The sequence below is a fragment of the Winogradskya consettensis genome, assembly GCF_018332715.1.
Lineage (GTDB): Bacteria > Actinomycetota > Actinomycetes > Mycobacteriales > Micromonosporaceae > Actinoplanes > Actinoplanes consettensis.
Genome location: NZ_BOQP01000006.1, coordinates 223,630 through 281,300, shown reverse-complemented (window position 1 = coordinate 281,300; position 57,671 = coordinate 223,630). Strand labels below are relative to the sequence as shown.

The 57,671-nt window shown below is 69.7% G+C and carries 50 protein-coding genes and 1 tRNA gene (1 of these 51 running past the window's edge); 33 read left to right on the top strand and 18 right to left on the bottom strand.

Annotated elements, in window-relative coordinates; genetic code table 11:
• Positions 1-804: 804 nt before the first annotated feature.
• Together Aco04nite_RS07010 and Aco04nite_RS07005 are read right to left on the bottom strand one after the other, a co-directional pair.
• Positions 805-1,080, bottom strand: a complete 276-nt coding sequence (locus Aco04nite_RS07010) for a DUF3817 domain-containing protein (protein ID WP_212996342.1) — start codon at positions 1,078-1,080, stop codon at positions 805-807.
• 2 nt (positions 1,081-1,082) lie between these two features.
• Positions 1,083-1,517: a hypothetical protein gene (locus tag Aco04nite_RS07005; protein WP_212996341.1), complete on the bottom strand. Its 435-nt coding sequence runs from the start codon at positions 1,515-1,517 to the stop codon at positions 1,083-1,085.
• A gap of 98 nt (positions 1,518-1,615) precedes the next feature.
• Here Aco04nite_RS07005 and Aco04nite_RS07000 point away from each other — a divergent pair, with 98 nt between their 5' ends.
• The gene (locus Aco04nite_RS07000) at positions 1,616-2,563 is read left to right on the top strand and encodes a GlxA family transcriptional regulator (RefSeq protein ID WP_212996340.1); all 948 of its coding nucleotides are present in this window, start codon (positions 1,616-1,618) and stop codon (positions 2,561-2,563) included.
• On the opposite strand, the gene Aco04nite_RS06995 is transcribed toward Aco04nite_RS07000, so the two are convergent.
• Entirely contained in the window at positions 2,564-3,034 is a 471-nt protein-coding gene (locus Aco04nite_RS06995) for a hypothetical protein (RefSeq protein ID WP_212996339.1), read from the bottom strand.
• A 64-nt stretch (positions 3,035-3,098) separates the two neighbouring features.
• On the opposite strand from Aco04nite_RS06995, the gene Aco04nite_RS06990 reads away from it, so the two are divergent.
• The 3 genes from Aco04nite_RS06990 to Aco04nite_RS06980 are packed head-to-tail and all read left to right on the top strand — an operon-like array spanning position 3,099 to position 4,986.
• A complete protein-coding gene (locus Aco04nite_RS06990; protein ID WP_212996338.1) occupies positions 3,099-4,226 on the top strand; it encodes a serine hydrolase domain-containing protein in 1,128 nt (375 codons plus the stop codon).
• Positions 4,226-4,621 carry a VOC family protein gene (locus tag Aco04nite_RS06985; RefSeq protein WP_244875790.1) on the top strand — a complete coding sequence of 132 codons (396 nt, stop codon included), beginning with the start codon at positions 4,226-4,228 and terminating at the stop codon, positions 4,619-4,621. Before Aco04nite_RS06990 ends, Aco04nite_RS06985 begins: the two co-directional genes overlap by 1 nt.
• On the top strand, positions 4,618-4,986 hold the full coding sequence (locus tag Aco04nite_RS06980) for a YybH family protein (protein WP_212996336.1): 369 nt from the start codon (positions 4,618-4,620) through the stop codon (positions 4,984-4,986). The genes Aco04nite_RS06985 and Aco04nite_RS06980 overlap by 4 nt, the downstream gene beginning before the upstream one ends.
• Positions 4,987-5,018: 32 nt before the next feature.
• Here the strand turns inward: Aco04nite_RS06980 and Aco04nite_RS06975 are convergent, their stop codons facing one another.
• Together Aco04nite_RS06975 and Aco04nite_RS06970 are read right to left on the bottom strand one after the other, a co-directional pair.
• Positions 5,019-6,416: a class I adenylate-forming enzyme family protein gene (locus Aco04nite_RS06975; protein ID WP_212996335.1), complete on the bottom strand. Its 1,398-nt coding sequence runs from the start codon at positions 6,414-6,416 to the stop codon at positions 5,019-5,021.
• The gene (locus Aco04nite_RS06970; protein ID WP_212996334.1) at positions 6,406-7,938 is read right to left on the bottom strand and encodes an NAD(P)-binding domain-containing protein; all 1,533 of its coding nucleotides are present in this window, start codon (positions 7,936-7,938) and stop codon (positions 6,406-6,408) included. The genes Aco04nite_RS06975 and Aco04nite_RS06970 overlap by 11 nt, the downstream gene beginning before the upstream one ends.
• Before the next feature lie 63 nt (positions 7,939-8,001).
• Between Aco04nite_RS06970 and Aco04nite_RS06965 the strand changes: the two genes are divergently transcribed.
• The 12 genes from Aco04nite_RS06965 to Aco04nite_RS06910 all read left to right on the top strand — a co-directional run bounded on the left by Aco04nite_RS06965 (position 8,002) and on the right by Aco04nite_RS06910 (position 26,491).
• Positions 8,002-9,507: an aromatic amino acid ammonia-lyase gene (locus tag Aco04nite_RS06965; RefSeq protein ID WP_244875789.1), complete on the top strand. Its 1,506-nt coding sequence runs from the start codon at positions 8,002-8,004 to the stop codon at positions 9,505-9,507.
• A gap of 35 nt (positions 9,508-9,542) precedes the next feature.
• Positions 9,543-11,108, top strand: a complete 1,566-nt coding sequence (locus Aco04nite_RS06960) for an FAD-dependent oxidoreductase (RefSeq protein ID WP_212996333.1) — start codon at positions 9,543-9,545, stop codon at positions 11,106-11,108.
• Position 11,109: 1 nt separating this feature from the next.
• Positions 11,110-12,096, top strand: coding sequence for an alpha-hydroxy acid oxidase (locus Aco04nite_RS06955; RefSeq protein WP_212996332.1), 987 nt, complete (start codon positions 11,110-11,112; stop codon positions 12,094-12,096).
• Positions 12,093-13,364, top strand: a complete 1,272-nt coding sequence (locus Aco04nite_RS06950; protein ID WP_212996331.1) for a cytochrome P450 — start codon at positions 12,093-12,095, stop codon at positions 13,362-13,364. The genes Aco04nite_RS06955 and Aco04nite_RS06950 overlap by 4 nt, the downstream gene beginning before the upstream one ends.
• On the top strand, positions 13,361-14,623 hold the full coding sequence (locus Aco04nite_RS06945; protein ID WP_212996330.1) for a cation:proton antiporter: 1,263 nt from the start codon (positions 13,361-13,363) through the stop codon (positions 14,621-14,623). Before Aco04nite_RS06950 ends, Aco04nite_RS06945 begins: the two co-directional genes overlap by 4 nt.
• A gap of 12 nt (positions 14,624-14,635) precedes the next feature.
• A complete protein-coding gene (locus Aco04nite_RS06940; protein WP_244875788.1) occupies positions 14,636-15,292 on the top strand; it encodes a response regulator transcription factor in 657 nt (218 codons plus the stop codon).
• On the top strand, positions 15,289-16,563 hold the full coding sequence (locus tag Aco04nite_RS06935; RefSeq protein WP_212996329.1) for a sensor histidine kinase: 1,275 nt from the start codon (positions 15,289-15,291) through the stop codon (positions 16,561-16,563). The genes Aco04nite_RS06940 and Aco04nite_RS06935 overlap by 4 nt, the downstream gene beginning before the upstream one ends.
• Positions 16,564-16,600: 37 nt before the next feature.
• Positions 16,601-16,906, top strand: a complete 306-nt coding sequence (locus Aco04nite_RS06930) for a hypothetical protein (RefSeq protein WP_212996328.1) — start codon at positions 16,601-16,603, stop codon at positions 16,904-16,906.
• A gap of 51 nt (positions 16,907-16,957) precedes the next feature.
• A complete protein-coding gene (locus Aco04nite_RS06925; RefSeq protein ID WP_212996327.1) occupies positions 16,958-18,529 on the top strand; it encodes a glycosyltransferase family 39 protein in 1,572 nt (523 codons plus the stop codon).
• A 169-nt stretch (positions 18,530-18,698) separates the two neighbouring features.
• Positions 18,699-21,185, top strand: coding sequence for a LamG-like jellyroll fold domain-containing protein (locus Aco04nite_RS06920; protein ID WP_212996326.1), 2,487 nt, complete (start codon positions 18,699-18,701; stop codon positions 21,183-21,185).
• A gap of 97 nt (positions 21,186-21,282) precedes the next feature.
• Positions 21,283-25,632 (top strand): polymorphic toxin-type HINT domain-containing protein, encoded by a 4,350-nt coding sequence (locus Aco04nite_RS06915; protein ID WP_212996325.1) that lies wholly within the window; start codon positions 21,283-21,285, stop codon positions 25,630-25,632.
• Positions 25,633-25,642: 10 nt separating this feature from the next.
• Positions 25,643-26,491, top strand: a complete 849-nt coding sequence (locus Aco04nite_RS06910) for a hypothetical protein (RefSeq protein ID WP_212996324.1) — start codon at positions 25,643-25,645, stop codon at positions 26,489-26,491.
• 81 nt (positions 26,492-26,572) lie between these two features.
• On the opposite strand, the gene Aco04nite_RS49525 is transcribed toward Aco04nite_RS06910, so the two are convergent.
• Positions 26,573-26,707, bottom strand: a complete 135-nt coding sequence (locus Aco04nite_RS49525; RefSeq protein WP_280519311.1) for a hypothetical protein — start codon at positions 26,705-26,707, stop codon at positions 26,573-26,575.
• A gap of 159 nt (positions 26,708-26,866) precedes the next feature.
• Here Aco04nite_RS49525 and Aco04nite_RS06905 point away from each other — a divergent pair, with 159 nt between their 5' ends.
• The 7 genes from Aco04nite_RS06905 (at position 26,867) to Aco04nite_RS06875 (ending at position 34,201) form a co-directional block, all read left to right on the top strand.
• Positions 26,867-27,883 carry an iron-siderophore ABC transporter substrate-binding protein gene (locus tag Aco04nite_RS06905; protein WP_212996323.1) on the top strand — a complete coding sequence of 339 codons (1,017 nt, stop codon included), beginning with the start codon at positions 26,867-26,869 and terminating at the stop codon, positions 27,881-27,883.
• 6 nt (positions 27,884-27,889) lie between these two features.
• Positions 27,890-28,909: a FecCD family ABC transporter permease gene (locus tag Aco04nite_RS06900; protein WP_212996322.1), complete on the top strand. Its 1,020-nt coding sequence runs from the start codon at positions 27,890-27,892 to the stop codon at positions 28,907-28,909.
• Complete coding sequence (locus Aco04nite_RS06895) at positions 28,906-29,934, top strand: FecCD family ABC transporter permease (RefSeq protein ID WP_212996321.1); 1,029 nt, start codon at positions 28,906-28,908, stop codon at positions 29,932-29,934. Before Aco04nite_RS06900 ends, Aco04nite_RS06895 begins: the two co-directional genes overlap by 4 nt.
• Before the next feature lie 2 nt (positions 29,935-29,936).
• The gene (locus tag Aco04nite_RS06890) at positions 29,937-30,746 is read left to right on the top strand and encodes an ABC transporter ATP-binding protein (RefSeq protein ID WP_438874898.1); all 810 of its coding nucleotides are present in this window, start codon (positions 29,937-29,939) and stop codon (positions 30,744-30,746) included.
• Positions 30,746-31,327 carry an MSMEG_1061 family FMN-dependent PPOX-type flavoprotein gene (locus tag Aco04nite_RS06885; protein WP_212996319.1) on the top strand — a complete coding sequence of 194 codons (582 nt, stop codon included), beginning with the start codon at positions 30,746-30,748 and terminating at the stop codon, positions 31,325-31,327. Before Aco04nite_RS06890 ends, Aco04nite_RS06885 begins: the two co-directional genes overlap by 1 nt.
• A gap of 155 nt (positions 31,328-31,482) precedes the next feature.
• Positions 31,483-31,647, top strand: coding sequence for a hypothetical protein (locus tag Aco04nite_RS06880; RefSeq protein ID WP_212996318.1), 165 nt, complete (start codon positions 31,483-31,485; stop codon positions 31,645-31,647).
• Between the two features lie 166 nt (positions 31,648-31,813).
• Entirely contained in the window at positions 31,814-34,201 is a 2,388-nt protein-coding gene (locus Aco04nite_RS06875; RefSeq protein ID WP_244875787.1) for a M4 family metallopeptidase, read from the top strand.
• Positions 34,202-34,281: 80 nt separating this feature from the next.
• On the opposite strand, the gene Aco04nite_RS06870 is transcribed toward Aco04nite_RS06875, so the two are convergent.
• From Aco04nite_RS06870 to Aco04nite_RS06845, 6 genes are all read right to left on the bottom strand, one after another.
• Positions 34,282-34,935, bottom strand: a complete 654-nt coding sequence (locus Aco04nite_RS06870) for a nucleotidyl transferase AbiEii/AbiGii toxin family protein (RefSeq protein ID WP_212996317.1) — start codon at positions 34,933-34,935, stop codon at positions 34,282-34,284.
• 2 nt (positions 34,936-34,937) lie between these two features.
• Positions 34,938-35,303 (bottom strand): hypothetical protein, encoded by a 366-nt coding sequence (locus tag Aco04nite_RS06865; RefSeq protein ID WP_244875786.1) that lies wholly within the window; start codon positions 35,301-35,303, stop codon positions 34,938-34,940.
• A gap of 81 nt (positions 35,304-35,384) precedes the next feature.
• A tRNA-Arg gene (locus Aco04nite_RS06860) sits at positions 35,385-35,456 on the bottom strand.
• A gap of 71 nt (positions 35,457-35,527) precedes the next feature.
• Positions 35,528-36,292 (bottom strand): hypothetical protein, encoded by a 765-nt coding sequence (locus Aco04nite_RS06855; RefSeq protein ID WP_212996316.1) that lies wholly within the window; start codon positions 36,290-36,292, stop codon positions 35,528-35,530.
• 46 nt (positions 36,293-36,338) lie between these two features.
• Positions 36,339-37,013: a DUF305 domain-containing protein gene (locus Aco04nite_RS06850; RefSeq protein WP_212996315.1), complete on the bottom strand. Its 675-nt coding sequence runs from the start codon at positions 37,011-37,013 to the stop codon at positions 36,339-36,341.
• Entirely contained in the window at positions 37,013-37,813 is an 801-nt protein-coding gene (locus Aco04nite_RS06845; protein ID WP_212996314.1) for a thioredoxin-like domain-containing protein, read from the bottom strand. Before Aco04nite_RS06845 ends, Aco04nite_RS06850 begins: the two co-directional genes overlap by 1 nt.
• Before the next feature lie 112 nt (positions 37,814-37,925).
• Here Aco04nite_RS06845 and argS point away from each other — a divergent pair, with 112 nt between their 5' ends.
• The 4 genes from argS to thrC all read left to right on the top strand — a co-directional run bounded on the left by argS (position 37,926) and on the right by thrC (position 43,417).
• Complete coding sequence (gene argS, locus Aco04nite_RS06840) at positions 37,926-39,590, top strand: arginine--tRNA ligase (RefSeq protein WP_212996313.1); 1,665 nt, start codon at positions 37,926-37,928, stop codon at positions 39,588-39,590.
• Positions 39,591-39,593: 3 nt separating this feature from the next.
• Entirely contained in the window at positions 39,594-40,979 is a 1,386-nt protein-coding gene (lysA, locus tag Aco04nite_RS06835; RefSeq protein ID WP_212996312.1) for a diaminopimelate decarboxylase, read from the top strand.
• Positions 40,976-42,289 carry a homoserine dehydrogenase gene (locus Aco04nite_RS06830; RefSeq protein WP_212996311.1) on the top strand — a complete coding sequence of 438 codons (1,314 nt, stop codon included), beginning with the start codon at positions 40,976-40,978 and terminating at the stop codon, positions 42,287-42,289. The genes lysA and Aco04nite_RS06830 overlap by 4 nt, the downstream gene beginning before the upstream one ends.
• Before the next feature lie 78 nt (positions 42,290-42,367).
• Positions 42,368-43,417 (top strand): threonine synthase, encoded by a 1,050-nt coding sequence (gene thrC, locus Aco04nite_RS06825; RefSeq protein ID WP_212996310.1) that lies wholly within the window; start codon positions 42,368-42,370, stop codon positions 43,415-43,417.
• Positions 43,418-43,469: 52 nt separating this feature from the next.
• Here thrC and Aco04nite_RS06820 read toward each other — a convergent pair whose 3' ends face one another.
• Positions 43,470-44,450: a hypothetical protein gene (locus Aco04nite_RS06820; RefSeq protein ID WP_212996309.1), complete on the bottom strand. Its 981-nt coding sequence runs from the start codon at positions 44,448-44,450 to the stop codon at positions 43,470-43,472.
• An 11-nt stretch (positions 44,451-44,461) separates the two neighbouring features.
• Positions 44,462-44,962: a MarR family winged helix-turn-helix transcriptional regulator gene (locus Aco04nite_RS06815; RefSeq protein WP_212996308.1), complete on the bottom strand. Its 501-nt coding sequence runs from the start codon at positions 44,960-44,962 to the stop codon at positions 44,462-44,464.
• Between the two features lie 136 nt (positions 44,963-45,098).
• Here Aco04nite_RS06815 and Aco04nite_RS06810 point away from each other — a divergent pair, with 136 nt between their 5' ends.
• Together Aco04nite_RS06810 and Aco04nite_RS06805 are read left to right on the top strand one after the other, a co-directional pair.
• On the top strand, positions 45,099-48,404 hold the full coding sequence (locus tag Aco04nite_RS06810) for an efflux RND transporter permease subunit (protein ID WP_212996307.1): 3,306 nt from the start codon (positions 45,099-45,101) through the stop codon (positions 48,402-48,404).
• Between the two features lie 58 nt (positions 48,405-48,462).
• On the top strand, positions 48,463-49,692 hold the full coding sequence (locus Aco04nite_RS06805) for an MFS transporter (RefSeq protein WP_212996306.1): 1,230 nt from the start codon (positions 48,463-48,465) through the stop codon (positions 49,690-49,692).
• Here Aco04nite_RS06805 and Aco04nite_RS06800 read toward each other — a convergent pair whose 3' ends face one another.
• Positions 49,693-50,055 (bottom strand): hypothetical protein, encoded by a 363-nt coding sequence (locus Aco04nite_RS06800; RefSeq protein WP_212996305.1) that lies wholly within the window; start codon positions 50,053-50,055, stop codon positions 49,693-49,695. It abuts the gene before it with no gap.
• A 55-nt stretch (positions 50,056-50,110) separates the two neighbouring features.
• On the opposite strand from Aco04nite_RS06800, the gene thrB reads away from it, so the two are divergent.
• From thrB to Aco04nite_RS06785, 3 genes are all read left to right on the top strand, one after another.
• A complete protein-coding gene (thrB, locus tag Aco04nite_RS06795; protein WP_212996304.1) occupies positions 50,111-50,989 on the top strand; it encodes a homoserine kinase in 879 nt (292 codons plus the stop codon).
• A 404-nt stretch (positions 50,990-51,393) separates the two neighbouring features.
• Positions 51,394-53,583: a transcription termination factor Rho gene (gene rho / locus Aco04nite_RS06790; protein WP_212996303.1), complete on the top strand. Its 2,190-nt coding sequence runs from the start codon at positions 51,394-51,396 to the stop codon at positions 53,581-53,583.
• 125 nt (positions 53,584-53,708) lie between these two features.
• Entirely contained in the window at positions 53,709-54,866 is a 1,158-nt protein-coding gene (locus tag Aco04nite_RS06785; protein ID WP_212996302.1) for a nitric oxide synthase oxygenase, read from the top strand.
• Here Aco04nite_RS06785 and Aco04nite_RS06780 read toward each other — a convergent pair.
• Genes Aco04nite_RS06780 through Aco04nite_RS06770 form a run of 3 tightly spaced genes read right to left on the bottom strand, consistent with a single transcriptional unit; the run spans position 54,850 to position 57,452 of the window.
• Entirely contained in the window at positions 54,850-55,482 is a 633-nt protein-coding gene (locus tag Aco04nite_RS06780; protein WP_203839931.1) for an RNA ligase family protein, read from the bottom strand. The genes Aco04nite_RS06785 and Aco04nite_RS06780 overlap by 17 nt on opposite strands.
• Complete coding sequence (locus Aco04nite_RS06775) at positions 55,483-56,379, bottom strand: phosphatase domain-containing protein (RefSeq protein WP_203839932.1); 897 nt, start codon at positions 56,377-56,379, stop codon at positions 55,483-55,485.
• On the bottom strand, positions 56,379-57,452 hold the full coding sequence (locus Aco04nite_RS06770; RefSeq protein WP_212996301.1) for an RNA ligase: 1,074 nt from the start codon (positions 57,450-57,452) through the stop codon (positions 56,379-56,381). Before Aco04nite_RS06770 ends, Aco04nite_RS06775 begins: the two co-directional genes overlap by 1 nt.
• A 193-nt stretch (positions 57,453-57,645) precedes the next feature.
• Here Aco04nite_RS06770 and rpmE point away from each other — a divergent pair, with 193 nt between their 5' ends.
• Positions 57,646-57,671, top strand: the start of a protein-coding gene (rpmE, locus tag Aco04nite_RS06765) for a 50S ribosomal protein L31 (protein WP_212996300.1). Its footprint extends 202 nt past the window's final position; the window shows 26 of its 228 coding nt (coding positions 1-26); its start codon is at positions 57,646-57,648; its stop codon lies off the right edge, out of view.

The following is a 57,671-nucleotide window of genomic DNA, read 5'->3' as shown; positions in this document are numbered from 1 at the left end:
GCCCGGCACGCCCTGGCCCGGCACGCCCTGGCCCGGCACGCCCTGGCCCGGCACGGGCTGACCTTGGGTGGGCTGACCCTGGGTGGGCTGGTCAGGGGCCGGTTCGCTGGTTGGGCCGGCTGGGTGGGTGGGGGCTGGTTGGGCCAGGAATGGCGGGGCGATGGGGCGGGGGTCGGAGGCGCTTCCGGTGACGGGGCGGCGCGGGCCCGGGGTGGGCGGCGCTGCGGGCTGCCGGTTCCGGGCGTTTGCCGCCTTGGCTCCGGTGTTCACCGGTCGTTCCTTGGCCATGGGCGGACTCCTGTCGGGCGGCGGAAGGCGCCGGCGAGCCCGCCGCCACCGGTTGGCTCAACGATTCGCCTCCCGCATCGATGCAGGCCCTAGCGTGCCGACTTCACAGGGGGGCGGAATCGGCACTTTCGCCTCGGGAGGGGCACGCCGACCGGTGTTCTCGACCGCCGACCGGGCAGACGCCATCCGCCGAGGCTCCCGGCGGGACCTGCCGGATCCGCCGGGGTCACGGCCCGAACGTTCGCTTCCCGCCCGCGAACAGCCCGGATCCTCCGGGGCGGCCTACAACAGGGCGGCCTACAACAGGGCGGCCTGCGAACAGGGCGGGCTGGGAACAGGACGGGCTGCGAACGGCCGCGATTCGGCAGGCCCGCAGAGTCGGCCCGGCGGGGTGGCAGAAAGGCCGCGTGGCAGCAACGCCGGGTGGCGGCAGGACCGAGTGGCAGCAACGCCGTGTGGCAGCAGGACCGGGTGGCAGCAAGAACCGGGTGGCAGCAAGGACGCGTGCTTGAACGATCACGCCGGGGTGGGCACGTCCGGTTCGGGGGTGGCTCGGATGCGGCGGGCGGTCAGGAGGCCGCCTGCGCCAGGGAGGAGGGCGAGCAGGCGGGTGCGGGTGTCGGGGGACTCTCGCAGGGTGGTGCCGATGACGGCCAGGTAGGCGCAGCCGTGCAGGGGGCCGAGGAGGGTGGCGATTGCCTGCCAGTGGACGGTGGCCAGGTTGGTGAGGAGCAGGATGATCGAGGTTAGTTCGATGGTTGCGGCGGTGCGGAGGAGTGGTGAAGGGGGCATGGTCAGGCTCCCGTTGTGGAGCCGGGGCGGATGATCATCAGTACGACTACGGCGGCCCAGGTCAGGTTGAAGATGCCGGTGAGCATGCCGAGGCGGGCTGCGGTGGCGGGGAGGGGTGGACCGGTCAGGGCGGCGGACTGGCGGGGGAGGATCGCCAGCGTGAGGATTGCTGCCGCTGCGGCGGTCAGGGCCATGGAGATGATCAGCCAGATCTCGGTCAGGACGCCCAGGCTGCTCGCTGTGGCCAGGCCGAAGAGCGGGACCAGGATGCCGAGGACCGCGTAGACCCGGCAGATCCGGTGGAGGGTACGCAGCGCCGGTGCCGTGTCGGGGGTGAGCCGGCGCAGGGTTGCGGGGAACATGCTGGCGGCGACGGCTACCGGGCCGATGGCGAGGATGGCTGCCAGGACGTGGAGGGAGAGGAGCACTTTTGTCACGTCTGTCGACCGTAGGGAGGGGTCGGGACGGGGGACAGTGGCCGGAATGCCATAAGCCAACGGATTTCCGCCAGGCGGTGCGGATAGGCTCCGGGACCATGCATATCGTGGCCGTGCTCGCGTTGGAGAACGTGGTGCCGTTCGACCTTGCCACGCCGCTCGAGGTTTTCTCCCGCACGCGTCTGGCTGACGGATCATTTCCGTACGACGTACGCGTCTGCGCCGCAACCGACGAGGTCGACGCCGGGGCGTTCACCCTGCGCGCGCCGTGGGGGTTGGACGTGCTCGCGATCGCTGACACGGTTGTGTTGCCGGGGATCGCTGACGTGACTCCGGGCGTACCCGATGAGGTTGTGGAACTGCTGAGGTATGCCGCAGCTCGCGGCACCCGGATCGCGTCCATCTGTGCCGGCGCGTTCGTCCTTGCCGCGACCGGCCTGCTCGACGGGCTCCGGGCGACCACCCACTGGGTCGCCGCACCCGAGCTGGCGGCGCGGTATCCGGCGGTCGAGGTGGACCCGGGCGTGCTCTACGTCGACAACGGACAGTTCCTGACCTCGGCGGGAGCGGCCGCGGGAATGGATCTCTGCCTGCACATGATCCGCCGGGACCACGGCTCGGCCGTCGCGGCGGACGCTGCCCGGTTGTCGGTCATGCCGCTGGAACGCGCGGGTGGTCAGGCGCAGTTCATCGTCCCCGAGCAGCCGCCCGCCCCCCGCGGTTCGACCATGGAACCGCTGCTGCGCTGGCTCGACGAGAGCGGTGACCGGGAGCTCACGACCGCTGAGATAGCCGCGCACGCCGGCATGAGCACCCGCACCCTGAACCGGCGCTTCCGTGAGCACACCGGCACGACGCCGCTGCAGTGGTTGCACCTGTCGCGCATCCGCCGGGCCCAGCACCTGCTCGAAACGACGGCGGAGGGCGTGGACCGGATCGGATCGACCGTCGGGTTCGGCTCCCCGACGGCCTTTCGTGACCGGTTCAAGCGCATCGTCGGGACCAGCCCGCACGCGTACCGGCATGCGTTCCGGTCGAGGGCCTGATCAGTCGTTGAGCTGGGCGCGCTCGATCTCGGCGAGGGTGGCCGTCAGCACCTGAACGATCGGGTCCTCGCCGATGAGGTGGTCGATCAGCAGGGCGGCGTTCAGGGCGAGCGGCTCCGGTTTGGGGCTGGGCTCGCCGTCGTCCTCCCAGACACCGAGGGCGTTGGCGAGCAGGTACAGCAGGACCTGAGGGTCGACCTCGGGGCTCCAGGGCAGGGCCGGCATGACGGTGGTGCTCAGCACCGCGCGCACGTCGTCGGCGTCGATGCCGTCCGGGTGCCGGGTCTCGAGCATCAGCCGTACGGTCGTACCCAGGATGAGCCCGGTCTGGGCCTGGTCCTGGGCGCTGAGCTCGGCCACCGCTTCGGTCAGGGCCTGCTTGTCCTTGGCTTTCGCGGCTGTGACCGCCGCTGCCAGGGCCGCGGCGATGGGCCGGGCCGGCGCGGGCAGATGCCGCCACTGATTGGTCACGCCAAGACGCTATCCGCAGGGTCCGACAGCCCCGCAGCCGGAGGTTCCTGGCAAGGTGGGTTCCATGACGTTGCATGAGGTGCTGACCGCTCGCGTCGAGCGTGGCGAGTTCCCGGGGATCGTCACGCTCATCGCTCACGGTGATGACGTCCACGTCGACACGATCGGCGCGACCGCGTTCGAGGGTGGCGTCCCGATGCGCCGCGACACGATCTTCCGGATCGCGTCGATGACCAAGCCGGTGCTCGCGGCCCTGACGCTGGTGCTGGCGCAGGACGATCTGCTCGATCTCGAGGAGCCGATCCACAGGCTGCTGCCGGAGCTCGCCGGTCAGCGGGTGCTGGCACGCCCGGACGGCCCGCTCGACGAGACGGTGCCGCTGGAGCGCCCGGTCACCGTCGAGGACCTGCTGACCTTCCGGATGGGCACCGGGACGATCTTCAATCCGGCGACCGTGTGGCCCATCGTCGAGGCGGCCGAGGAGCTGCAGCTCGCGCTCGGGGCCCCCGAGCCGCGTACGCCGTGGGAGCCCGACGAGTGGATCCGCAGGTTCGCGACCCTGCCGCTCATGGTCCAACCCGGCACGCAATGGCAGTACAACACCGCCTACAACGTCCTCGGCGTGCTGCTCTCCCGCGCCGCCGGCAAACCGCTCGGTGAGGTGCTGCGGGAGCGCCTGCTCGACCCGCTCGGCATGCGCGAGACCGGGTTCTCGCTGCCGCCCGAGCGTGCCCGGGACCTCCCGGTTTCCTACGCGAGCGACCCCGCCGACGGCTCGCTCACGGCCAGCACCGCGACCGGCCCCGAGGTCTGGGCCCAGGACCCGTCGTTCCCCACCGGCGCCGGCGGCCTCGTGTCGACTGTGGACGAGTTCCACTCCTTCGCCCGGATGCTGCTCAACCGGGGCGTGCACGGCGGCACCCGGCTGCTGTCCGAGAAGTCCGTCGACCTGATGACGAGCAACCACCTGACCGCCGACCAGATCGCCGGCTCCGGCTTCCTGGACGGCGACGGCTGGGGCTTCGGCGTGGCGGTCAAGGACACCAACGGGCGGTACGGCTGGCCCGGCGGCTACGGCACCATCTGGTTCAACAACCGCCGCGAGAACCTGGTCGCGCTCGCGTTCACCCAGGCCAGCCACGTGCTCTGGAACGGCACGATGACCGACTTCGAGCGATTGGCGTACGAGTGATGCGCATCCTCACCCTCGACCACCTGGTCCTGACGGTCGCCTCGATCGACCGCACCCTGGCCTTCTACCGCGACGTGCTCGGCATGCGCGCCGAGTCGTTCGAGGGGGAGCGCTGGGCGCTGCACTTCGGCACCCAGAAATTCAACCTCCACGAGGCCGGGCACGAGTTCGAACCCAAGGCGGCTCATCCGGCCCCCGGCACCGTCGACCTCTGCCTGATCGCCGCCACCCCGCTGGAGGAGGTCATGGCAACCCTGGCCGAGCACGGCGTACCCCTGATCGAGGGCCCGGTGACCCGCACCGGCGCCCGGGGCGAGATCCGCAGCGTCTACGTACGCGACCCCGACGACAACCTCGTGGAGATCGCCAACTACCCCGAACGTGAGGCGTCATGACCAATCTCGACGCCGTCACCGCCTGGGTCGAGAACTACCGCGCGGCGTGGCTCTCCAACGACGCCGAGGAGATCGGCAGCCTCTTCACCGAGGACGCCGCGTACTTCACCGAACCGTTCGCCGCACCCTGGCTGGGCCGCGAGACCATCGTCGCCGGGTGGCTCGACCGCAAGGACGACCCGGGCACGTTCACCTTCACCTGGCACCCGGTCATCGTCACCGACGACCTGGCCATCATCGAGGGCCGCACCGCCTACACCGCGCCGGCGGTCCGGGTCTTCCGCAACATGTGGGTGCTGCGCCTGAACAACAGCGGCCAGGCCCGCCAGTTCACGGAGTGGTGGATGCAGGAACCCGACGAGTAGCCGGACCGCCCGGCCCGAGCAGGCTACGGCGGCTAGGGGAGGGCGTTCTTGTCCGGCTTGCCGGTGGAGGCGATCGGGACCTGGTCGATCAGGGTGATCGTGCGGGGGACGGCGGCTTCGCCGAGGCGGTGGGCGACGAGTTTGCGGAGCAGGGCGGGATCGGGGGTCTGGCCGATGGCCGGGACCAGGTAGGCGTGGACGGCCTCGCCGGTCTGTTCGTCCGGGCGGCCGACGACGTAGGCCTCGGCGACGGCCGGGTCGGTGGCGAGGGTTCGCTCGATCGGGCCGGCGTAGACGAGGTTGGCGTTGACGATGATGACGTCGCGGGTCCGGCCGAGGAGGCGCAGGTTGCCGTCGGGGTCGAGTTCGGCGAGGTCGCGGGTGCGGATCCAGCCGTCCACGAAGACCTCGGCCGATTCGGACGGGTTCTTCCAGTAGGAGCCGGCCTGGGCGGGGGTGCGGACGTAGAGTTCGCCGTCGCGCAGGGAGATGTCGTTCACCGTGGGTGGGCGGCCGACCGAGGCGAGGGCGGCCGGGGAGGCCAGCATCTCGGCGGGCGTGACCAGGGAGATCATGCCGGTTTCGGTCTGGCCGTAGCCGTGGAAGATGACCGGGCCGAGGACGTCGAGGGCCTCGGCGAGCCGGCCGGGATCCAGCGGGGAGCCCGAGACCAGCAGCGCGCCCAGGCTGCTCAGGTCGGCGGGGTCGGCGCGCTGGTCGCGGACGAGCTGGTAGAGCTTGCCGACCGTGATGACGCTGGCGGTGGCCCGGTGCTCGACGATGGCGGCGGGGAAGGCCGGGGGGTGGGCGTTGACCAGGGTGCCGCCCGCGGCCAGGGTGAGGATGCCGTATTCGAGCATCACCTGGCTGGCGAGGGAGCCGAAGACCAGGTAACGCTGCATCCGGGAGGCCAGCTCGGCCACTGCGGGGGGCCAGCGGTCCGGGTAGGGCGCCCAGGCTGCTGACATGGCCGCGTACGTCTGGGCACAGCCCTTGGGGTCTCCCGTGCTGCCGCTCGTGTAGATGATCCGGGCGATGTCCGACGGTCTTCCCGCGGCGACGAGCGGGTGGGAGGAAGCCGCGGTGGACAACAGATCGGTGACCGTGGCGTCGTCGATCAGCGTGGCGTCGTCGTTGCTCAGGAGATGATCGAGCTGGGGCGGGGTCAGTCCGGGGCGCAGGCCGGAGACGCGCGCCCCGACGGCGAACGCGGCGATGGTGGCAGCGAAGGCCGGGGCTGATACGCCGAGCTTCAACGCGACGCCCACCCCGGGGCCGATGCCCAGCCCCCGCAGGCCGGCCGCGATCCTGCGGATCATGACGTGCATCTCCCGGGCGGTGACCACCCGGGCGCCGTCCTCGAAGACCGGGCGGTCGTCACCCGTGGCGAGCAGGTCCAGCAGCGGTTGGGGCCAGACTTCAGAGTGCATCGGCGAGGATGCCCTTCACGAACGCGACGAGCGGCTGCTGGTGCACGGTCGGCAGGTTCCAGTGGTTCTCCAGGTTCTCGGCGAGGTGGTGCTCGGCGATCACCTGGCCGTCGCGGCGGACGCGGACCACCGGGTGCAGGTAGCTGGCGTCGTGGGCCGCAGCCGCGTCGTTCTCGGCGATCCGGGGGACGCTGATGTCGAAGGGGTCGACCTGGTCGTGGTCCGGGCCGTATTCCAGCGTCGTCACGAAGGCCAGGTCGAAGACCCCGAGACCACCATCGGCGAGGTACGCGACCGGCACCTCCTCCTGGTACCGCACAGTGGACCCGCTGACCGTCACGACGTCGGCCAGTACGGCGAACTGCTGCCACAACGCCGAGGTCACGTTGATCCGGGCGATGATCGCGTCGGCGATCGCCTCCGGCGTCAGATCCAGCTCGCGGGCGGGCCACGGTGCGTCGTGGTACCGGGTGCCGAGGATGCGGTGCAGGGCGCGGACGCCGTAGCGGAAACCGTGGATGAAACCGCTCGTCGACTTCTTGAAGTCACGCTGCTGGGTCAGCGTGCCGGCGAAGTACATTCCGGGGACGTTGACCGATTCGAAGGCCGGCGTCTGTTCGGGGAACCGGTCCTTGATGACCAGGGCGGGGCGTGCCGAGTCGTCGAACGGGGTCGCGTCGAACTGGAAGCCGGTGCACAGGATCACGCGGTCGTAGTCGAGCTCCCGCAGATTTTCGACGGTCCGGGCGTACCGGAAGAGGACCCGGAAGCCGCCATCGGGCTTGCGCGTGATCTCCTCGATGGTGCCGTCCAGGACCGCGTTCTGGGATTTGAGCTGGTAGGTGTCGAGGAAGTTGTTGTTGACCGCGCGCAGGTGCCCGACGTAATGCGATTGCCAGGCCAGTTTGATGGAGTGCGGGCCGGCGACGTGAATGACAGCGGCGGTCTCGATGAGCGCGTCGGCTGTCTCGAAGGCGGAGTTGCCCTTGCCGACGATCAGCACCCGCTGGTTCACGAAGTCATCGGGGTCGACGCTGACGGTGTCGTAGCGTTCGGCCAGCTCAACACCCTCGATCGGCGGCACGTAGAGCTGTGACACACCGGTGGCGACGATGACGCGCTTGGCGTGGATCGTCCCATTGATGACGAAGTCCGAATCACGGCCGATGGAGGTGACCGGCGTGGAATATCGGACGTTGAGCCCCCGGGCGAAATCCGCGAGATAGCGCACGAGGTCGTCGGCGGAGGGGAAATACCGCGAGCTGTAGTTCTTGAACAACAGCGCCGGATCGTCGGTGAGCAGCGAATTCCAGTCCGCCCGCAGGTTGTACTCGGGATCCTGCGACCCGGTCCAGACCTTGTTGATCGAGATCAGCTGGCGGTGCCGAGGATAGGTGGTGAAGAACGTGCCCGGTGCGGCGCCGCCCTCCAGCACGACGTAGTCCTGACCGTCGCGCTCCAGCAGGGCGGCGAGCTGCAGACCCGCGGGTCCGGCGCCGATGATGAGGTAGTCGTGCGTCATGCGCCGCAACCTACTGACGCGATTTCAGAGCCTTCTGAGAAATGGTCTCTACCGTCGGCGACCATGACGATTGAGGTGGATCTGGCGACGCCGTTGCGCATCGCCGACCTGCGGGCCGCGCGCGATCCGATCACGGTGGTCGCGGGTCCGGAGGTCCGGGACCGGGTCACCGCGTCGCGCGTCTTCCTGACCAAGGTGCTCGGCGACGACCGTGCGGTCTATGGCAGCACCACCGGGTTCGGTGCGCTGGTGGGTTATGCGGGCCGGGCCGATCTGCGCGATCAGGCCGACAACACACTCGCGCATCTCGGCGCCGGCCAGGGCCCGGACATCGCCCTGGACGTGGTGCGCGCGACGATGCTGATCCGGGCCCGCTCCCTCGCGCAGGGCGCCTCCGGTGTGTCCCCGCACGTGATCGACGCGCTGGTGGCGATGCTCGGCACCACGTTCACCCCGGCGATGCCGCGGCTCGGCTCGGTCGGCGCGAGCGGCGACCTGATCCCGCTGGGCGCCGCGGCCCAGGCGTTGCGAGGCCGCGGGCACGCCTATGTGGACGGCGAGCGGCTTCCCGCGGCGGCAGCCCTGGACAGGGCCGGCCTGGAACCGTTGCCGCTGGACGGGCGGGACGCGCTCGCCCTGGTCAACGGCACGTCGCTGACCACGGCGGCGCTGGCGCTGGCCCTCGACCGGGTACGCAGCTCGCACCGGGTGATTCAGCTGCTCACGTGTCTTCTCGCCGACCTGCTCGGCTGCGATCCGCAGTTCCTCGACGCCGACCTGCTCGACCGCTTCGCCCACCCCGGCGCGATCGACGTCGCGGCCACGATGCGCGCCGTTCTCAGCGGAGTGACAAAGGGGAAGCGGCCGCTGCAGGAGCCGTACAGCATCCGGTGCTCGCCGCAACTGCTAGGCGCGGCCGAGGACGCGTTGCGCTATGTGGACGGCGTGGTCACCGCCGATCTGGCGGGGGTCAGCGACAATCCGATCTTCGAAGCCGCCGGCGACAAGGTGGTGCACGGCGGCAACTTCTTCGGCCAGCCCGCCGCGTTCGCCGGGGACATGCTGACGATGGTGATCGCGCAGATCGGCAATCTCGCGGAACGCCAGCTGGACCTGCTCGTCGACCCGGTCCGCAACAACGGCCTGCCACCGATGCTCGCGGCGGGTCCCGGGCAGCAACACGGAATGCAGGGCGTCCAGCTCGCCTCGACCGCACTGATCGCCGAGATCCGGCGGGACTCGATGCCGGCGAGCATGCAGAGCCTGCCCACCAACCTGCACAACCAGGACGTGATTCCGCTGGGTACGCAGGCCGCGCTGCGCGCGTGGGACCAGGCGGAGCTGCTCAGCCTGATCACCGGGTCGCTCGCGGTGGGTCTGCGCCAGGCCGTTCACGTCGGTTCGCGTACGCCCACCGCGCCGCACACCCGCACGATCTTCGACGCGCTCGCGGCCGCCGTACCCCCGGTAGATCCGGACCGCCCGCTCGACGGCGACGTCCGCGCCGCGGCGGGCGTACTCGCAAAGCTTGAAATTTCTCTGATTTCTGACTCATACCCTTCGCTTTGACCTCGGTTTTCCGCTGCGGATTGGAACAGATCGCCGTGACGCTTGATTACCTGATCATCGGGGCCGGGCCGGCCGGACTTCAGCTGGCCGCCCTGCTCGAGGCCGACGGCAAGCGCGACTACCTGGTGCTGGAGGGTTCGGACGCGCCGGGCGCCTTCTTCGCCACCTATCCGCGACATCGGCAACTGATCTCCATCAACAAGCCGCACACCGGCACCGACGATCCGGAGCTGAACCTGCGGCTCGACTGGAACTCGCTGCTCAGCGACGATCCGGCGCTGCGGTTCACGTCCTACACCGAGCGCTACTTCCCGGACGCCGACGTGATGGTGCAGTACCTCGCGGACTTCGCGGCCAAGACCGGCGCCAAGGTCCGCTACAACACCCGGGTCACGAACGTCGCCAAGCGGGACGACGTCTTCGTGGTCACGGCGGGCGACGACAGCTGGCAGGCGCGCGCCGTCATCGTCGCCACCGGTGTCTCCAGGACCGTCGAGCCGGACATCCCGGGCTTCGAGCTGGCCGAGGGCTACGACGTGTTCTCCACCGACCCGCGCGACTATCTCGACCAGAAGGTCCTGATCCTCGGCAAGGGCAACTCCGCGTTCGAGACCGCGGACAGCCTGATGGAGACGACGACGCTGATCCACCTGGCCGGGCCGAGCTCGGTGCGGATGGCGTGGCGCACCCACTATGTCGGGCACCTGCGTGCGGTCAACAACAACTTCCTCGACACGTACCAGCTGAAGTCGGCCAACGCGATCCTCGACGGCACCGTCAAGAGCATCGAGCGCGACGGCGACGGGCTGAAGGTCACATTCAGCTTCTCCCGGGTCAACGAGGTGATCAAGGAGCTGCACTACGACCGGGTGCTGGCCTGCACCGGCTTCCGCTTCGACGCGTCGATCTTCGACGATTCGTGTCGCCCCGAGCTGGTGATCAGGGACCGCTTCCCGGCACAGACCGAGGCGTGGGAGTCGATCAACGTGCCCGGCCTGTTCTTCGCCGGCACGCTCTCGCAGGAGCGTGACTTCAAGAAATCGACCAGCGGTTTCATCCACGGGTTCCGCTATGCGGTGCGTGCGCTCCACAAGATTCTCGAGCGACGGTACGCCCAGAGCGCCTGGCCCGCGGAAAAGCTGGACGCCACCCCCGAGGCCCTGACCGACGCGATCATCGCCCGCGTGAACCGGACCTCGGCACTGTGGCAGCAGTTCGCCGTCCTCGCCGATGTCGTAACCGTCGCGGGATCCGACGCGCGCTATCACGAGGAAGTCCCGGTGGACTACTTCGCGCAGACCGGGCTCTTCACCGCCGACCACGACTACGAGCACGCGTTCGTGGTGACGCTGGAGTACGGCCCCGAGCACGATCAGGTGGACCCGTTCGACATCACCGTGTCCCGGGTCGCGCAGGACGTGCCCGGACAGGCGCACGATGCGGCGTACCTGCATCCGGTGGTCCGCTATCACCGCGAGGGTTCGGTGGTCGCCACGCACCATCTCGCCGAGAACCTGGAGAACCAGTGGGACCGGCCCGCGGTGCATGTCGAACCGCTGGCCGATTTCCTGGCCCGGTGCCTCGCCGGCTCTGAGGGCTGACATGGATCCGGTGCACGAGGACTTCTTCGCGGGCGGTGCGGGAGAGGAGCGGACGCTGCGCGCCAACGAAGCGGCGTACGAGCGGCTCCGCATCGTCCCGCGGGTCCTTCGTGCCACCGGCGACCGGGACCTGCGGCTCACCCTGTTCGGCACCGAGCTGGCAACGCCGGTCCTGGTCGCGCCGACGGCCTTCCACAAGCTCGCGCACCCGGACGGCGAGGCGGCCACCGCCCGGGGCGCGGCCGGGGCGGGCACGGTGATGGTCGTCAGCATGGCCGCCACCCAGCCGATCGAGGAGATCGCCGCTGCGGGCGGACCGCTCTGGTTCCAGCTCTACCCGCAGTCCGACCTGGCCTTCACCGCGGCGGTCATCAAGCGGGCCGAGGCGGCGGGCTGCCGGGCGCTGGTGGTGACGGTCGACTCGCCGGTCTTCGGCCGCCGCGAGCGGGACCTGCGCAACGGCTTCCTCGACCTGCCCGATGGGCTGGCCTGCGAGAACCTGCGCGACGCCGAGGGCAAGGTCCGGTCGATCGAGATGGACGCGACCCTGGGCTGGGACCGGATCGCCTGGCTGCGCGGGACCACCGGGCTGCCGATCCTGCTCAAGGGCGTCCTGCACCCGGCCGACGCGCGGCTCGCGGTCGAGCACGGCGTCGACGGGCTGATCGTCTCCAACCACGGCGGCCGGCAGCTCGACGGCGCGGTGGCCACTGTGGACGCGCTGCCCCGGGTGGTCGACGCGGTCGGCGGGCGGATCCCGGTGCTGGTCGACGGGGGTATCCGGCGGGGTGTCGATGTGCTGGTCGCGCTGGCTCTCGGCGCTGACGCCGTGCTCGTCGGGCGGCCGGTGGTGTGGGGGCTGGCGGCGGGCGGCGCTCCGGGCGTACTGAAAAAATTGCGAGACCTGACCGGCGAGCTGGACCACGCCATGGCACTGGCCGGGGCGAAACGCCTGGCCGACCTCACTCCGGACCTGGTGGTGGCATGAGTCCGGTGATCCGCCTGCGCGAATGGATCTTCGAGAAGGTCAACGGGCACGAGGGGATTCCGGTGCCGGGGCCGCTGGTCGGTGTCGAGCACTTCGAGCGGGTCTACTCGGACCCGGCGGCCGACGGACGCAGCCGTGGCGCGGGACTCTCCGACCTGTTCTGGTACTGGCTCGCGCCCGGCCCGCAGATGCACCAGGAACACCTGGAGCCCGGCGAGCGGTACAAGACGGTTGCCCGCACGACCCGGCAGGTCCTCGCGATCCCGCACGAACGCTCGGACGAGCTCGCCGCCGCGGCGGCCCGGCGGATCCTGTCGGCGCTCCCGTCCGACCGGACCAGCCTCGTGCGCCTGCGCGACCTGATGATGCCGATCTGGGCGGAGGTCTACTACGAACTGGTCTTCCAGGAACCGTGCCCGCGTGCGGTGCGCGACCTGATCGTGGCGAACGCGTCCGACGTCGTGACCGCGTTGAAGGGCCTCAGCCTGCGCCACATGTCCCGCCGCGACAAACTCACGCGGTACCTGCTCGGGCGGCTTGCCGACGGCACCTGCCCGGTGACCTTGCCGTCGTCGTTCACCGACCTGGAAACGGCGTGGTACCTGCAGGGCGCGTTCTTCAACACGGCCGTGGTGCAGATGTCCGAGGCGATGGCCCACGTGTTGCTGTGCGCTTCCTCCGCTTTCCCCGCCGACTCCTCTCCCACGGACGACGACTCCCTCGACCGGCTGATCGACGAGACGTTGCGGGTGCATCCGCTGTTCGGGATCGCCCACCGGATCACGTCCGCACCGATCGTGGTCGACGAGCACGTCACGCTTCCCACCGGATCCGTGCTGCTCTTCAACTACCTCGCCTACCAGCGCTCCGGGCCCGCAGCGGACGACGACTTCAACCCCGATCGGTGGCTGACGCTCAAGCGCAAGGACGCGCACTTCATCCCGTTCGGCGTGACGGCCAACCGGGCGTGCCCGGCGCGGGGCTCGGCCCCGGTGATGATGCGGGGCGTCACCCGCGAGGTGCTGCGGCACTTCGCCCTCGCGTCCTCGGTGGCGCACACCCGTTCCCTGCCCAACCGGGGCCCGGCCTTCCTGACCCCGCCCGGTGTTCCCGGCCCCCGCCCGGCCCAGCTCGCCCGGCTGCGGCGCCGCGACCGCGTGGCCGACGTGGGCCGCTCGCTGAAACAGCTCGTGCTCGGCACCTGGATGGTTCTCGACGCCCGTCGCCTGCGCCTGTGCGCCACCTACTTCTCGGAGGTCCGGCAGTGAAACCGACTGAGCTGGCCCCGCGGTTCTTCATCGCGGTCGCTGTCATCCTGCTGTTCTGCAAGCTGGTGTCCTGGCTGCTGGCCAAGATCGGTCAGCCCGCGGTGGTGAGCGAGATGCTCGCCGGCGTCCTGCTCGGCCCGTCGCTGCTCGGTCTACTCTTCCCCGGCGCGCAGGCCGCGCTCTTCCCGCCGGCACTGCTGCCGATCCTCTACGTGGTCGGCCAGGTGGGACTCGTCCTCTTCATGTTCCAGGCCGGGTACGCCTTCAAGGCCCACCGCACCACCAACCTGGCCGGCACCGCGGGCGTGGTCTCGCTGGCCGGGGTCACCGCACCCCTCGTGCTCGGCATCCTGCTGGTGCTGGTCACCTCCGGCGCCGTCCCGATCCAGGCCGACGGCGTCCCGGTCGGCATCTCGGCGGCCTTCGTCGGGGTGGCGCTGGCGATCACCGCGTTCCCCATGCTCGCCCGGATCATCACCGAGCGTGGGCAGGCCGGCACCCGGCACGGCTCGCTCGCGCTGGCCAGCGGTGCCATCGACGACCTGGTCGCCTGGATCCTGCTCGCCGTGGTTCTCGCGTTCGCGTCCGGCAAGGTGGGCCCGGCGTTCGTGACGGCCGGTGGCGCCATCCTCTTCGGGCTCGTGCTGTGGCTGGGCGGGGGCCGGATCACCGCCCGGTTGATGGCTGTCGCCGATGAGCGGGTACGGCTGCTGGCCACGGTGACGCTGCTGTTCCTGGTCGCCTGGTACACCGACGAGATCGGCCTCTACGCGGTGTTCGGCGCGTTCGCCGTCGGGGTGGTCATGCCCACCTCGGAACGCACCGACAAGGTCGTCGACACGCTGACCCCGATCGCCGCGACCGTGTTCCTGCCGCTGTTCTTCACGTACTCCGGGCTGCGGACCGAGTTCGGGCTGCTCGGCAATCCGTCGGTGCTGCTCTTCGCGGCGGCCTGCGTGGCGCTGGCGATCGCCGGGAAGTTCGGTGCCTGCTGGGCGGCGGCCCGGCTGCGGGGCGAGCCCAACGGGGTGGCGTTGCGCGTCGGCGCGCTGATGAACGCCCGCGGGCTGATGCAACTGATCGCGCTCAACGTCGGGCTCGAGGCGGGGATCGTGAACTCGTCGCTCTTCACCGTGCTCGTCCTGGTCGCCCTGATCACCACGCTGATGACCACGCCGCTGCTCTCCTGGATCGAGCGGCCCTCCGCAACTTCTGTTGAAGAGACAAGTTTCACTGGTCACGCCACCCAGTCCATATGAGATTGTCGATATATGCACCGGTTGCTCTTGGTCGAGGACGACCACGACCTGCGCGGCATGGTGTCCGAGACGCTGGTCGACGAGGGCTACCTCGTCGACCAGGCCCCGGACGGCCAGCGCGGTCTGCACCTCGGTCTGACCAGGACGTATGACGTCATGGTCATCGATCGCCGCCTGCCCGCGCTCGACGGGCTCGACCTCGTCACCCGACTGAGATCGAAGGCGGTCGCGGCCCGTGCGCTGATGCTGACGGCGCTCGGCACGGTCGACGACCGGATCGCCGGGCTCGACGCGGGCGCCGACGACTACTTGGTGAAACCGTTCGACCTCGACGAGTTGAGCGCGCGGATCCGGGCGCTGTGCCGGCGTACGACCGACTCGACCGATGCCCTGCGGGTCGGTGCCGGGCTGCTCGACCTCTCGTTGCGTGACGCCGTGCTGCCCGACGGCACCCGGATCGCGTTGTCCGCACGCGAGTTCGAGTTGCTGCGGGTCGTCGCGGCGCGGCCCAACGCGGTGCATTCCCGCGCCGAGCTGCGCAGCCGGGTCTTCGACGAGGCCGCCGCCGCGTCGATCGTCGACACCTACGTCTACTACCTGCGCCGCAAGCTCGGCCGGTCGGTCATCCAGACCGTGCACGGGCTCGGCTACCGGCTGGGGTCCCTGTGAACTTCGAGGATCAGATCGTCCGGCGGACCCGGCTGCGGATCGGGCTGTTCGTCGGTCTCGCGATCAGCGCGCTGCTGGCCCTCGCCGGCACGATCGCCTACACCGCGCTGCTGCACAGCCAGGAAAATCAGATCGAACGCGAGCTGAGTTACGGCGCGACCAACGGGACCACCGCCGGGCCGCCGGGCTGCAGCTGGATCTTTCTGTACGACGGGAGCGCACTCGACACCGGTGACCGTCCCCCGCCACCCGGCTTCCCCCTGGTCAGCGAGATCGACACCGTCGCGGCCACCCGCGCGGCGACCACGACCGAGGTGAGCCGCAACGGGACCACCTATTACGTGCGCACCCAGCCCCGCGGCGCGAGCGTGGTCCAGGCGGTCTTCGACGCGCGTTTCCAGATCTCCGACCGGCGTCACCTGCTGATGGCGTTCGTCCTCGCCGCCGCGGCCGGACTCGCGGCAGCCGTGCTCACGGGCATTCTGGTCGGCAGCCGTGCGGTCGCGCCCCTCGCGGAGGCGCTCGGCCGCCAGCGCCGGTTCGTCGCGGACGCGAGCCACGAGCTGCGGACGCCGATCGCCCAGGTGCACACCCGCGCGCAGGTTCTGGCCCGCCGGGCGCGGACCGGCGGAACCGACGCCGACCGCCGCGACCTCGACCGGCTGATCGGCACCACCCGCCGCCTCGGCGAGATCGTCGACGAACTCCTGCTCTCGGCCCGGCTCGCCGCATCCCCCGACGACCTGCCACCCAGCGCCCCGGTCGACCTGGTCCGCATCGCCACCCAGTCGGTCGCCGCAGCATCCGGCCGCGACCTCGACATACACCTGGACGCCCCCGGCACCGAACTCTGCGTAGCGGGCATCGAATCAGCACTGCGCCGCGTCGCCGACGAACTGCTGGCCAACGCCCTGACCCACACCCCACCGGGCGGCCGCATCACCATGACCGTCCGCCCCGCCCCCCGCAACCGCGTCGAACTCATCGTCGCCGACACCGGCCCCGGCTTCGACCCGGCCGACGCCGCCCGCCTCTTCGACCGCTTCCACCGCGGCGCGGGCGCGAACGATCGCCGTTTCGGCCTCGGCCTGGCTCTGCTCCGCGAAGTCGTCACCAGCCACGGCGGCACCATCACCGCGGAAAGCGACCCCGGCGCGGGCGCCACCTTCACCGTCCGCCTCCCCCTGGCACCCACCCCACCGGCTCCCGACCACGTCGGGGAGGCGCGCGTCTCACCGCCGGCACGGTTGCTCCCCGCGCACGACGGGTAACTGCCGACCAAGCGACAAACCCTTCCGGGAGGCACCCATGGCCACCGAACCACTCAACACCGAAGCCGCCGAAGGCGACCGCGACCGCCGCTTCCACGGCGGAGCGCCGGCCCACCTCGACGACAACGAACTGGCCCGCCGCACCGAAGCCGAACGCGTCGAAGCGGGAATCGACCCGTACGACCCGAACGACATCCCACCGGCCACCGACGAAGACCCCCTCGTCGACCCCACCGCCGACCCGACCTACCAGGACATCCAAAGCGTCACCGCCCGCCAGGAAGCAGAAGGCGAAACGGCCCCGCTGACCAAGGACAACCCGTTCCCGCCCACCCGCTACTAAAAGCAGCGGATCCGGTCAGCCGCCGGCTCGGGATGGTCATCGATTGTTCGGTTGAGCGTCATCGAGGCCGGCCCCGGGCCGCCTAGGCTCTCGTGGTTCAAGACCACGTCCCCCCGGGAGTGCGCCATCAGTTCCCACCTCGACACCTCACCTCGGCTGATCCCCGCCCAGCAAGAGCCTGTGGATCCGGTCCGCAGCGGGGTTTCCCTCGCCGCGGTGCTGATCTGGGCGGTTCCGGCGCTGACCGCGGCGGGGCTTGCCGGATGGCGGCTGACCGGCGCGTCGCTCTGGGCGGACGAGCTGGCCACCTGGGGTGCGGTCCGGCTGTCCTGGGCGCAGCTGTGGCAGTTGTCCGGCACGGTCGACGCAGTCGTGGCGCCGTACTACGCGGCGCTGAAGGCCTGGTGCACGCTGGCCGGGACCGGCTCCGCGGCGTTGCGGCTGCCGTCGGCGCTGGCGATTGTCGGCGCCACGGTTGTCGTCACCGCGCTCGGGCGCCGGATCGGTGGTGTTCCGGCGGGTCTGGTTGCCGGGTTGCTCTTCGCGCTTGTTCCGGCGACATCCCGGTACGGCCAGGAGGCTCGCCCGTACGCCCTGGCGATGTTCTTCGCCGTGCTCGCGGTGCTGTGCCTGGTCCGCCTGGTGGAAGCTCCGGGTGTGCTGCGGGCGATCGGATATGCGGCGTCGGTGGCAGCCACCGGACTTCTGCACCCGCTCGGTGGTCTGCTCATGGTGGCGGGCCATGCGACGGCGATCGGGTGCCTGCAACTGCGGGTGGATTCGAGGAACCGCCGGTCGGCCGTGCTGTGGCTCGGCGCCGCGTTTGCGGGTAGCGTCCCGGCGCTGGTCCTCGCCTGGTGGGGGACCCGGCAGAGCGCACAGATCTCCTGGATCCCGCTCGCTACTGTCGACAGCCTGCAGGGGTTGCCGCAGAACGTGTTCGCCTCGGCCGCGGTCGGGGGCATCCTGCTGGTGCTGGCCGTCCTCGGGACGGGTCGCAGCCTGGCGGCCGTGGTGCTCGCAGGCGCGGGGTTCGTGCCACCGGCGCTGTTGCTGATCGTCGGCACCCAGACCCCGCTGTGGGTCGGCCGCTACGTCATGATCGCGATCGGTCCGCTGGCGGTGCTCGGCGGCCTGGGCGCCCTGCGGGCCGGTAAGGTCCCGGCAACCCTGGTGATCGTCCTGGCCCTGTTGTTCTCCTGGCCGGTGCAGCTTGAATTCCGCACGTCATCCGGCCACGCCGAGGACTCCGCGAAGATCGCCTCGGTGATCGGCCCGCGATACCGGGCCGGGGATGTCGTGGTCTTCCCCGACACGCACCCGAGCATCCCCTGGGCCGCCCGCGACATCTATGAGCGCTATCTGCCCGCTCCCCGCCCGCCTGACGTGCTGCGGGTAGCGGCACCGCGAACCAGCGGGCGGTTGCTGGCCCGGGAGTGCCCGGGCGCTGCCTGCCTTGGCACCCCACCGCGCATCTGGGTCATCCGCGTGGACAACTCCACGGACCCGCTCAAGGATATGACGCCCGCCAAGCGGCGCCGGATCGGTGAGCACTACCGGACGGTGCAGAGCTGGAAGTTCCCGTTGCTGGGTGTCACGCTTATGGAACGTTCCGAGGTTTAATTTTGGCTGTGTATTACCGCTATTAATCCCGCATTCATCGACGTCCCTGACGATCTTGGCGTTGACACCGAACGATATTTGCCGGTGTCTCTCCGTATAGATACGGCGCATCCGTCCGACCGGGTTGATCCCGGCCCGGCGGGCGGCACGGGGCCGAGATGGGAACACGATGGAGCACAATTCTGGGCGGCGCGGGGCCGCCCGGCTGCGACTTGCGGGCGCGGTGTTGATCGCGGCGTCCACAGTCGCCGCTGCGGCCACGCCGGCGTTCGCAGTCGCCGGTGGCGAGGCCGCGGCCACGGGTGCGTACCCGTTCGTCGTCAAGCTCGACGTAGGGGACGGCATCCAGACCTGCAGCGGCGCGCTGATCGCGCCCGAGTGGGCGATCACCGCCACCGAGTGCCTCGGAACAGGCAGCACCCCGGTCGCCACCGGGCGTCCCACGGTGCCGATCACCGCGATGCTCGGGCGCACTGAGCTCGCTGGCAGCGGCGGTCAGGTCCGTTCAGTCGTACGCGTAGTGCCGCACGCCTCCCGCGGAGTCGCCCTGGTGCGGTTCGCGAGTCCGGTCACGGGGATCACGCCGGTCGCCCTGGCCACCGCCCAGCCGGCCACCGACGCCACGGTCCGGGTCGCCGGATACGGCAGGACCACAACCGCCTGGATCCCGGGGGCGCTGCAGAGCGCGCAGTTCACCGTCGCGACGACCTCGGCCACCGGCTTCACGGTGACGAGCGCAGCGGCCGCCGCCTGCCGCGGAGACGCGGGCGCCCCGGCCTTCACCGAGAGCGCCGACGGCGTGCGCCTGGCCGGCGTCAGCACCACCTCCGGGCAGTCCGGATGCTTCGGCGAGACCGCGACCGGAAACACCGCCGAGGAGCTCCGGGTCGACGACCTCGCCACCTGGGTGCAGCAGAGCGTCGCGCAGGATCAACCGGCCGGCCGCTGGGACCTGCGGGAGACCTCCGGCACCGCCCTGGCCGACAGCACGACTGCCGGAACCGCCCACCCCGCAACGGTTTCCGGGGCGACGCTCGGGCAGGCAGGACCGGTCCTCGGTGGTGACACCGCGGTCCGTTTCGACGGCGTCAACGACTACGCGGCTACTGGTGCCGCGGTGGTCAACACGGCAGCCGATTACTCGGTCTCGGCCTGGGTGCGGGTGAGCGCCCTGAGCACCGGTTACACCAACGCTGTGGCTGCCAACGGGACGCGTACCAGCGTCTTCGGCCTGGGCAAGAGCTCGGGTAACAAGTGGGTCTTCTGGGTGCACCCGACCGACTCGGACAACGGCGGTGGCCTGGTCGAGGTCGTCGCTACCACCGGGCCGAAGGTGGGCTCGTGGGCGCACCTGGCCGGGGTGTTCACCGCCGCGGACCGCAAGCTGACGCTCTACGTCAACGGCGTCGCCGCGGGTTCGGCCACCATGACCAGTGCCCCCTGGAACGCCACCGGTACTGTCAACATCGGCCGTGGCCTGTACGCCGGCACAGGCGGCTACTACTGGGCCGGTGACCTCTCCAGCGTCAAGATCTGGAACCGGGCGCTGGCCGCGACTGAGCTCGGCGCGCAGGCGGGCATCGGCGCCGGTCGGTGGAGCCTCCAGGACACCGGTGTGGACAGCTCCGGCTTCGAGCGGCGCCTGTCCGCCGCCGGCGACGTGGACTACACCGACGGCCGGGTCCGGGATTCGGCGCTGTTCAACGGCGCTGACCAGGTGCTGGCGACGAGTGCACCGGTGCTGCGTACCGACCAGTCGTTCACGGTCTCCGCGTGGGTGCGGGCCGACAAGCTGAGCACCGGTTACACCAACGCGGTGGCGCAGGACGGTACGCGTACGACCATGTTCGGGCTGGGCAAGAGCTCCACGAACAAGTGGACCTTCTGGACGCACAGCGCCGACTCCGACTCCGGTGGCACGCTCGTCTCCGTGACCGCCGCCAGCGGGCCGACCGTCGGCACCTGGGCGCACCTCACCGGGGTGTACGACGCGAACAACAACAAGATCACGCTGTACGTGAACGGTGCCCCCGCGGGGAGCACGGCCCTGACCACCGTGTGGCACGCCGGCTCCCGGCTGACCATCGGCGGCGGTCGCTGGGTCGCGGCGAACGGTTACTTCTGGCCGGGCAGTGTCGACGAGGTGCGCGCGATCCAGGGTGCACTGACCCCGGCCGAGGTGCAGAGCCTCTACACGACGACACCCACGGGTACGGAGACGGCGACCGGTGCCGCTCTGGCCGAGAACTTCGCCTACCCGGGGGCCGCGAAGCTGCTCGCCGACCAGAACGTCAAGCTGCTGTCGGGTGACGGCCACATCGTCGCCATCAACTGCGCGACGGCGGCCGACGGTGACATCGGGCTGCTCAAGGTCTACACGACCGACGAGACGATCGGCGCGGACGGCGTGGGCCGGGTCTGTTTCAAGGTGCTGGGCGCCCCCGGCCGCCTCGACCTCGAGGTACCCGGCGTGTACGAGATCCGCGGCGACGGCCAGCGGTCCGGGACCGGGCACGAGGTCACCGCGGACCTGACGACCGACGAGGGCGACGAGCTCTCGGTCGACGTCGACCCGGCCGGCAGCACGCAGGTCGGCCTCGGCGCCTCGCCCGACAACCCGCCGACCATCCTGCTGCGTCTGACGGCCAAGGGCTGATCCGGCGTCTCTTCGCGATTGACCGGTACGCGGGCGGACGGGTTGCCGTCCGCCCGCGTACTGCTTCGACCCGTTGCTCTTCCTCCATGGAGATGACGTGCATTCCAAACAAGTCCGCGCGACGCTGGCCGCACTGACGGCCGTCGCGCTGCTTCCCGGACTACTACGTGCCGCGCCCGCGTCGGCCGATGACACCACCCCCGCCGTCCTGGCCGACCGGTCCCTGGTCGTCCAGGCCTGGCAGAGCGGCGGCCTACAGCTGCGCGCCGAGGCCGAGATCGCCCTGACCGGGACCGACGACCAGGTCCGGGACTTCCTGGGCTCCGGGCTGAGCCAGGCGCAGACCCTCGACCAGCGCGACGCCGTGGAAGCCGCGATCGGTGATGGCGGGCCCGCGGTGCGGGCAGCTGCCCAGCAGGCTCTCACGGCCGCCGACGGCGGGGACACGACAGCGCTGGCCACGTTCCTGAATACCGGCCGGGACGCCTCGGAGAACATTGACCTGCGACTGCGGGTGGACCAGGTCAAGGCCAGCGGCGGCGCGCAGGTCCAGGAGGCGGCTCAGGTCGCTCTGGACTCCGAGGACCCGGTGGTGCTGCAGGAGTTCCTCGACTCAGGCTGGCAGACCCAGTGGCAGACCGACCTGCGGCTGCAGGTCAACCAGGTGCAGGCCACCGGCGGGACCGAGGTCAAGGCGGCCGCCCAGAAGGCCCTCGACAACGGTTCGGCAGAGGCCCTCGATCAGTTCCTGACCTACGGCTGGGACGTCGCGTCGGCGCACGACGACGAGACCGCGTCGCTGGTAAGCCTGCTGGAACAGGCGGAACAGGCCGAGACGACGGTCGAGCGGGAGACGAAGAACACCCAGGATCAGGCGAAGCGGGCCTCCGACGGGGCGAACGCGGCTCGCCGCTCCGCGCAGGAGGCCGCCGCGGCCACGGCGAGCGCGAAGAGCAACGCGGCCAAGGCGGCGGCGCACGCCAAGCGGGCAGCAGCGGCAGCGCGCAAGGCAGCCGCGTCGGCCCAGGTCGCGATCGACGCGGCCGGTGCTGCCGATCGGGCGGCGCAGGTCGCGACAGCGGCGGCGCAGCGCGTGTCGCGGGCAGCGGCACAGGCAGCCTCGGCCGCCTCGAAGGCCTACACCGCAGCGGCGGCAGCGGCTTACGACCGGACGAAGACCGGCGAGGCGCGCAAGGCCGCGGAGGCGGCCGCCGCGATCGCCAGGACCGCCGACGCCCTGGCGGACAAGGCAGGGAAGGCCGGTGAGGCACTCGCCAACGCCAAGCTCGCCCTCGACTACGCGACCGACGCGGCCAAGCAGTCGACGGCCGCCGCGGACGCGAATGACGACGCACAGGAGTACGCACAGGACGCCGGCGCCGACGCCGCCGAGGCTCGAGCCGCGGCGAAGCTGGCCCGCGCGAACGCCGAACGGGCGACCCGGGCAGCAGCCGCGGCGCAGAAGTACCTGCAGGTCGCGATCACCAACGCGTTCGCCGCGCGCGATGCGGCCAAGGCAGCCGCAGCCGATGCGCGAGCCGCCGCGGCTGCCGCGCAGGACGCAGCGGATCACGCTGTGGACGCCGCGCAGGCCGCGACCAACGCGACGAACTACGCGAAGGCCGCGGAGGCTGCGGCGACCAAGGTCGTGCAGCTGGGCAACGATGCCCTCGCCGTGTACACGGCGGCGCGTGCGGCCGACACCGAGCGGCTCGCGGTCGCCACGGACGCCGCTCTCGAGAGCGCCCGGGACGCCAGCACCACGTACGAAGCGCTCGCGACCCAGGCCGACTGGGACGTCGAGCAGGCCGCCAAGCGGGATGCCGAGACCCAGCGGCTGATCGCCGAGGCGCAGAGCCCGCTCACCGATCCCGCCCTCGCGGTGGTCGACGCCCGCAAGGTCGCACTGGCTCTGGGTTCGAGCGACGCCGAGGCGACCCGCGCGGCCGCGCTGGAGGCGTTGCAGGCGGACGACACCGGGGCGCTGGCGTTTGTGCGGACCGGTCTCGCCGCCGCCGCGGTGCAGGACAACCGGGTCGCGGTGGCCGACCTCGCCGGCTCCACCGACAATGCCGCGCTGGCAACCGCGGCGCTCACGGCGCTCGCCGGCACCGACGCGCAGGTGGCGGAGTTTCTTCGGACGCAGAACTACTCGGGCCGGTTCACCCAGGACCGGCTGAAGGTCAACCAGATCCTGTCGGCTGCGCGCACGGCCTCGCGGACGGTGACCGTGCAGCGAGCGCAGACAGCGCTGGACACCGGCACCCTGCAGGCGTTGCGCGACTTCCTGGACAAGGGCCAGTACACCGCCTCGGCGATCGACGACCGGGTCCAGGTCAACCAGCTGATCGCCAATGTGGACACCGGCGCGGAGGTCAAGGCCGCCGCGCAGGTGGCGCTGGAGAGCCCGGCCATCAACCTGCCGGAATTCCTGCGGACCGGCCAGTACACGGCAGCCGAACGCGATTACGACACCGCGGTGCACCTTTCGGTTGTGGGCGGTCTGCTCGAGAAGATCAACGAAGTCGGCACGATCGCGGTGCAGCACGCCCAGGAGGCGCAGTCCGCGGCGGCCAAAGCCCGCGGTGATGCCACCAAGGCGAGTGAGTACGCCACTCAGGCGATCGCCTCCGCCGCCAAGGCAGCCGACTACGCGACCAGCGCCAGTGCCTGGGCCAGCAAGGCGGCTACCTCGGCGAGCCAGGCAGCGAAGTCGGCGGCCACGGCGAAGGGTGCTGCCGTAGCCGCCAACCAGTCCGCCCGTACCGCGACCCGCGCCGCGACGTGGGCCACCAGCCTGCACGAGTACGCCGTGAAGGTCGCGGCCGAAGCCAAGAAGTGGGCCGACCAGGCGAAGAAGTCAGCCGCCGACGCGGGAGCCGACGCCAAGGCGGCCCAGGCAGCCGGCGACGCGGCCCGCAAGGAATACCTCGGTCAGCGCAACGCCGAGATCTCGAACTGCGTCCAGCAGTACACGAAGGCGAGCACGACCAACTTCGAGCAGTTCTGGCTCGGCACCACCGGCGGCACGGCACGGGCCTGCGTGGCGAACCTGATCGCCGACCCGCAGGAGATGGCGCAGCGTGCGTACCAGAACGAGGCCTACTGCGACACGTTCTACCCGCAGGGGATGCAGAGCCAGTTCTACCAGAACTGCCTGCACACGGTCCTGAACCCGGAATTCCGGTGGATGACCATGCAGGACTTCGCCACCCTCGGCATCCAGGGCATCACGGCGGTCATGCTGCCAGGGGTGGTGGCCCTCGGCGCCATCTGCGTGATCACCATCGTCTGCGGGATGGCCGTGGGGGAGATCCTCGGCGTCGCCGACACCGGTCTGAACCTCTACAAGTTCATCAAGGGCGACCAGACGCTCGCCGACACCCTGCTCAACTTCGGCGAGAACATCCTGCAGACCATCCTGTTCAAGGGGCTGGTCAAGCTCACGAGCGTCACGTTCCGAAACCTGAAGGTCCTGTACGACGCGGGCAAGTCCGCCGAAATCGCGCAGAAACGGCTCGACGCCGCCGATCTGAACCGGATCAACCTGGACGTTGTCCTTGCCTGCTCCCTCGTTAGCGGGGCGGTGCCCAACAGCTTCTCGGCCGGTACGCGGGTGCTGCTGGACGGCGGCGCGAGCAAGCCGATCGCGCAGATCGGGCTCGGGGACCGGGTGCGTGCCACCGACCCCGTGGCGCGTGCCGGAACGTCGGCGCCGGTTGTCGGCCTGATCGAGAGCGACGACACCGAACTGGCGGACCTGACCGTCCGGGAGAAGTCCGGGCCGGTCGCGGTGGTGCACACCACCGGTCATCACCCGTTCTGGGACGCGGCAGCCGGGCAGTGGGTCGAGGCCGGAGACCTGGCTCCGGGTACGGCCCTCTCGACCTCCGACGGTGACGGCGCGCAGGTGGACACGGTCCGCACCTTTACGGGCAGCGAGACCATGTACAACCTGACCGTCGCCGATCTGCACACCTATTACGTGCAGGCGGGCGACGAGTGGGTGCTGGTCCACAACGCCCCGAAATGCGGGCGGGCGCCGGCCGGGCACGTCTACAAGGGCGGCCTTTACAAAAACCTCAAGGACCCGCTCACCGGCAACAATGTCACCGGCACCGAGATCAACCACATGCCGGCGAAGCAGGCCCTGATGGAGGCGTTCGGCCTGACCGAATCCCAGGCGGAGTCGAACGGTTTGGCCATCCAGATGGACGAGGCCGACCACGTCAAGACCGAGAGCTGGGGCAGCAGCCACGCCGGCAAACAACATCGCGCGGAGCAGATCTACTGGATCAAGCGGGGTTACTTCGCGAAGGCCATGCGGATGGACCTCGAAAACATCAAAATGCTGTTCCCGAACGGAAAGTACGATGCCGCTGTCGACGAGATGATGGACCACTACGACGAGTTCATCGACTACCTGAAGGCCATTGGCAAACTGTGACGGAGGACCAGTGCAGGACGTACAACCTCTCGAAAGTGTCGGCGGCCTGAGGTTCGGCATGTCGCGGGCCGACACCCGGCGGGTCATGGGGGAGCAGCGCGAGACGTTCCGCCGCGCGCCGCACTCCCTGACGGCCCTGGACTATTACGCCGAGGCGGGCCTGTTCCTGACGTTCGGGACGGATGACCGGCTGCGGTCGGTCGAGGCAACCAGATGGGCGGATCCGGTCCTGCGGGGTGTCCGGTTGCTCGGGCGGCCCGCTCAGGAGGTCCTTGCCGAACTCCAGGCGGGGGGCGTCGTCGCGACGCAGCAGGACGGCGACTGGACGCTGGCAGAGCTCGGCGTGACCCTCGGCGAGGTGAAGGAAGAGACATTCCACTCGCTGCTGGTATCCGCCGGCTCCGCCGGTCCGTCGGCCGTCGACTTCTTCCCCGCGGACGACCCGGACACGGACCCGGAAGGAGAGTTCCCGGTCGAGGCCGGCCGGGGCTTCGACGGCGGTCCTGAGCTGGGTGCCGGCAGAGAGCAGGTGCGTGCCCTGCTCGGCCCTGGTTTTGCGAGCACCGCCGAGATGGGCGGCGCGAGCCAGGACAAATTCCTGGAGGTACGCATGGTCGTGCTGTACGACAGCGCGGACACCGTCGTGCGAGTGACGGCCACCGACCCGACCGTGCCCCTGATCGAGGGGATGGCGGTGCTCGGGCGATCGTGGTCCGAGGTCCGCCAGGACGCCGAAGCCCGGGGCATCGCGGTTGTCGAGGGTGATGCCGAGCTGCTGTTTCCGGACGCGGGCTGCCAGGCGTGGCCGCTCGTCGCCGGCCCGGATTCCGCGCTGGTCGCGGTCTCCGTCTTCCGCTGATCAACGCCGGGGGCGCTCGCCGATGAGCGCCCCCGGCCGGCCAGCAGCATCGGATCAGGCCGGGTCGGGCCGGTCCCGGCGCTAGCCGCGCAGTGCGAGCCAGATGAGCGCCGCCGCGATGGGCAGGGCGCGGACGGCGTACATATCGGCAAAGAACTTCGCAGTGTCGGTCACTCCATCGTCGATGCCCGGGAGGGCACTGGAAGAGCTGGTCACGACGCGGTCAGTTACTGAGCGTGCTGCCTTGACGCGTATTTTGGGAAGCTCGCGAGGGCGGAAGGGCTTCCTGTGTGACCTTTTCCGCATCGACTTGGTGATCAAGTGGTAGGCATTGTTAGGTAAGGCAAACCTTTCAAGACCACGGAGTCATCACATATGCGTTTCGTTCCCAACCGAGGGCGCCGGGTGCTGCTCGCCGCCGTTGCGGCCGCCGTGACCCTGAGCGCGTGCACGACGACCGGCACGGAGGAGGACGACAGCGCTGCTCCGGCTGCGTCCTCGTCCGCCGCCGGGGACCAGTTCCCGGTCACCGTCACCACCGCGTTCGGTGATGTGACCATCCCGAAGCAGCCGACCCGGGTGGTGACCCTGGGCTGGAGCGACGCCGAGGTGGCGCTCGCGCTCGGCGTGCAGCCGGTGGGCGATGCCAACTGGATGGCCTTCGAGGGCGACGGCCAGGGCGTCTGGAACCAGGGCAAGTACACGACCCCGCCCGAGAAGGTCGGCACCCTGGAGCTCGACATGGAGAAGATCGCGGCGCTCAAGCCCGACCTGATCCTCGACACCCGCGCGAGCGGTGACAAGGCGCGCTACGACCAGATCAACGCGCTCGGCGTGCCGGTCGTCGACATCCCCAAGGGTGGCGAGGCGTACAAGACCACCTGGGAGCAGCAGCTCGACCTGGTGAGCAAGGCGCTGGGCAAGACCGCCGAGGCCGCCAAGCTCAAGAGCGACCTGGAGGCGCAGTTCGCCTCGGTTGCCGCCGCGAACCCGCAGTTCAAGGACAAGACCGTGAGCGCGGGCGTGAAGTCCGGCACGGGCTGGGGCGCCTACGTCAGCGGTGACGGCCGGGTCGACTTCCTGCAGAAGCTCGGCTTCAAGGACGCACCCGCGGTCGAGGCGCTCAAGGCCGACAGCTTCTTCATCCCGCTGTCGCAGGAGAAGGTCAGCCTGCTCGACGCCGACCTCACGACGGTCTTCATGATCGGCGTGACCGCTGCCGACGTGAAGAGCGACAAGCTGCTGCAGGCCGTGCCGTCGGTCAAGGCCGGTCACGTCGTCTACCTGGACGACAACGGCATCTCGACCGCGTTCTCCAGCAACTCCGTGCTGGGCCTGAAGTACGCCCTGGACAAGGTTCCGCCGCTGCTCGCCGCCGCGCTGGCCGGCTGACCAACCATGCCGGACACCCGCGTCCGCCGGGCCGTCGCGCTCACCACAGGTCTCGTGGTGCTCGCGGCGGCCCTCGCCGGTGCGGCGTTGCTCAGCCTCGCCGTCGGTTCCCAGCACGTGCCGTTCGGCACGGTGCTGGAGGCGCTCGTGCACCCCGACGACTCGGTCCGCGACAGCCTCATCGTCACCGAGGTACGCATCCCGCGCACCCTGATCGGCCTGCTCGCCGGGCTCGCCCTGGGCCTCGCCGGCGCGATCATCCAGGCGGTGACCCGTAACCCGCTGGCCGACCCGGGCATCCTCGGGGTCAACGCCGGCGCCGGGCTCTTCGTGGTCGTCGGCATCAGCGTCTTCGGCGTCACCAGCCTCACCGGCTACGTCTGGTTCGGCTTCGCGGGTGCCGCGCTGGCGTCCGTGGTGGTCTACACGATCGGCTCGATGGGCCGCGGCGGTGCCACCCCCGTCAAGCTGGCCATCGCCGGCACCGCGCTGACCGCGGCTCTGCTCTCGTTCACCACGGCGGTGCTGGTCACCGATGTGCAGACCTACGACCAGTTCCGGTTCTGGCAGGTCGGTTCGCTGGCCGGCCGGGGGATGGACATCGCGAAGCAGGGCACGCCGTTCCTGATCGTCGGCGTGGTGATCGCCCTCGCCTCGGCGCGGCTGCTCAACGCCCTCGCGCTCGGCGACGACGTGGCGACCTCGCTGGGCCAGAACATCGGCGTCGCCCGGCTCGTCGCCGCGGCCGCCGTCGTGATCCTCTGCGGCACGGCGACCGCGATGGCCGGCCCGCTGGTCTTCGTCGGGCTCGTCGTCCCGCACGTCGCCCGGATCATCACGGGGCCGGATCACCGCTGGCTGCTGCCGTACTCCATGCTTCTCGCGCCTTTGCTCCTGCTTCTCGCCGATGTTCTCGGGCGGGTGATCGCCCAGCCCGGTGAGGTCCAGGTCGGCGTGCTCACCGCGATCATCGGCGCACCCATCTTCGTGGCCCTCGCACGCCGGCGCCGGTTGGCGGAGCTGTGAGCGTCGTCGCGGCAACCCGCCGCCACGAATCGCGCCGCGCGCGTACCGTCACGATCGGTCTTGCGGTTGCCGTCGTCGCGCTCTTCGCGCTGAGCCTGTCCTACGGGTCTTTCCAGGTCTCACTGCCCGACGTCGTCCGGTCCCTGCTCGGACAGCCGACGCCGCCGCAGGTCGACTACATCGTGCAGACGCTGCGGCTGCCCCGGGCGCTCGTCGGCGTGCTCGCCGGGGTGTCGTTCGGGCTCGCCGGGGCGATCTTCCAGCAACTGCTGCGCAACCCGCTGGCCAGTCCCGACGTCATCGGCGTCACCTCGGGCGCGACCACGGCAGCCGTACTGTCCATCGTGGTGCTCTCCACCAGCGGCCCGGTGCTCTCGCTGGTCGCCCTCGGCGGCGCGCTGGTCACCGCAATGATCATCTACCTGTTCGCCTGGCGTGGCGGCAGCGTCGGCGGCTACCGGTTCGTGCTCGTCGGCATCGGGATCGGCGCGGCCATGGCCGGTCTGACCTCGTTCCTGCTGACCCGCGCCGACGTGCGGGCGGCGCAGGAGGCGCTGATCTGGCTCGCCGGCAGCCTCAACGGGCGCACCTGGGACAACGTGGTTCCGCTGGCGATTGCCTCGCTGGTCCTCGTGCCGGGTGCGTTGCTGCTCGGGCGGCCGCTGACCGGGCTGCAGCTCGGCGACGACGTGGCCCGCGGCCTCGGCCTGCACGTCGAACGCGGCCGCCTGCTTCTGCTGATCGTCGGCGTCTGCCTGGCGGGCACGGCGACCGCGGCGGCCGGCCCGATCTCGTACATCGCGTTCATGTCCGGGCCGATCGCCGCGCGGATGGTCGGCGGCGGACGCCCGGTGCTGCTCCCGGCCGGGCTCGTGGGCGCGGCGATCGTGCTCGCCGGCGACTTCATCGGATCACACCTGCTCGGCGCGACCCAGTTCCCGGTCGGCGTCGTCACCGGCATCATCGGCGCGCCCTACCTGCTTTGGCTGCTAGCCACGGCCAATCGAACCGGACGAGGAGCTTGACCGTGCCCGCACCGTCCACCCTGCGAGCCGAGGAACTCTCCCTCGGCTACGGCGACCGGCACGTCGTCGACAACCTGACCCTCGAGATCCCGGCCGGCAAGGTCACCGTCATCGTGGGGCCGAACGCCTGCGGGAAGTCGACGTTCCTGCGCGGCCTCGCACGGCTGCTGCCGGCCTCCTCGGGGAGCGTGCTGCTCGACGGCAGATCGATCCACTCGACGCCGAGCAAGGACGTCGCGCTCAAACTCGGCATCCTGCCGCAGGGCCCGATCGCGCCGGACGGCATCACCGTCGCCGACCTGGTGAGCCGGGGCAGGCACCCGCATCAGGGCTACTTCCGGCGTTGGACGGCCGAGGACGACGCCGCGGTCACGGCGGCTCTGACGGCCACCGGCACGCTGGAGCTCGCCGCGCGGTCGGTCGACGAGCTCTCCGGCGGGCAGCGGCAGCGCGTGTGGATCGCCATGGCGCTCGCGCAGCGTACGGGCATCCTGCTCCTCGACGAACCCACCACCTACCTGGACCTGAGCCACCAGGTGGAGGTTCTCGACCTGCTCACCGATCTCAACGAGTCCGAGGGCGCGACCGTGGTGATGGTGCTGCACGAGCTGAACCTCGCCTGCCGCTACGCCGACCACCTCGTCGTGATGAAGGACGGCGCGATCGTCGCCGCGGGTGATCCGGGCGTGGTCCTCACCGAACAGGTCGTCGAGGACGTGTTCGACATGCGCTGCCAGGTGGTTCCGGACCCCGTCTCGCGTACCCCCATGATCGTCCCCATCGGACGGCACCGCACCGGAGGAGTCAGCTGATGAGGATCACCACCGAGGAGCAGCTGCGAGAGGTCATCGACCACCCGCACCCCGAGCTGCGCGACAAGGCGATCACGGTCATCGACGAGGAGAGCGCCCGCTTCCTGAGCGCTGCCACGTTCTTCCTGCTCGCCACGACGGCGGCCGACGGCACGGTCGACGTCTCACCCCGCGGCGAGACCCCCGGCGCCATCACGGTCCTCGACGAGAAGCGCCTCGCGTTCGGCGACCGCCCCGGCAACCGCCGCCTCGACAGCTTCCGCAACATCCTGCAGTGCCCCCAGATCGGCATGCTCTTCATCGTCCCGGGCCGCGACGAGACCCTCCGCGTCAACGGGCACGCCTCCCTGCACCGCGACCCCGACTTCACCGACGCCCCGCTCGGCGTGATCCTCGAGGTCGACGAGCTCTTCCTGCACTGCGGCCAGTCCTTCAGGCGCGGCTCGGTCTGGGACCAGTCCGGCTGGCCTTCCCCCGCAACGGTCCCGTCCTTCGGCGCAATGATCAAAAGCACAGGCGCCGCCCGCGTTCGTCTCGCTCAACTCGCCCTCGCCGGCGCCGATGACGCGGTGCGTGACTAGCAGGCGGCAATCGCCCGCCTGCAGGCGGACGCGAATCCCCCTTGCGACACGAAACCTCGACCTCGCCGCAGCCTCGCCGTGATCCCTCAGATGCGCCCTAAGGTCCAGGTCCGGCCCGCCGATAGGGAGGGCCCACCGAGCCGAGGAGCCCACGCGTGATCAGCACCCTGACCGATCAGGCGGTCCAGCTCGCCAACGACCTGGTCGGCCCGGACTCGGTGCTCCCCTGGTGGTCCTGGGCAGCCTGGGTCGTCATGATCTTCGCCGCGATTCTCGGGCCGGGCTTCGCCGCGTGGACCGTCGACTCCGACGACGAATGAGCGCGGCCCTGATTCCATATATTTGATCTTATGGATCTTTGGGATGCCCGATCCCTCCCACTGGGGGACCATCGGCCCGAAACATGAAGCCTCCTCGTACACACAGACATCGCTATATGTCTATGTGTAGCTACCGCTACGGATCCTGCGGTCTCAGGAGGACCTAGTGAATCGAACTCTGTCGGCCGTCAGTGCCGCCCTGCTCCTGGGCGGGCTGATGGCAGGCGTCGGCCCCGTGGCAACCGCCGCGGCGGCGCCGCCGGCTCCCGTCACGCCACTGGCCGCGGCCTCGCGTGCCCTCACCGAGCACCGCCCGGCGTTGCAGGCCGGTTCCTCGGACGCGTTCACCGTGCGCAGCAGCGCTGTCGACGCCGATGGCGCCGCGCACGTCCACTACGACCGTACGTATCAGGGCCTGCGCGTCAGGGGCGGCGACACCGTCGTGCACACCGCGCCGGACGGCAGTTTCGAGAAGGCGTCGGTCGGGCTCACCAAGCCACTTTCGCTGGGTACTGCCGCCAAGGTCTCCTCCAGCGCGGCGGCGGCTGCGGCCACCAAGGCGTTCCGGGGCAAGGTCGCCGAGGTGGGGACCCCGGAGAAGATCGTGGACGCCTCCACGGGCGGTGCGGTCCTGGCGTACCAGACGGAGGTCAAAGGTTGGGCCGTTGACGGGCAGACGCCGTCCCGGCTGCAGGTTGTCACGGACGCCACCACCGGTGCGGTGCGTGACTCGTGGGACGAGATCGAGACCGTGGACGGTACGGGCCGGGGCATCTACGTCGGCACCGTCACGCTCAGCACCACTCAGTCGGGCAGCAGCTACACGCTGACCGACCCCACGCACGGCAACGGCTACACGTGCGACATGAACAACACCACCACGACCTGCTCGACCATGACCGACACCGACAATGCGTGGGGTACGGGCGCGCAGTCGAGCGACCAGTCGGCCGCCGTGGACGCGCACTACGGCGCCGCGCTGACCTTCGACTACTTCAAGAACAACCACGGCCGCAACGGCATCTTCAACACCGGTGCCGGCGTGCCGTCCCGCGTCCACTACGGCAGCAGCTACGTCAACGCCTTCTGGGACGGCGCCCAGATGACGTACGGCGACGGCTCCGGCAACGCGGACCCGCTGGTCTCCCTCGACGTCGCCGGGCACGAGATGTCGCACGGCGTCACCGAGAACACGGCGAACCTGAACTACACCGGTGAGTCCGGCGGCCTCAACGAGGCGACCAGCGACATCTTCGGCACGATGGTCGAATTCTCGGCGAACAACACCTCCGACCCGGGCGACTACCAGATCGGCGAGGAGATCGACATCAACGGCGACGGTACGCCGCTGCGCTACATGTACAACCCGACGCTCGACGGCGCCTCCCACGGCTGCTGGTCCTCCAGCACGAACAGCGTCGACGTCCACTACTCGTCAGGCCCGGGCAACCACTTCTTCTTCGACCTGGCCGAGGGTACGGGCGCCACCTCGTACGGAACCTCTCCGGTCTGCAGCTCCGCGCCGGCGGTCACCGGCATCGGCCGGGCCAAGGCGGCGGCCATCTGGTACCGCGCCCTGAGCACGTACTTCACCTCGACCACCCGCTACTACCTGTCCAGCAACCTGGCCAACTCGGCCCGCGCCCACACCCTGTCGGCCGCAACCGACCTCTACGGCAACTGCAGCACCGAATACAAGGCAGTGCAGGCCGCCTGGACCGCGGTCAACGTGGCCGGCGCCGACGCCACCTGCTCCACCAGCGGCAACAGCTTCACCCTGGCACTCTCGTCTGCCTCGGGCACGGTGGCTCCCGGCGCGTCCGTCCAGACCACCGCCACCACGGTGAACACCGGCACCGCCCAGACTGTCGCCTTCACCGCCTCCGGCCTCCCGACCGGCGCCACGGCCACCTTCAACCCGTCTTCCATCACCTCGGGCGCCTCGTCGACGCTGACGCTGGCCACGTCCGCTTCCACCCCGGCGGGCACCTACTCGATCACGGTGACGGGCACCGGCACCTCGGTCACCCGCACGGCGACCTACACGCTCACGGTCTCCGGTGGCGGCGGCGGAACCTGCTCGGCCACCCAGCTCCTCGCCAACGCCGGCTTCGAGTCAGGAGCAACATCCTGGACCCAGAGCCCGAGCGGCGTCATCGGCATCCACAGCACCCAACCCGCCCGCACCGGCAGCTACGCCGCCTGGCTCAACGGCAACGGCTCCACCTCAACGCAGTACATCTACCAGCAGGTCACCCTGCCGACGGGCTGCGCCACCTACGCACTGTCGTTCTACCTGCACATCGACACCGCTGAAACCTCGACGAGTACGCAGTACGACAAGCTCCAGGTCCAGGTCCTGAACACGAGCGGGACGGTCCTTGGCACGGTCGGCACGTACTCCAACCTGAACGCAGCCAGCGGCTACACGGCCCGCTCCTTCAGCCTGGCGTCCTACGCGGGCCAGACGGTCCGTCTCCGCTTCTACGGCACTGAAGACTCATCCCTCCAGACGTCTTTCACCCTCGACGACACAGCCCTGAACATCTCCTGACGCTGAGCTGCGACATGCATTGGGGCGTCCCGCTTGGACCGGGGCGCCCCACCCAAACCTCGGGCGGCACCGAGGGACGGCTATTCCTGACCTGCGAGGATGTCGTTCCGCCATTGCGCGAAACGCTCCCGCATCGCTGCGATGTGTTCGGGCGCAGCGTCGTAGGAAGCGAAGCGCCTGTCCGGATAACGCTGGACCATCGCCAGGAGGTCAGCAAAAATCCGGCGATCGAAACCTGCATCGGCCTGCTCTGCCAGCTCAAGTAACTTCTGACGGCTATAGCGCCCGGTTGAGACAGCGGCGTCGACGTCGAGGAAATCACGCGGCTCGGCGCGGGTGAAGAGCGCGGACATCTTGCCCGCCACCACGTCGTCGATGTGGAGGACCGGTCCGATATCCATCATCACCGGTGGTAGGGAACGCCAATTCACGGCCAATTCAACTTTGTAAGGCCGATCCGGCGTGGCGGTATCGGTTACGGCGAGCCGGGCGAAGGTCTCGAACTGTTGAACGACCTCGACGACATATCCGTCCGCGCGATATCCGTCGATGACGGCATCTACCGCAGCGTGGAAATCCTCGCGGCGATCCCATGCGGTGAACAGGTCCACGTCTTCGCTCGGGCGGCTCAAGATTCCGTGCGCCTGAACGGCATACCCGCCGGCGAGCGCGAAGCCGAACCTTCCGGCGACCCGGAGTCCGATCTCCGCCATTCTCTGATGCCCCAGATCCATGGTCAGCTGGCGAGAGTTTGCGGCGGTACGGTCAGCTCGGGGAACCGAGCCTGCCACAACGCCCGCAACCGGGCAGGTAGCCAAAGCTCTGACCACATCTGCCGGAGAAGATCGCCGTCGAGCCACTGGCTCAGGATCTCGGTGGTCGCGGCCTGATTCAGCACAGTCTGATACATGACCTGCAGGTCGCCGGCGTCGTCCAGGTCGTAGGTGCTGTCACCGGACCAGTCCAGCGAACGATCGAGCACTACCGAGCCACTCACCGGGCCATGCAGCTCAGCGAGGCTCGCCGGCACGACATAGTGACGCTGGTCCGCATACCGCGAACCAGGCGTCCTGCTCTCAGCCTTACCTGTCTGCCTCGCCACACCCACGATGATATGCCTCGGAGAAAATAAAAAAGCCCCAGGTCCGCGCTTATCGGCAGACATGGAGCGAGAAAAATTGAGTGCCCCCGGCAGGATTCGAACCTGCGCTTTCGCCTCCGGAGGGCGACGCTCTATCCCCTGAGCTACGGGGGCTCAGCGAGGCAAACTCTAGCAGCCCGCCCCGAAGCCCCGCCAACCGGATACGCGGCGCGCCCCCGGTGGGGTCAGTGTGGGGTGGTGCCGAACGTGGGGCTCAGGGCGATGCCTGCCGTGCAGTCCAGCTCGCCCGGGGAGAGCTGGATGCGGGATGGGCGCCAGGTTTCGGCCTTGCCGCCGGTTACCCGGGCGATGATGCATTCGTATTGGGCGGCTCGGAGGGCGACCCCTACCGTGCCGTCGGCGGAGGCGAAGTCCTGGCGGATCGCCGGGTCGAGGTTGAGGGCGGTGACGGCGGCGCGGACCTGGGACTCGTCAAGCCGGTTTGTCAGGGCGGTCTTGAGGCGGTCGTCGACGCCGGTGAGGTCGGGGTCTTTCGCGATCTGCAGTGGGGCCGAAGGAGGGCAGGGGACGTCGTCCGAGCGGGTGTCGTCGTCGGGGCCCAGGTGGAAGTGGAAGCAGATGAGTTCGTGGCTGGTTTTGATGGTGTAGCCGTCCCAGCCTTTTTCGATGCCGTCGCCGGGGATGCGGACGGTGAGTTCTACGCCGCTCTGCCAGTGGGTTTCGCCGGTGAGGGACATGATCTCGACGCCTTCGAACTGGGCGGCCGTGTGGGCGTACTCGTCGGCTTTGTACATCGCGTCGCGCTGGAAGGCTGAGTCGATGTTGTCGGCTGTGTGGGCGGCGGCTGCCACTGCGGAGACGTGGGTCAGCTCCGGGCCGGGGTCGCCCAGTTTGCGGGCGAAGTAGGGGCGGATGACCAGGCCGAGGAGGAGGCCGGCGAGCAGGGTGACGCTCAGCGCGGCGACGGCGATCTTTGTGCGACGCGTCACGGGCGGGGAGTATGCCCGGGTACGCAGGCTGCCGCGTACCCGGGGGCTACTTGGTTTGGAGCTTTTTGAGCATGTCGTCGATCAGGGTGATTTCGCCCTGCTGGGACGCGACCATCGTCTGGGCGAGCCAGGTGACGTCCTTGTTGTCTGACTGGTCCAGGATCGCCTGGGCCATATGGATGCCACCGAGGTGGTGCTGGCGCATCAGGGTCAGGAACTGGATGTCGAGGTCGGGGCTGGCGGCTGTTCGGAGCTTGGCGAGCTGCTCCGGCGTGGCCATGCCGGGCATGAGGCCGTTCTGGACCGCGCCGGCCGAGTCGGGCATCCAGGCCATCGGGGCTTCGGAGCCGGTCGGGCTGAGGTTCCAGTCGCGGAGCCAGGCCTGCATGTAGTTGATCTGGCCGTGCTGGGTGAGCGCGATGTCGCCGGCGAGCGTCACGACGGCGGGGTCGGTGGAGTTGGCGTGGGCGATCATGGCCATCTCCACGGCCTGGGCGTGGTGGGTGCTCATGTCCCGCAGGAAGCCGGCCTCGGCCGAGGTGTCCTTCGGGGTGCCGTAGAGGCGGGGGATGAGGATCCCGCCCGCCGCGCCTACCAGGAGACCGAAGACCAGGACGGCGGTCAGCCAGAGCGGCCCGAACCGGCGGGTGCGGTCCGGGGCCGAGCCGTTGACCGGCGCGGCGGCCTGGGCCGCCGCGTCCGGGTCGGTGGAGACGGTCATCAGGAGCCGGTGGCGCCGGTGGTGGCGTCGGTTGCGGCCGCGACCGGGTCCGAGGTGGTGTTGCCGCCGGAGCAGGCCGCGCCGGGCTCCATGGAGGCGTTCAGGCGGGCGCTCTTGATGAACGCGTCGATGCGCGAGTCGTCGGCGTTGTCGAGCTTGAGCTGGTAGCCCCAGACCTGCAGCGAGACGTTCTTGTCCAGGTTGGCGATCGGGCTCATCAACATGTAGTCCTTGCCCTGGACCTTCGCCTGGAGCTTGGCGACCTGGTCGGCGGCGAGGCCCTGCTTGTAGGTCACCCAGACGGCGCCGTGCTCGAGGCTGTGGACCGCGTGCTCGTTGGCGATGGGCTCGGTGTAGACGTCGCCCATGCAGTTCTGCCAGGTCGGGTTGTGGTCGCCGCCCACCGGCGGGTTGGTCACGTAGGTGAGCGTGCCGTCCTTGTGGTTACGCGAGTCGATCAGCGCGTTCTTCTGGGCGCGGTAGTCGGTCACGCCCTCGATCGCGTTGACCTTGTCCTCCCAGGAGCCGCCGCCCTTGACCGAGGCGAAGACGCCGTAGCCGATGATGCCGACCGCGAGCAGGACCACGACACCGGCGACGGCGATCGGGCCCCAGTTGCGGCCCCCGCTGACCTTGACCGGGGTGACGACCTTCTTCCCCTTGCCGGTGGGCCGCGACGGACCGGCCTTCTTCGACGAGGCGACCGTCTTCTTGGCGACAGGGGGCTTGCCCTGGCCGGACGTCTTGTCGACCTTCACGGAGGACGGGGTCCGTTCGGGCCCCGGGGTGCTCATGCTCATCGTGCCTCGTCAATTCATGGGGTTGGCCGGCATGGGGTTGGTCGGCCCGGGACCGCGTGCAGGCCCCTGATACGCCGCCGGGCGCCAAAGTCTACCCGGATAGCATGGCTCGGTGACTCCTGCTGACCTCGCTTCCACCGTTCTCACAGCTGCGCGTGCCGTTTTCGTCACTCGCGGGCTCGACGTCGCCCTGTTGCCGGAGACGACGACGGTGGAGCGACCCCGCAACCCCGAGCACGGCGACTACGCGTCGACCATGGCCATGCAGCTCGGTAAGAAGGCCGGTGTGTCGCCGCGTGAGCTGGCCGGGGCGCTCGCCGAGGAGCTGAGCAGCCAGCCGGGGATCAAGTCGGTGGAGATCGCGGGGCCGGGCTTCCTCAACATCCGGCTCGACGCCGGCGCGGCGGGGGTGCTGGCGCGCGACGTGGTGCTGGCGGGCCAGGACTACGGCCACACCGAGCGCCTCGCCGGTCAGCGCATCAACCTGGAGTTCGTCTCGGCGAACCCGACCGGGCCGGTGCACATCGGCGGCGTCCGGTGGGCGGCGGTCGGTGACGCGCTGTCCCGGCTGCTGCGGGCCTCCGGCGCGGACGTCGGCACCGAGTACTACTTCAACGACGCGGGCTCCCAGATCGTCCGTTTCGCCAGCTCGCTCCTTGCCGCGGCGAAGGGTGAGCCCGCGCCGGAGGACGGCTACGGCGGCGCGTACATCTCGGAGATCGCCCAGGCCGTCCTGGCCGAGGCGCCCGAGGTGCTGAAGCTGGGCGAGGCCGAGGCGCTGGAGACGTTCCGCCGGGTCGGCGTCGAGCTGATGTTCGCCGAGATCCGCCAGTCGCTGACCGACTTCGGGGTGCGGTTCGACACGTACTTCAACGAGAAGGACCTGCACGAGCGTGGCGAGCTGCAGGAGGCGCTGGACCGGCTGCGGGCGCAGGGCCACATCTACGAGTCCGAGGGCGCGACCTGGCTGCGGACCACCGAGTTCGGCGACGACAAGGACCGGGTGCTGCGCAAGTCGGACGGCGACTGGACCTACTTCGCGGCGGACTGCGCGTACTACCTGGACAAGCGTAAGCGGGGCTTCGACCGGGTCGTGATCATGCTGGGTGCCGACCACCACGGTTACATCGGCCGGATGAAGGCGATGTCGGCGTGTTTCGGTGACGACCCGGCGGTCAACCTCGAGATCCTGATCGGCCAGCTGGTCAACCTCGTCCGCGACGGCGAGCCGGTCCGGATGAGCAAGCGCGCCGGCACGGTGGTGACGCTGGAGGACTTCGTCGACGCGCTCGGCGTGGATGCCACGCGGTACGCCCTGGCCCGCTACTCGTCCGATTCGCAGATCGACATCGACGTGGATCTGTGGACCCGGGCAAAAAGCGACAACCCGGTCTATTATGTGCAATATGTCGCAGCCCGGACCGCGAGCGTCGCTCGCCAGGCCGCGGAGGTCGGGCTGACCCGCGGCGAGCCGGCTGACTTCCGGCCCGAGCTGCTGGTCCACGAGAAGGAGAACGACCTCCTCAAGGCCATCGGTGAATACCCGGCGGTCGTCGGCAGCGCCGCGGAGCTCCGCGAGCCGCACCGGGTCGCGCGCTATCTGGAAGACCTGGCGGGGGACTACCACCGCTTCTATGACAAGTGCCGGGTGACCCCGATGGGCGACGAGGAGATCAACGACCTCCACCGGGCCCGCTTGTGGCTGAACGACGCCACTCGAACGGTGATCGCCAACGGTTTGGGACTGCTGGGCGTCTCCGCGCCCGAGAGGATGTAGGTCATGCGGGCACATGAGGCCGGAGCGCTGCACGGCGACATCGGCAACCGGGGGCCGGCGTGGCTGCGTACCCCGGAGGACGTCAATGCCCTCGTGCCGGCGCTGTGGCCGCGCACGGTTGTGCGTACCGATGAAGGGGTCCTGGAAGTCGGTGGCGTGAGCGTCACCGACCTGGCCGCGGAGCACGGCACGCCGGCTTATTTCCTGGATGAGGACGACCTGCGGGCCCGCTGCCGGGACTTCAAGGAGGCCTTCGCCGACGCCGATGTCTACTACGCGGGCAAGTCGTTCCTGTGCAAGGCCGTGGTCCGGATCGTCGACGAGGAGGGGCTCTTCCTCGACGTCTGCTCCGGCGGCGAGCTGGCGGTCGCGCTCGCGGCGGGCTTCCCGGCCGAGCGGCTGGGCTTCCACGGCAACAACAAGTCGGTCTCCGAGCTGCGGAGGGCGCTCGACGCGGGCGTCGGCCGGATCGTTCTCGACTCGTTCCACGAGATCGAGCGGCTCACCGAGCTGGCGCGTGAGGCCGGCAAGCGCCCCGCGGTACTGATCCGGGTGACGGTCGGTGTCGAGGCGCACACGCACGAGTTCATCGCGACCGCGCACGAGGATCAGAAGTTCGGGTTCTCGCTGGCGGGGGGCGCTGCCTTCGAGGCCGCGACGCGGGTGCTCGACGACGGCGTGCTCGATCTGCGCGGGCTGCACTCGCACATCGGCTCGCAGATCTTCGACACCTCCGGGTTCGAGGTCGCGGCGCGCCGGGTGCTCGGCCTGCAGGCGCAGATCCGTGACGCGCGGGGCGTCGAGCTGGCCGAGCTGGATCTCGGCGGGGGTTTCGGCATCGCGTACACCACGCAGGACGATCCTTCCCCCGCATCGGACCTCGCCAAGCGGATCAACAAGATCGTCGACGCGGAGTGCCAGGCGGAATCGCTTCAGCGGCCCAAGCTGTCGATCGAGCCGGGCCGGGCCGTCGTGGGACCTGCGGTTTTCACCTTGTACGAGGTGGGCACGGTCAAGAACGTCGACGGCATCCGTACGTACGTGAGCGTCGACGGCGGCATGAGCGACAACATCCGTACGGCCCTCTACGACGCCTCCTACTCGGCGACACTGGCCGGCCGGGCCTCCACCGAGGCGCCCATTCTCGCCCGCGTCGTGGGAAAGCATTGTGAGTCCGGGGACATCGTCGTGAAGGATGAATTCCTGCCCGCCGACGTGCAGCCCGGAGATCTTGTCGCGGTGCCTGGGACGGGTGCGTATTGCCGGAGCATGGCCAGCAACTACAACCATGTGCCCCGGCCACCGGTCGTCGCCGTCCGCGACGGCGCCTCCCGGGTGATCGTGCGCCGGGAGACCGAAGATGATCTGCTCGCATTGGATGTGGGATGAGCTCTGGTAAGCCTGCGGTCCGTCTAGCCCTGCTCGGCTGCGGAACGGTCGGTAGCGAGGTCGTACGCCTGCTGCACGATCAGGCCGAGGACCTGACGGCCCGGATCGGGGCCCCGCTGGAGGTGGTCGGCGTCGCCGTCCGCCGGCTGGGTCGCGAGCGCGGCAACCTCCCGATCGACCCGGCGCTGTTCACGACCGACGCGCTCGGCCTGGTCAAGCGGGACGACGTGGACGTGATCATCGAGGTGGTGGGCGGCATCGAGCCGGCGCGCACCTGGCTGACCGAGGCGCTGCGGGCGGGCAAGAGCGTGGTCACCGCCAACAAGGCGCTGCTCGCCGAGGACGGCGCCTCGCTGCACGACGCGGCAGCCGAGGGCGGGGCCGATCTCTACTACGAGGCCTCGGTCGCGGGTGCCATCCCGCTGCTGCGCCCGCTGCGCGAATCGCTGCACGGCGACAGGGTCACCCGGGTCACCGGCATCGTGAACGGCACGACCAACTTCATCCTGTCGTCGATGGATGCCACCGGCGCGGGCTTCGGCGAGGCCTTGGAAGAGGCCACCGAACTCGGGTACGCCGAAGCCGACCCCACGGCCGACGTCGAGGGCTTCGACGCCGCCGCCAAAGCCGCCATCCTCGCTTCGCTGGCGTTCCACACCCGGGTCACCGCGGCTGACGTGTTCCGCGAGGGCATGACCGGGGTGACCGCCGCGGACATCGCGAGCGCCAAGGAGATGGGCTGCACGATCAAGCTGCTGTGCATCGCCCAGCGCGGCCCGGACTCGACCGGCCAGGAGTCGGTGAGCGTGCGCGTGCACCCGGCGATGATCCCGCGCTCGCACCCGCTGGCCGGCGTCGGCGACGCGTTCAACGCGGTCTTCGTCGAGGCCGAGGCCGCGGGGCCGCTGATGTTCTACGGCCGGGGAGCGGGTGGTACGCCCACCGCGTCCGCGGTCCTGGGAGACATCGTCGCGGCGGCCCGGAACCGGCTCTCCGGCACCCGTGCACCGAGCGAGAGCTCCTACGCCCACCTGCCGATCCGCCCGATCGGCGAGGCGGTGACGCGCTACCACATCAGCCTCGACGTGGCCGACAAGCAGGGCGTGCTCGCCAGCGTCGCGGGTGTCTTCGCCGACAACGAGGTCTCGATCGCCACCGTGCGCCAGTCGGGCCGCGACGAGGACGCGACGCTGGTCATCGTCACGCACGGCGCACCGGACGCGAACCTGCACGCCACGGTGGAGGATCTGCGCGCGCTGCCGATCGTCCGCTCGATCGCCAGCGTCCTACGGGTCGAGGGCGGATCGTAAGTCCCGGATAGTGGAAGCCCTGTCTCGCCATTCGGAGAGCTGGTGCATCCTTGACGCAGCTTACGGAGAGGAAAGACCATGTGGCGGGGACTCATTGAGGCTTACCGTGACCGGCTGCCGGTCTCGGCCGCCACCCCGGTGGTCACGCTGCACGAGGGCAACACGCCTCTCGTGCCGGCTCCCGTGCTGTCGCAGCGCGTCGGCGCCGACGTCTACCTGAAGGTCGAGGGGGCCAACCCCACCGGCTCCTTCAAGGACCGCGGCATGACGATGGCCGTCTCCAAGGCGGTCGAGGACGGCTCCAAGGCGATCATCTGCGCCTCGACGGGCAACACCAGTGCCTCAGCCGCGGCGTACGCAGCCCGCGCCGGCATCACCTGCGCGGTGCTCGTCCCGCAGGGCAAGATCGCGATGGGCAAGATGGCCCAGGCCCTGGTCCACGGCGCCAAGTTGCTGCAGGTCAACGGCAACTTCGACGACTGCCTGGCGCTGGCCTCGAAGCTGTCGCAGGACTACCCGGTGTCGCTGGTCAACTCGGTCAACATCTTCCGGCTGCACGGCCAGAAGACGGCGGCCTTCGAGATCGTCGAGGCGCTCGGCACGGCCCCCGACATCCACTGCCTCCCGGTGGGCAACGCGGGCAACATCTCCGCGTACTGGATGGGTTACCAGGAGGACCACGCGGCGGGCACCATCGCGAAGCTGCCCCGGATGTTCGGCTTCCAGGCCGCGGGCGCCGCCCCGATCGTCAACGGCCAGGTCGTCCCCGAGCCGTCCACCATCGCCACGGCGATCCGCATCGGCAACCCGGCGAGCTGGACCAAGGCCCTGGACGCCCGCGATGCCTCGGGTGGCCTGATCTCCGCCGTCACCGACCGCGAGATCCTCACCGCCTACCGCCTGCTCGCCCGCGAGGTCGGCGTCTTCGTCGAGCTCGGCAGCGCCGCCAGCGTCGCGGGCCTGCTGCAGCAGGCTGCCGCGGGCCAGATCCCGGCCGGCGCCACCGTGGTCTGCACGGTCACCGGCAACGGCCTCAAGGACCCGGAGTGGGCCATCTCCACGGCCCCCGCCCCCACCACGATCCACAACGACGTCCTCGCCGCCGCCCGCGCCCTCGACCTCGCCTGACCGCACTCGCCAGAGGTCCAGCCGGGCTGGCCGTCGGCCGGCTTGGCCGCATTCACCAGAGGTCGAGCTGGCCTGGAACCTCGTCGGTGACCCGGTCGGGGAGTTGCCACAGCCGCACGGTGGCGTCCCGTCCGCCGGTCAGCCAGCGGCCGCGCCCGTCGGTGGCCGTGATGGCGTTCTGGGCCATGTCGATGCCGTAGTCGACTCCGGCCTGCCGGCGCAGATTGCGGGTGGCGAGCAGCAGATGTTCTTCGAAGTCGTCGCCCCAGTCGTCGGTGCTGACGGCGACGAGGACGAAGTCGTCGCTCACCAGCGCGGCGGCCTCCATCAGGCGGTAACCGCTGTCACCGGCGACCTCGGCGGGATCGCAGGCGGCCATGATCGCGCCCGTGGCCAGGTCGCGGATGGAGATCTCCGGAACGTCGTCGTGCGGCAGGGCCAGGTAACGGTCCCCGTCGGAGGTGAGGCCGCCCAGGAACCCGCCAGGAAGACTGCGCCCCTGGATCCGACCGTCGGCGAGCCACGCCAGGTGGTTGAGCGGGGTGTCCTGTCCCATGGCGACGTGGAAGCCGAGCCGTTTCCGATCCGGGTGAGGGTGGAAGTAGGCGGCACCCACCGAGGATTTCAGCCGGGCGCGATCGATCTCCTCGCCCGTCGCCGCGTCATAGGCGACCAGGTCGTCACCATCCGGCAGGTACACCCACAGGGTTCCCTGGATGTCGAGGTGGCAGTTCGGCTCATTGGGCAGGCCGCCGGTTTCAATCGTGTGTCGCAGTCGCCAGAGCGTCGTGCCGGACAGGTCGCAGACGACAAGTTCGTCGTGGGTGATTGCCGCCAGGTGCCGCTCGTTGACGCTGACCCTGCATTGCTGCGCCGTCACGGGGAGATCGATTCGCGTCACGAGGCGCAGGCCGGCGTCCAGGACGGTCGCCGATCGGTCCTTAGGGTGGTGGGCCAGCCACCGGCCGCCGGCCAGGGGAGTGACCCAGCGGGGAACCGCGAGGGGGGCCTCGGCGATCAGAAGTGGACGCACTGCTCGCTGTGTCAGGCCTTGCCCGAAGGGCTGCTGCCGAAGAGCTCGGCGGCGTCCGCAGCGGCTTCGGCGGTGGTCTCCTCGACGGCGACGCGGATCATGGCCTGCAGGCCGTCGCTGACAGTCTGCAGCTCGGCGGCGGTGAGGCGGTTGAGGAGGCGGTGCTGCTTCTCGGCGCCGGCGTTGATGATTTTGCCGATGGTGGTCTTGCCGGCGTCGCTGAGGCTGATCCGGCGGACCCGGCGGTCGTGCGGGTCCTCGGCGCGGGTGGCGAGGTCCTGGGCGACGAGGCGGTCGACCATGCCACTCAGCGTGGCGAGGCTCACGCCGAGGAGGCCGGCGAGCTCGCGGCCGGACGTATCACCCAGCCGGTAGAGCAGCATCAAGATCTTCAGCTGCTGCATGGTCAGGTGGGTGGAGAAGAGCGGGTCCGACCTGTCGTACGCAAAAAGGTGCTGGAGCTGCTCCTGAGCGCCCATGATGTCGGCGATGAGGCGTTCGTTCCCGGTCACAACGCCTCCCGTGTTGCGTGCTGATGGCCGCGCTGCGTCCGTCTCGTGACGGGACGCTACCAGCGGGCCCCAGCGAAAAAACATTTGTTCGCGTCAGGCAAACTATATGTCTTGGCCGAACTTTTCGGGGGAGCGCATGTCATTTCTGACCAGGCTCAGTCTCGCGAACCGAGGGCTGGTTGCCCTCATAGCCGTGGTGATCACCGCCTTCGGCATCTACTCGATACCGTCCCTCAAGCAGCAACTGCTGCCCTCGCTGGAGTTTCCCGGCGCGTTCATCGGGGCGGTCCTGCCCGGTGCCAGCCCGGAGATCATGGAAGAGCAGGTCACCAAGCCGATCGAGGACGCCGTCAAGGGCGCCGACGGCCTGGACTCGATCACCTCGACCACCAGTGAGGGCTCGGCGACCATCCAGGTCACGTTCGAGTTCGGCACCGACATCGACAACGCGGTCAACCAGCTGACCACGTCGGTCAACCGGATCCAGTCGCAGCTGCCGGACAACGTCGAGCCGACGATCTTCGCCGGTGGCACCGACGACATCCCGGCGATCATTCTGGCGGCCTCGGGCGGCGACGACGAGAGCGATCTGGCGAAGCGGCTCAACGAGTCCGTCGTGCCGGAGCTCAACGCGATCGACGGCGTGCGGGACGTGCAGGTCACCGGCGTGCGTACCCAGCAGGTCGTGATCAAGCCCGATCTCGCCAAGCTGGGTGCCGCCGGGGTCAGCCCCCAGGGCATCATCACGCTGCTGCAGAGCAACGGCATCTCGATCCCGGCCGGGGCGGTGACCGACGGCACGCGCACGCTCAGCGTCCAGGTCGGCGCCGCGATCACCTCGCTCGACCAGCTCAAGGGCCTCTACCTCAGCGGCGCCCGCGGCCCGGTGAAGCTCGGTGACGTCGCCACGGTGACCAGCGAGCTCGCCACGGCCACCTCGTTCACGCGTACGGACGGCGTCGAGAGCCTCGGCATCGCCGTCACCGCCTCGCCCGACGGCAACCCGGTGGCGATCTCCCACGAGGTCCGCGACCAGCTCGACGAGCTCGAGTCGTCGTCCGGCGCGAAGCTGACCGTGATCACCGACCAGGCGCCCTTCGTCGAGCGCTCCATCGAGAGCCTCACCACCGAGGGCCTGCTCGGCCTGGTCATGGCGATCATCGTCATCCTGATCTTCCTGCTGTCGGTGCGCTCCACGCTGGTCACCGCGGTGTCGATCCCGCTGTCCGTGCTGGTCGCGCTCATCGCCCTGTGGATCGGCGACTACTCGCTCAACCTGCTCACGCTCGGCGCGCTCACCATCGCCGTGGGCCGGGTGGTCGACGACTCGATTGTCGTTCTCGAGAACATCAAGAGACACCTCGGGTACGGCGAGGAGAAGGTCCACGCCGTCATGTACGGCGTGAAGGAGGTGGCCGGCGCGGTCACCGCCTCGACGCTGACCACGGTCGCCGTCTTCGCCCCGATCGCGCTCGTCGGCGGGTTCGTCGGGCAGCTGTTCGCCCCGTTCGCGATCACCGTCACCGTGGCGCTGCTCGCGTCGCTGTTCGTGTCGCTGACCGTGGTGCCGGTCCTCGCGTACTGGTTCCTGCGTCCCGCCGCGGGTGGCTCCGAGTCCGAAGAGGTCCGTAAGGCCGCCGAGGAGAAGGAGCTGCGCAGCCCGCTGCAGCGCGGATACCTGCCGATCATCAGCTGGGTCACCCGCAGCCGGGCGACCCGCTGGATCACCGTCGGCATCGGCGTGTTCGTACTCGTCGGCACGCTCGGCCTGGCGACCCAGCTCAAGACGAACTTCCTGGACGAGTCCGGCCAGGACACCGTCACGATCAGCCAGGACCTGCCGGTCGGCACCAGCCTGGCGGCCACCGACGCCGCCGCCAAGAAGGTCGAAGCGGTCCTCGCGGCCAACACCGACATCGAGACCTACCAGGTCACGGTCGGCAGCGGCGACTTCAACCCGTTCGCCGGCTCCGGCGGGGCCAGCGGCGCCAGCTACAACGTGGCGCTGAAGAAGGACGCCGACTCGGTCAAGGTCTCCGACGACCTGAAGGCGAAGCTCGGCGCGATGTCGGACATCGGCGACGTCACCGTCGGCAGCGACAGCGGTACCGGCTTCAACGGCAGCGCGCTCGCCGTGGTCGTCAAGGCCGGTGACCAGGAGGCGCTGACCACCGCGACCAAGCAGGTCCAGGACGCGATGGCCGCCACCGAGGACGTCACCGACGTCAGCTCGACGCTCGCGGCCAGCGTGCCGCGGCTCGACGTCGAGGTCGACCGGGAGGCCGCCGCCAAGGCCGGTCTCACCGAGGCCGCGATCGGCCAGTCCGTCGCCGGGGCGTTCCGCTCGGCGCCGGCGGGACAGATCAGTGTGGACGGCGCCGGCCAGGACGTCGTCGTGACGTTCGGTGCCCCGCCGGCCGACGCCGCCGCGCTGCGCAAGCTGCAGCTGACCACCCCGGCGGGCAAGCAGGTCTCCCTCGACGCGGTCGCCGAGGTCAAGGAGGTCGACGGTCCCGAGGAGGTCACCCGGATCGACGGCAACCGCAGCGTCACCGTCAACGGCACCGCGACCGGCTCGAACGTCGGCGCCACGACCACGGCGTTGAAGTCCAAGCTCGCGGAGCTGAGCCTGCCGGCCGGGGCGTCGTACGAGATCGGCGGTGTCAGCCAGGACCAGGCCGACGCGTTCCGCCAGCTCGGCCTCGCGGTGCTCGCGGCGATCGCGATCGTCTTCGTGATCATGGTCGCGACGTTCCGCAGCCTGCTCCAGCCGCTGGTGCTGCTCGTGTCGATCCCGTTCGCGGCGACCGGTGCCATCGCGCTGCTGCTCCTGACGGGGACGCCGCTGGGCGTGCCGGCGTTGATCGGTGTGCTGATGCTGGTCGGGATCGTGGTGACCAACGCGATCGTGCTGCTGGACCTGATCAATCACTACCGGACGGCCGGTCTGGGCGTACGCGAAGCAGTCGTGGAGGGTGGACGGCACCGCCTGCGTCCCATCCTCATGACCGCGATCGCGACGATCTTCGCCCTGCTCCCGATGGCCCTCGGGCTCACCGGCGAGGGTGGCTTCATCTCCCAGCCGCTGGCCGTGGTGGTCATCGGCGGCCTGGTGAGCTCGACCCTGCTGACGCTGGTGCTGGTGCCGGCGATCTACACGATGGTCGAGAACACCAAGGTCAAGGGGCGTGAGCGCCGCAACCGCAGGCGGGCGAGGAAGCTCGGCACCGGATACCCGGATGACGCGCCCAAGCACGCCGCGAACGACCCGCGCGAGACCGTGGTCCCGGACGACGACGTCCCGGTCCCCGACTCGAGCGGTGGCGCGCACGAGGCGCCGGTGCACAAGGAGGCGTCGGAGCAGACCGCGCTGCGGGGTTACACGGACCAGTTCGAGGTCCTGAAGATGCCCCGCCGTCAGGTCGACCCACCGACTGCTTGATCGTGAACAGCTACCGGCCGTCCCGCACTCAGCGGGGCGGCCGGTACTGTTTGCGTACGTGCCCACCCCGCTTTCGGTCCTTACCGGTAACCGTGACTTCCGCAGACTCTTCGTGGCCGAACTGGTCGTCTTCGGCTCGGACTGGTTCGTCATGGTGCCGCTGCTCGTCCTGCTTCCCGAGCTCACCGGCAGCGGCGTCTGGGGCGCGCTGGTCCTGGCCGTGGACACCGGCATCAACGCCCTGCTGCTGCCCTACACCGGCACGATCGCCGACCGGGTGGACCGCCGAAAGATCCTGATCGCGGCGAATGTGGTCGCGCTGCTCGCGACCACCCTGCTCTTCCTGGTACGCACAACCGCGACAGCACCCCTCGCGCTGGTGGCCATCGGCGCGATCGCCGTGGCGAAGGCCTTCTACTCCCCGGCGGCATCCGCGGCCCTGCCCAACGTCGTCGACCCGGACGAGCTGGCGGCCGCGAACTCGATCGCCGGCTCGGCCTGGGGCACGATGACGATCGTCGGCGCTTCCCTCGGCGGCATCGTGAGCAGCGCGTTCGGCCCGTACGTCAGCTTCGCGGCGGCCTCGGCGAGCCTGCTGGCGGCGGTCGTCCTGACGGTCGCGATCCGCCGGCCGCTGCAGGCCCCGCGCGATCCGGACGCCGCGCCGGTCCGCACCTGGCACGCCCTGCTGGAGGCGTTCCAGTACATCGCCGCCCGGCCCCGGCTGCGCGCCCTGGTCACGGTGAAATCGGCGGTCGGCCTGGGCAACGGGGTCCTGACCGTCTTCCCGCTCCTGGCCGGGATGTACGCCGTCGGCCCCCTCGGCGCGGGCCTGCTCTTCGCGCTGCGCGGAGCGGGGGCGCTCGTCGGCCCGCTCGTGATGCGCCCGGTCCTGCGGCACCGCAACTGGCTGCTGCCCGGCCTGGCCCTGTCGATGGGCCTCTACGGCCTCGGCTACGTCGGTGTGGCCCTCGCGCCGTGGTTCTGGCTGGTGGGAGCGCTCGTCTTCGTCGCGCACTTCGCCGGCGGGACGAACTGGTTCCTGTCGAACTACGCCCTGCAGGCCGAGGTCCCGGACCACCTGCGGGGCCGGGTCTTCGCCACGGATCTGATGCTGGCGACCCTGGCCATCTCGATCAGCCAGCTGGGCGCCGCCTTCTTCGTGGACCGGGTCGACGAGCGGGTCATCCTCGCCGGCTGCGGCCTGATCACGGTCACCTACGCGATCGGCTGGCGGATCGCGACCCGGAAACTCTCCGTCGCCGGGCAACCTTCCCCGGCCGAATGATCACTGGTAGTTCGGGGCGTGCTGTGCTGCCGAGGGAGAGTGGGTCCGCGTCACGATCGCCGCGATGAGAAGGCCGATGCCGACCGCCGACAGCAGTGCGGCGACCAGGTTCACCGACAGGCTGACCATGCCGAAGCTCGACGACGTGAAGTCGAGCGACGCGTAGATCTGGGGGAGCGCGACGCTCCAGAGCGCGCTGAGCACCTCGGCCAGGACCAGTGCGCCCAATCCGAGGTAGCCCATCAGCACGCTGCGCCGGCTCAGGTGGGCCCGGCGCATCCCGATCAGGACGAAGCCGGCGACCAGCACGGCCAGCATCGGGAGGTGCCCGAGGGCGATGGAGAACAGGTAGGACATGGTCATGGCGGTGACCGTACTGGAGGATGGCGGCTCGTGATCACCCCCTAGCATGTGGCCCATGGGCCTGTCCTTCGTTACCGAGCCGGTTGCTGTCCGCACGCCGGCGACCAGCGCCAACCTCGGGCCGGGCTTCGACACCCTGGGTCTGGCGCTGACGCTGTACGACGATCTGTCCGCCCGCGTCACCGGCGACCGTTTCACCGTGGCGATCTCGGGGGAGGGCGCCACCGAGCTGCCCACCGACGAGACCCATCTGGTCGTCAAGGCCATGCTCGCCACGTTCGACGAGCTGGGTGGGCGTCCGGCCGGGGTCGCGGTGGAGTGTGTCAACCGGATCCCGCAGGCGCGTGGCCTCGGCTCGTCCTCGGCGGCGATCGTGGGCGGGGTGCAACTGGCGCGCGGGCTGGCCGAGGCGAAGATCAGTGACGAGGACGCGCTGCGGATCGCCGCGCGGCTGGAGGGGCACCCCGACAACGTCGCGCCGTGCCTGCTCGGCGGGTTCACGATCGCCTGGACCGAGCCCGGTGGGGCGCGGGCGGTGCGGTTGCCGACTGCTCAGGGCGTACGGCCGACCATTTTTGTCCCTCAGGAACGTGGCCTGACCGCGACGGCCCGGGCCGCGCTGCCGGTCAGCGTGCCCCATGCGGACGCCGCGTTCAACACCGGACGGGCAGCGCTTCTCGTGCATGCCCTGCAGCACGATCCGGAGCTGCTCTTCACCGCGACCGAGGACCGGTTGCATCAGGGTTACCGGGCCGAGGCGATGCCCGGGACATCGTCGCTGGTCGCAGCCCTGCGATCTGTCGGGGTTCCGGCTGTGGTCAGCGGAGCGGGTCCCACGGTGCTCGCATTAGGGCCGGTACCTGCGGATTTCCACCCCGGTGAACAATGGCGCGCAGAGATGTTGGGCGTGGATGTCGACGGAGCCCTTGCATAAGGGAGTATGGTGGAACACGCCGAGCGGGACCCTGTTGCCGCAGGTCGTAAGAGTTGACTACGCTTATGCCGTAGTACCGCTCATGTCTTAGCGCCGCTCAAGACTTAGCACAGCTCAAGACCTGGCACAGCCGCAAAGCAAGCGATCTCAGCGGTTCGGCGCGCACCCCCGAGACAATTGCCGATCTGGCAGTCTCATTCCCATCAAGGCACACGCCGAGCAGCAGGTCTCCAGATCGCTGCACTCGCCGAGACCTATCCGTCAATGTCCGACGGGTCGGGAAACCGTCGAGCTGCCGTGCTGCAAACTCCCGCGCCGCAGGTGCGAAGCGGGATCCGAGGGCACCCGGCCACCAGGTTGCTGCAGACCCGGGTGATCTTGGTTTTTTCGACGGAAGGAATCCATTGAGCGACACCACCGACGTGACGTCGGGTGTTTCTGACGTCGCTGACGACGGCGCCACCACCGCGGCAGTCACCAAGCGCCGCCGCGGCGGCACGGGGCTGTCCGCGATGTTGCTGCCCGAGCTGCAGAGTCTCGCCGCTTCCCTCGGCATCTCCGGCACTGCCCGGATGCGCAAGGGTGAGCTGATCACTGCCATCTCGGAGCGTCAGAACGGCGGCTCCTCGTCCGCCGCTCCCGAGAGCACCCCGCGGTCGCGCCGGACCAACGGTTCGTCGTCCGCCGCCGCTGCCCCGGTTTCCGAGGTTGCTCCGGTTGCCCAGGCCCCGGTTGTCCAGGCTCCGGTCGCCCAGGCCGCCCCGGTTCAGGCTGCCCCGGTCGCTGCGAAAGCCCCGGTAGCCGAGGCCGCGCCGGTCCAGGCCGCTCCGGTCCAGGCCGCCCCGGTCCAGGCCGCCCCGGTTCAGGCTGCCCCGGTTGTGGAGACCGCGCAGGCCGCTCCGGCTCAGGCCGAGGCCCCGGCGCAGCCTGCCGCGACCGCCGCCGCTGAGCAGCCCGAGCAGGGCCGTCGCAGCAGCCGTCGGGAGCGCCAGGAGCGGGCCGACCGCGAGCCGCGTGAGCAGAGCGACACCCGCACGGACAACAACCGTGCCGAGACCCGCACCGAGGGCACCGAGACCGCTGAGCGGCCGGAGCGTCCCGAGCGCGGCGACCGGCCGGAGCGCGGCGACCGCAACCGCGATCGTCAGCGCAACCAGCAGCGTCCCGACGGCGGGAACGACCGCGGAAACGATCGCGGCGAGCGCAACGACCGCAACGATCGGGGCGACCGCAACGTCGAACGCAACGATCGTGGCCCGCGCAACGAGGTCCAGGACGACGACGACAACGATGGCGGCGAAGGCGGTCGGCGCAGCCGGCGCAGTCGTTTCCGCGACCGTCGTCGCGGCCGGGACCGCGACGGCACCGAGAGCGGCCCCATCACCGGTGGCCGTGACAGTGGTGGCCGTGACGGTGGCGGCCGGGAGACCCGCGAGCCGCACGTGAACGAGGACGACGTCCTGGTTCCGGTGGCCGGCATCCTGGACGTCCTCGACAACTACGCGTTCGTCCGCACGACCGGTTACCTGTCCGGCCCGAACGACGTCTACGTGTCGATGTCGCAGGTCAAGAAGCACGGGCTGCGCCGCGGTGACGCGGTCACCGGTGCCGTCCGGGCCGCCCCGCGGGAGAGCAACAGCGACCAGCGTCGCGACAAGTACAACCCGCTCGTGCGGCTCGACACGATCAACGGCATGGAGCCCGAGGAAGCCCGCCGGCGTCCCGAGTTCTACAAGCTGACCCCGCTCTACCCGCAGGAGCGTCTGCGGCTGGAGACGGAGCCGCACATCCTGACCACGCGCGTCATCGACCTGGTGATGCCGATCGGCAAGGGCCAGCGCGCCCTGATCGTCTCGCCGCCGAAGGCCGGCAAGACGATGGTGTTGCAGGCGATCGCCAACGCGATCACCCACAACAACCCCGAGTGCCACCTGATGGTCGTGCTGGTCGACGAGCGGCCCGAAGAGGTCACCGACATGCAGCGCTCGGTGAAGGGCGAGGTCATCGCGGCCACGTTCGACCGTCCGCCGCAGGACCACACCACGGTCGCCGAGCTGGCGATCGAGCGGGCCAAGCGCCTCGTCGAGCTCGGTCACGACGTCGTCGTGCTGCTCGACTCGGTGACGCGGCTCGGCCGGTCGTACAACCTGGCGGCGCCCGCCTCCGGTCGCATCATGTCCGGTGGTATCGACTCGACGGCCCTCTACCCGCCGAAGCGGTTCCTCGGCGCGGCGCGCAACATCGAGAACGGTGGCTCGCTCACCATTCTCGCCACCGCGCTGGTGGAGACCGGCTCGATGATGGACACGGTCATCTTCGAGGAGTTCAAGGGCACCGGTAACGCGGAGCTGAAGCTGGACCGGAAGATCGCCGATCGGCGTACCTTCCCGGCCATCGACACGCACCCGTCCGGCACGCGTAAGGAAGAGATCCTGCTCGGCAAGGAAGAGCTGGCGATCATCCACAAGCTGCGCAAGGTGCTGAGCTCACTCGAGTCCGGCGCCGCTCTCGACCTGCTGCTCGACCGGCTCAAGCAGAGCCGCACGAACGTCGAGTTCCTGATGCAGATCGCGAAGAGCACGCCCGGAGAGTAAGCACCAGACAAAAAGGGACGGTCACCGACAAGGTGACCGTCCCTTTGTCGCACATCAGGTGCGTTCCGACCCAGAAGGGGTCATGCGAACCTTCCCAGCACGTCGCGACCTGGGGAGGACGCTCGATGATCGTGCCTGGTTACCGGGACCATCCGGCCGAGCCATGGGACCCGGAGGCACCGGTCGACCCGGGCGAGGCCGAGGACTTCCTGCGCCGCTGCTACGTCGAGAATCCCCGCCTCGGACCGGTCGAGCCCCGGCTGGCCATCGTGCGGGCGCAGATCGCGGCGACCGGCGGCTATGTGCACACCACCGAGGAGCTCAGCCACGGCGCGCGGATGGCGTGGCGCAACTCGAGCCGGTGCATCGGGCGGCTCTACTGGCGCAGCCTGCAGGTGCTCGACCGGCGCCGCGCGCGTACCGCCGATGAGATCTTCCAGTTGCTGGTGCACCACCTGCAGACCGCCGGGGGTGGCCGGGAGCAGGGCCGGATCCGGCCGGTGATCAGCATCTTCGCGCCCGCTCAGCCTGGCCGGCCGCACGCCCGCGTCCACAACGACCAGCTGATCCGTTACGCCGGCTACCGCAACGAGAACGGCGGCCACGTGGGCGACCCGGCCCAGATCGCGTTCACCGAGGCAGTGCGGCGGCTCGGGTGGCGGGGCAAGGGCGAGGCGTTCGACATCCTCCCGCTCGCCATCGACGTCCCGGGTCAGCCCGTACGCCTCTACGACCTCCCCGAACGCGCCGTCCTCGAGGTGCCCCTGACCCACCCCGAACACGGCTGGTTCGCCGAGCTGGGGCTGCGCTGGCACGCCGTACCCGTCATCTCGAACATGCGCCTGACGATCGGCGGCGTGAACTATCCCCTCGCGCCCTTCAACGGCTGGTACCTCGGTGCGGAGATCGGTGCCCGGAACCTGGCCGACCCGGACCGCTACGACATGCTGCCGCTGGTCGCGCAGCGGCTGGGCCTGGACACCAGCCGGGAATCGTCGCTGTGGCGGGACAGCGCGCTGGTCGAGCTGAACCGGGCTGTCCTCTGGTCGTACGAACGGGCCGGGGTCAAGATCACCGACCATCACACCGAGTCGCGGCGGTTCATCACACACCTGCGCAACGAGGAGAAGGCGGGCCGCCCGGTGCCGGCCGACTGGACGTGGATCGTGCCGCCGATCTCGGGCGGGCTCACGCCGGTGTTCCATCGCTACTACGAGGAGCTGGACCTACGACCCAACTTCTATCCGGCTGAGGATACCCGCTGCCCTATGCGAAACCATTGACGGCGAAGTCGTCGCGGTGGCGCCAGGAGGCTTCGGTACGCACGTGCTCCGGGCGTACCCACTTGAGGAGCTTGAGGGTGAACTCGTCGGCGGGAATCCGCCCCGCGCTACGGACCACGAAGCCCTCGGATTCCCCGGGGTCGCACCGCAGCGCCCAGGCCGCGCGGGCCTCGCTCAGGCTGAGCCCGCGGTAGAGGACCGGCACCACCGGGAGCTCCAGCCGGGTCGCCCAGTCCACCGTGTCGTCCCAGCCGAGCAGCGTGTTCGTCTCGTCCCAGATGCCGAAGACCATGAAGACCCCGGGCAGCTCTGTGTACGCGATGCTGCGCCGGGCCCACATCGACTCCCCGCAGACCCGCCAGTCGTCGGGTATCCGATACGCCGTCATCGCCCACAACGCCTTCGCGGGAACGTCCCATGGCTGCGTGCCGGAGTCGAGGGAGCGGGCGTACATCGTGTCCCGGGTGAAGGTCAGGTTGCCGCCGTCGAGCTTCTCCGTCACCACCAGTTCCCCGTCCAACCAGGACAGGTCGTGCTGGATCCGGTCGTCGTTCGTGGCACCCGGGGAATCGGGCAGATGGAAAGTACGCGGGTACTTGCCCACCTGCCCGCTCATTTAAAAGTCTCCCTCAGCCACCTGGAACACGGTCAGCCCGAGACCGCGCCACATGCGCACCACCTGCTGACGGTCGTCGAACACGCCGACCACCCGCCAGCGCGGGCTGATCTCCTGGTCGAAGATCTCCCGCTTGACGATCGCATCCTTACGGCTGTCACCGGCCGGACGCATGAATAGTCCTTCGTACGGCACATCCACGTAAAGGTCCAGCCAGGCCCGCGTTTCTTCGCGGCAGACCTCGTCACGTCCCGAGCAGAACACGATCGCGTTCCCGGCGGCGTGCATCGCCCGGACCGCCGCGATCACCGCCGGGTTCGGCGCGTCCTCACCGACCCGGGACCAGTCGAACGGGCTCCGGCCGCTCATCAGCGCGACCGTCCCGTCGATGTCGACGAGCACCACCGCGGGCAGCTCCGGGTCCGGCTCGTACACCAGCCCCGGGCCGCCCGGATCCACGAACGGGATCGGCAGCGGAAGGTTCTTACCCTTCAGATACCGCTCGTGCATGCGCCGGATCGGCTCCTCGCCGACCTTCTCGTCCGCCGGGCGGTCCGCGTCACGACGGATGCATTCCTCCACCGGCACGTCGGTGAAGTCGTGCACCTCGAACGTCGCGTGGAACCGGGCGGCCAGCTCGGCCCACTCGCGGACGGTCTTGCCCCGCAGGTTGGTGTCGTCGACGATGACATCGGCGTGTGCGCGCAGCAGGGCCTCGACGGCGGCCCGCTGGGCGTGCGTGACCTGCCCCTCGGCCCACTGGGTGAAGAGGCGCTGCCCGTGCAGCATCCGGCGCAGGTCGTCGCGGTTGACCCGGACGACGTTCGGTTGCAGCTTGCGGGCAAAGGTGGTCTTACCCGAGGCGGGCAGACCCCGGGTTATCAACAGGCGGGTCATCAGGAGATTCCTTCTGCGGCGGGCGTCAAGTGGGCTCCGGCGGGCTTCACGAGGGTCCAGAGCCCGGGCCGGTAGTCCTTGTCGTCGAGGCGCAGGAACAGCGCGCCCCGGTGCTGGCTCTTCAGCGCCTGAGCAGCGAATTCACGCCGGCCCCACCCGTCGGGCAGGGCGGCCACGATCGCCGCGAACTCCTTCTCCACGTCCTCCGCCATCGCGTCGACGGCCGCGACGAGCTCGGTGGCGACCCCGGTCACCCACGCGTGGAACTCGTCGGGCAGGGGTTCCGTCAGCGCGTCCAGGTCGCCACCGGCCACGAGCACTTCCCATACCGTACGGTCGGAAAGCCCCGTCACCAGCCGATGCAGCCGTACGTACTCGGCGTACTTGATCTTCACACGCTCGTCACTGTCGACGAAGTGCACGACCATCCCCTCCTGGCCCTCCCGGGTCGGAGCGGCGAGCGCGTCGGCGAGCGTCGCATAGGCGAACGTCTCGACAACCGGCCCGGGCCACTCCGGCACCGCCTCGGGCCCGTGCGTCCGCCCGGTGGCGATCTCCACCGCCCCGAGCAGCACCAGATCATCGAGCCCCGCGTAATCGACCACGATCCGGTTGGCCGGATAGATGATCTCCACGAGCACAGTCAGCCCCGTCGGCGGGACAAAAGCCCCATAACGCCCGCGCAGGATCTCCGTCGCGTGCTGAGCCTGCTCCGACGCGAACGACCCGCGCGTAGCCACCGCCCAGCCCTCGCCGTCCGGGTAGACGATCCCGAGGGAGCCGTCGAGCTTGTCCGTGACCACAACCTTCGCGGCGGGGTCGAGGACCGGTGCGTGCGACTCGGTGTGGTTGAAGAATTTTTTCAGGGGACGCGCCAGGATCTCGAGATCCGAGTCCATGATCAAGCCCCGGCAGGCCAGGGTCACCGGGGTCCAGGCGCCCGAATACTGCGCAGCCTCGGTGTAGTTGTAGATCGAGAACGGCTTCGAGGGATGACGCTGCACCCGCACCAGCCCGGCCTCGATCGCCGCGGCCAGGTCGGCCGGGTCGAAGACGTCAGCGAGCAGCGTCATGGCACTTTCCTTCCAGCTTGGGGAATGCCCCGAGGGCGCCTCACGTTATCGACCACGTACCACCTGCCGCCTCCGATTTCTTCCGGAGGTGCCCGGCATGGCAGACTGATACATCGGCCAGTAAAGGTTCCGGTTCACGCCTTCAGCACGACGGCGACCCGGCGACCCGTTCATCGAGAGGGACCGAGTAAACATGAAGAGCGGAATCCACCCGGAGTA

Coding starts and splice junctions, on each gene's coding strand:
- lysA (WP_212996312.1), top strand. CDS start 39,594: ATGCGGGCACATGAGGCCGGAGCGCTGCACGGCGACATCGGCAACCGG.
- Aco04nite_RS06905 (WP_212996323.1), top strand. CDS start 26,867: ATGCGTTTCGTTCCCAACCGAGGGCGCCGGGTGCTGCTCGCCGCCGTT.
- Aco04nite_RS06940 (WP_244875788.1), top strand. CDS start 14,636: ATGCACCGGTTGCTCTTGGTCGAGGACGACCACGACCTGCGCGGCATG.
- Aco04nite_RS06965 (WP_244875789.1), top strand. CDS start 8,002: ATGACGATTGAGGTGGATCTGGCGACGCCGTTGCGCATCGCCGACCTG.
- Aco04nite_RS06985 (WP_244875790.1), top strand. CDS start 4,226: ATGCGCATCCTCACCCTCGACCACCTGGTCCTGACGGTCGCCTCGATC.
- Aco04nite_RS06885 (WP_212996319.1), top strand. CDS start 30,746: ATGAGGATCACCACCGAGGAGCAGCTGCGAGAGGTCATCGACCACCCG.
- thrB (WP_212996304.1), top strand. CDS start 50,111: ATGGGCCTGTCCTTCGTTACCGAGCCGGTTGCTGTCCGCACGCCGGCG.
- Aco04nite_RS06800 (WP_212996305.1), bottom strand. CDS start 50,055: ATGACCATGTCCTACCTGTTCTCCATCGCCCTCGGGCACCTCCCGATG.
- Aco04nite_RS06980 (WP_212996336.1), top strand. CDS start 4,618: ATGACCAATCTCGACGCCGTCACCGCCTGGGTCGAGAACTACCGCGCG.
- Aco04nite_RS06930 (WP_212996328.1), top strand. CDS start 16,601: ATGGCCACCGAACCACTCAACACCGAAGCCGCCGAAGGCGACCGCGAC.
- Aco04nite_RS06970 (WP_212996334.1), bottom strand. CDS start 7,938: ATGACGCACGACTACCTCATCATCGGCGCCGGACCCGCGGGTCTGCAG.
- Aco04nite_RS06780 (WP_203839931.1), bottom strand. CDS start 55,482: ATGAGCGGGCAGGTGGGCAAGTACCCGCGTACTTTCCATCTGCCCGAT.
- Aco04nite_RS06870 (WP_212996317.1), bottom strand. CDS start 34,935: ATGGATCTGGGGCATCAGAGAATGGCGGAGATCGGACTCCGGGTCGCC.
- thrC (WP_212996310.1), top strand. CDS start 42,368: ATGTGGCGGGGACTCATTGAGGCTTACCGTGACCGGCTGCCGGTCTCG.
- Aco04nite_RS06775 (WP_203839932.1), bottom strand. CDS start 56,379: ATGACCCGCCTGTTGATAACCCGGGGTCTGCCCGCCTCGGGTAAGACC.
- Aco04nite_RS06810 (WP_212996307.1), top strand. CDS start 45,099: ATGTCATTTCTGACCAGGCTCAGTCTCGCGAACCGAGGGCTGGTTGCC.
- Aco04nite_RS06845 (WP_212996314.1), bottom strand. CDS start 37,813: ATGAGCATGAGCACCCCGGGGCCCGAACGGACCCCGTCCTCCGTGAAG.
- Aco04nite_RS06770 (WP_212996301.1), bottom strand. CDS start 57,452: ATGACGCTGCTCGCTGACGTCTTCGACCCGGCCGACCTGGCCGCGGCG.
- Aco04nite_RS06900 (WP_212996322.1), top strand. CDS start 27,890: ATGCCGGACACCCGCGTCCGCCGGGCCGTCGCGCTCACCACAGGTCTC.
- Aco04nite_RS07000 (WP_212996340.1), top strand. CDS start 1,616: ATGCATATCGTGGCCGTGCTCGCGTTGGAGAACGTGGTGCCGTTCGAC.
- Aco04nite_RS06830 (WP_212996311.1), top strand. CDS start 40,976: ATGAGCTCTGGTAAGCCTGCGGTCCGTCTAGCCCTGCTCGGCTGCGGA.
- Aco04nite_RS06975 (WP_212996335.1), bottom strand. CDS start 6,416: ATGCACTCTGAAGTCTGGCCCCAACCGCTGCTGGACCTGCTCGCCACG.
- Aco04nite_RS06850 (WP_212996315.1), bottom strand. CDS start 37,013: ATGACCGTCTCCACCGACCCGGACGCGGCGGCCCAGGCCGCCGCGCCG.
- Aco04nite_RS06950 (WP_212996331.1), top strand. CDS start 12,093: ATGAGTCCGGTGATCCGCCTGCGCGAATGGATCTTCGAGAAGGTCAAC.
- Aco04nite_RS07010 (WP_212996342.1), bottom strand. CDS start 1,080: ATGCCCCCTTCACCACTCCTCCGCACCGCCGCAACCATCGAACTAACC.
- Aco04nite_RS06955 (WP_212996332.1), top strand. CDS start 11,110: ATGGATCCGGTGCACGAGGACTTCTTCGCGGGCGGTGCGGGAGAGGAG.
- Aco04nite_RS06920 (WP_212996326.1), top strand. CDS start 18,699: ATGGAGCACAATTCTGGGCGGCGCGGGGCCGCCCGGCTGCGACTTGCG.
- Aco04nite_RS06990 (WP_212996338.1), top strand. CDS start 3,099: ATGACGTTGCATGAGGTGCTGACCGCTCGCGTCGAGCGTGGCGAGTTC.
- Aco04nite_RS06785 (WP_212996302.1), top strand. CDS start 53,709: ATGATCGTGCCTGGTTACCGGGACCATCCGGCCGAGCCATGGGACCCG.